This window comes from Nitrosomonas sp. sh817, from assembly GCF_030908545.1.
Classification (GTDB): Bacteria; Pseudomonadota; Gammaproteobacteria; order Burkholderiales; family Nitrosomonadaceae; genus Nitrosomonas.
This window is the reverse complement of sequence record NZ_CP133083.1, coordinates 2,421,431-2,477,362: the sequence shown is the minus strand read 5'-3', so window position 1 is coordinate 2,477,362 and position 55,932 is coordinate 2,421,431. Positions and strand designations below refer to the sequence as shown.

Sequence of the window (55,932 nt, the reverse complement as noted above, 5' to 3'; positions counted from 1 at the left end):
ATCGCTGATGATGCGCGGCGCATTCTCGATGATATTGTCCGGGAACATGATGCTGTCGATTGAACCCGTGCGTACACCGGCCGCGATGATCTCCAATTCCATCGTGCGGTTTAGGCCGAGTAATCCGCCGACTGCATTCAAGGTAAAACCGAAACCCAATTGCAACGGCGTGCCGAATTCGGCGCTGAGTATGATCAGCAATGAGAAGCCGTCGGAACCGTCGGGCATGCGCGTAGTAATCAAGCCGATCGCTTTCACCGTGACGATGCCGCTGAACATCAACTCCAGCGCGCCGGCGTATTCTTCCTTATCGAAATCAAAATAAAGATAACCGCCGCCTTTGACGATGCCGACATCGAGCGACAAGCCCACACCGTTAGGCGGTTTGAAACCCAGACTGATATCGACCGGCCCGGCATTGCCGCTGCGGTTGTCGACCAAGGCAAAGTCGATCGCCAGACCGATGTTCTCGACGACGGCTGCAAGCGGACCCAATGCGGCTTTGATATCCGCAGAAATAGCGGTGGGGAATTTGTTGTTGTCGATACCAACCGAAAAAGTAAGCGCGCTGACTTCCACCGGTCCGAGATTCAGGTGCAGCGGCAATTGGATTTCCAGCGCGCTGCTGCCGACGAAAAATAAGCCGTTGCTGCTGTTGTAGCCAAACGCCATGCCGAAATCGGAATTGAGCTGGATGCCGCTTAGAATATTGGTGAGGAAACCATCGCCGTCGGCAAACGAAATCGCCAGTTTACCGGCGCCGATTTCACCGCCGACGGTAAAATCCGCTGCCGATTGTCCGCCGCTGCCTTGAATCCGGCCGCCGAAGCTGACGCCGAATTTACCGACTTCCAACCGGCTGCCGTCCGGGTCGCCAATCAATAGATAGGGCGTTGCCGCTTGTGTGCGGTCGGCGCTGACGCTGAGGCTCAACGAGCCGGAAACCGTATCGGCTGCGGAAGTTTGGAAAGTAAATTTGGCTGGCGGCTGGATTACCAGTTCGGCGCCGAACGGCAGCGTGGCCTGCAAGTCCAGCGTGACTTTCAGGTCGTCGGCGGCAAATTCGATTTTGCCGGGACTGAGATTCTGCCGGACTGATAAGCTCAAGCCATTGGGGTTGAGATCGGTGCGCGGCCGCAGCTGAAAAATGACCGCTTCGAGAATCGGCGTGGGCGCGGTGTCGTCGTAGAAAACCGGCGCTTTGAGATGAAGCAACAAGCGTTCGAGCCGCTGCAACAAACCGGCTGCATCCAGGCTGTTGCTGCCCCAGTTGTAGTGCGATTGCAATGCCGATACCGGCGATTCCAGCCACTTGCCCAGTTCGTTGAAATGAAAGGTGGAAATGGTGAATTCCGGATTGCCCGGATCGGTGGAGCCAATGTTGTTACGTTGACGCTCGAGTATGCCCAGCAGCTCGAGGAATTCGTTGATACCGTTGGCGGCATCCAGCGTGCGGACCAGCAAGTAGTTAAACAGACGCTCGGCGAAATGACTGGAAACGTTCGCCGGAATACCGCCGATCCCTTGCACGGCGGTCTGCAACTGATCGATTTTCTGAATGGCGGTGATGACTTGGCTGATCAGTTCCGCGCTGATCGCGATAATTTGCCCAATGTCTTCCGCCTCAATCGCTTCCGCCAAATCCCCGGCTTTTTGCAGCACGGTTTTGCTGCTGGCGACCAGCGCTTGCATCGGCGAAGCCAGCGACGACACTTGACCGCTGTTGAGCGTGATGCCGAGTTCAGCAAACGTTTGCACCGCACGCGTGCTATTCAGCTCGCGCTCCAGCGGCTCCAATACGTTGGAGATTTGCAGCAGAACGCGCTGTAAGGTATCCACTTCATTTGACATCGTTGGTCTCCTCAACGAAAGTGGAGCGATTGATTAATTCATCTACATGAGGCTCGGTTTCAAACTGCTTAACGAACTCGTGCAGGTTATCGAAACTGTTGATGAATCCCATCACTTCGTCAAAGTAGTGGCGGATGACTTGTTGCAAAGACTCGCTGCCCTGCTGCGTGAGCACCTCGGCCATGCGCCGGATCATCTGATCGCGTGTGATGCCTTCCACTTCAAGCGGAATGATGTGCGCCGGGTCGCGCGCATTGTTGACAAAGTGCGCCAAGAACACAGGACCTTTGCTGCGATGCCAAGCTACGGTAACCGGCCGCCGGTGATTGACGAGCGCGATGACTTCCTGACGATGATCGAGAATCTGCTGGTAAATCTCAGCGCCCTTGCGCGTGTTCAAGAAGCGCTCGCGCACTTCGGTGGTATGGTTGATGCCGGTGAAAATGCCTTCGACATCGTTCAACGTTTGCCCGGCTGGACCGACTGGCGGGTTGGCGGTGGTAATGGGGGTGATGCTGAGGTAGGCCATCACCGGGTGGATATGGCAGGCCGCCGATCTGGCCGGATTACTTGCGTCGCCACCGTACAGAAGCCCGACGAGTCTATTTTGTGCGTTGACTACGGCGGATCCTGAATCACCTTCCGCGGAAAATTGTAGTGTACCGTTGCAGTCGGGTTGTGTAGCTTCGATCAGCATAAAACGCCCGCCTGCGGCGTCAATTGCAATCGTATCGATAACTTTACCGGTGGTTTTACTGGTTCTGCGCCCAACTTTGTGGACAACATAGTCACCGCCACTCAAATCGCTTTGCGCGACACGGACAACGTCTTCCAGTCTGCTGTTACCAGCAATATTCAAGCTGCGAATTTCGTTTTTGTACGATACGCCGCAATTGGTGTTGCACCAGCTGGAAATGCAAATATCCAGTTTGGCAATGGCGCAATCCAAGTAATAATCTTGGGCTGTTTCACTGGGATAGGCATAAGAATAAACTGCTTGCTGCCCGATGTTATGGATTTTTCCAATCGGATTACGCCGTTCCTGTGTGCCATCGGGACTTATGACTCCTCCGCTTTCGATATGGCGCGGCTGGTAAACGGTATCGCCATTGACTGCATTATTGCTTGCAAGCACATGATTATTGGAAAGCAACACGACATTTTCCGGTCCGCTGACGCCGTTCAATGTAGCAAAGCATCCCAAGGTTCCGACGCCGATTTGGCCTGAATTATCGGCTTTGAAATTGGTGATCGATATACCGCCGATCAATGGTGAATGTTGACTCAAATCTTCGCAATGCAGCGGTTTGGTTTGAATGATCAGCACCACATCGGTGGGTATGCCCTTGTATTCTTTCGGGATGATATCGGCAGGATTCAAATCTTCCGGCTTGCGTTTTTCCTTGACGTACACGCGAAACGCAATCTGATTGGTGGTTTTGCCGCCGACTTCTTTCAGGCCGTAGCCGACGCCGATCACGCCCGGAATTTTTTTCAGCTCGGTTTCGGCTTCCGCGTGTAATGCAGCGAGTTCTTTTTGATCCATCACCTCACCTCCATGCGATGCGGAAATAGTTTGGAAATTGAATGAATTTTTTCTGCAGTATCGTACCCGCCCTTTGGGGTTGATTGGGATGCACAAAAATTGAAACGCCAAGGAATAATTTGCAGAAAACTTAGTACCGGGTGGATATGGCAGGCATAAGCTATGTAAGGGTCGTGCATGTGTTGACCCCACAACAAGCCGACGGCGCGCTGGTATTGATCGACGAGCAATGCGCCGGAATCGCCTTTGCGCGAGAACGGGTGCAACTCACCTTTGTCACCCGGTATGGCGCGAATCACCAACGTATTGTGGCAGCGTCCGCCAGAAACTGTTTCAACCGTGGCTTCGCTATCGATGACTTTTCCCCAAATCGTGTCACTCCGGCCCGGCAGGCGTACTTTGAGTTCTCTGCCTTCGAAGGTGTCGTGCGGATGAATCCTGGCAACTTGGGTGAAATACTGGGCTTTACTGTGAATACGCAGCGGATTTTCAGTCTGCTTTAATAATAAGGCAGCGGTTGCACAGTCGATGAAATAAGGTTTTTCCGGCTCCCCGGGATAAGTGTAGTGATAGTGTCCGCACATTCCCGTATGATCGATTTTGGCGATGGCGTTTAAGTGTGAGACGTCAAACACGGTTTGATCGCCTTGTTCTTCGTAACCAGGCTGGAAAATTATGTCGCCGCATTCGGCATCGTGGGCGAGCAAGACATGCCGATTGGATACCAATACCAGCGACTGCCAGTCCGGTGCGTTTCGTTTCGCGGCAAAAAAACCCAGTGTTCCCAAACCAATCTGCGTATGATGCGCCCGGCTGGCGCCTTTTAGATTGCTGATAGCGGCCCCGGCGCGCGGCAACGATGCTGCAGCGGAATGCCGGATGGTGCTATCCGGATAACCGGACAGTTTGAACGAGATGTTTGCAGCCATAGTAACCGCCTATTAATTAAGCTCAGCAACCGTACGATTGCACAGTTGCACTTGTCTTAATAATTCAACCAATCACTTCTGTCATAAAAATGACCGGGTTTGATCGGATGCAGTGACGCTTGTAAAACTCACCAGTGTTGCTGGGAATTTTCGCGATGCTTAAAACTTGACTGAATTCACCGATCCACAAAAGTATGCAGATCGGTTTTATCTCGATTGAGGGTCTTTTAGGTGGGTTTTGATGCAGCTAATAATGGGATAACCCTTTATTATTATTTGTTTTTTCTATTGGTGTAGAAAAATATTAACCCCGATATGATTTGGACTATACTGAAAAGAAAAAAAGCTGTCAAACGGGTTGATTAGTTTTTAATCCGGTATTTTCAATGTAAGAATCACGCATAACGGCTCATAAATAAGGTGAAAAAATGCTGAATTCCTCGATCTTGGATATTGCGTTAGGGATGGTTTTTCTTTTTGTGTTGATCAGTTTGCTTTGTTCGGCAATCAACGAGATGCTGGCGCAATTTTTGCGCATGCGTGCGAAAAATCTCGAAGCGGGATTGATGAATCTGTTGCAATCGGGTGAAGGCAACAAACTGGTGGAGGATCTTTATAAGCATCCATTGATCAACGGACTTTCAAAAACAGGGCAAAAGCCTTCGTATATTCCACCAAAAAGTTTTACCTTGGCATTGATCGATATCGTATGCGGCAGTACCGGCAAGCTGCCGGCAAACAACCAATCTTTAATCGACGCGATTGAAAAACAAAGCACGATCGCGAAAACTGAGGCAGGCCGGTCAATTATTCTGCTGCTGCACGAGGCCGGAGACGACTTCGAAAAAGGACGGAAAAATCTGGAAAACTGGTATAACGATGCAATGGATCGAGTCGGCGGCTGGTACAAACAGAAAACGCAAGTGATTATTTTTACCATTGCTTTTGTTGTTTGCACTGCCTTGAATATCGACGCCATCAAAATTTCCCAAACTTTGTGGACCGATATCGCGCTCAGGCAGGCGCTGGTTCAAGCGGCTTCTTCGATGGATGTTGCAAGTTTGATGAATCAAGGATTGGTCGAACAGAAATCAGCGCCGGCTGGTGATGCAGCAGTTGCGGCGCAGCCAAACGAGCAGACAATGGTTGGAGATTCCATGGAGAATGTTCAGCGATCCGCTAAGTCCGCCGGAGTATTGGTTGAACAAATTAAAGCATTGCATCTGCCGATTGGCTGGAAAGAAATGAAGAATGGAACGGAAGTTTGGGTATGCAAGGAACTCGATTTAATGGGATGGATTATCAAAATCATGGGCATTCTGATCACGACTTTTGCCGGATCGCTTGGCGCGCCATTTTGGTTTCAGTTGTTGAATAAGATTGTCGATCTGCGGGCGGCGGGTAAGCAGCCTGGGAAATCAAATGTTGGTGCGCGATAATGCGTTGATAGATAAATCCCTTTAGAATTTAGCAAGCAAGAATGCGGGTAATGTTTTGCGTTACTTTGTCCGGATGAAACGGTTTGATGATGTAACCTTTTGCTCCGGAACTTGCAGCGCGATTGAATGTTTCACGATTAGCGGCAGCGGTAATCATAACTGCCTTGGTTAACGGGTTTTGATCACGTATGATTTTTAGCGCTTCCAGGCCATTCATTACCGGCATCTCATAATCCAAGCAAACGATATCGGGATTATGTGCCGATACAAGCTCAACCGCTTGCTGGCCGTGATGAGCTTCACCAACAACGTGGACGCCCATATGAGACAGGATCGCCATTAATAAACGGCGCAGTGTTTGACTGTCATCAGCGACCACCGCTGTGGCATGAAACGGTTTATCTTTAAAGGGATTACGTTTTTTCTCGGCAATCATCAAAAGCCGTTGCGCATGCGCTACTTTCTGTAATACATTGATAATTTGCGCCTGAGAAAACGGCTTATAGATAAATCCAGCGGTTCCTGCTTCTGCGGCGGTATGTTCAAGATCCCGGTTACTGCTGCCGGTGATCATGATTACCGCTATTTGTGGATAATTTGAATGAATCTGAGCCAACAGCGTAAGGCCGTCGGCATCGGGTAAATTGTAATCGAGGCAAATAATGTGCGGATTCAGGCTGGCGATCGCAGCAAGTAATTTTGCGCCGCTGCCAAGTTCACCGACGACATCATAATCATCATTATGAAGCAGTGCTCGCAAAACGCTACGAATAGAAATGGAATCATCGACGATTAGAATGCGCAATTTATTATGTGAAAGCATCATCGTTTCTATTTTCCGCTAAAAATATGTTTTTGTTTGATAAAAGACAGCGGACTATTGAGCGAGAGAATTTCAGAGTTTTTCATGCTTCTTTTGTGCCGAGGTTAAATAGCATTAGATTTCGGCAAGAAACAGAATATATTTTGTAAATCTATTCTTCTTTAATTGTAAGAATATTCTTACTCTATGGATTTGTTTTTCAACCAATCTTCCCGTAAACCCCGCGCCTGCGAAAATGCTTGTCCTAACCCTTCACCGTCATGCTTCTCCAGCATTTCCCGCAAGCTGTGCAACTCATTCTGGTACGCCGCAATCTGCTCAAGCAGCGCCTCCCTATTTGCCAGACAAATGTCGCGCCACATTTCCGCGGAACTGCTGGCGATGCGGGTGAAGTCACGGAAGCCGCTACCGGCGAAGCGCAGCAAGTTTTCCGGTTGATCGGTACTATGCTGCAGGTGATTCATCAGCGTGAACGCCAGCAGATGCGGCAAGTGGCTGGTCGCGGCGAGCACGCGGTCGTGCTCATCGGCGGGCATCAGCGATACGTTGGCGCCGCAGGCTTGCCATAAGTGACGGATACGTTCGACTGCTTCCATGCTGGTTTCCGGCAGCGGTGTCAGGATTACATGTTTATTAGCGTACAAATCCGCTTGCGCCGCTTGCACGCCGCTGTGCTCGGCGCCGGCGATCGGGTGGCCGGGAACGAAGTGGTGCCGGTTCTGCATGGAAAGATGGTGGCGGGCTGCGGCGATGACATCTTGTTTGGTGCTGCCCGCGTCGGTGACGAAGGTGTTGGCGTGCAGATGAGGCGCGATTTTCTCCAGGGTGCTGGCGGTCTGACCGACCGGCATCGCCAGGAACACCAGATCGGCGTTATGCAGCGCCGCTGCGGTATCGGTGGCGATTTCGTCGATCACGCCCAGTTCGACAGCATGTTGCATGTTGGTCCGGCTGCGGCCGATGCCGGTGATCTGTTGGACCAAGCCCGCCTTGCGTAGCGCCAGTGCGAACGATCCGCCGATCAGACCGACGCCGATGATGACCAATTTTTTCAAAGCGGTGGCAGTTGTCATGGCAGTTACCCCGGATAGTGTGAAATTACGCCAGTTCGCTCAAGGCATGATCGAGCGATTCGAGGAAACGCTGGTTTTGCGCTTCCAGTCCGATAGTGACGCGCAGGTGATGCGGCATTTCGTAGATTCCCAGCGGACGTACGATAACACCTTGACGCAGTAAGCTTTGATAGACCTTTTGCGTGTTGCCGGCTTCGCCTTTGACGCGGAAGCTGATGAAATTGCCGTACGATGGGATGGATTCGATACCCATTTTGCGAAAGCCGTCGGTTAGCTGCAGCATGCCCGCGCGGTTGAGCGCATACGAACGTTGCACAAATTCGGCATCATTCAATGCCGCCAGAGCACCAACCAAGCCGATGCTGCTGACGTTGAACGGTTGCCGCACGCGATTCATCAGATTGGCGACATCCGGGTGTGCCAAGCCGAAGCCGATGCGGACACCCGCCAAGCCGTATACCTTGGAAAATGTTCGCGTGATCAGCAAGTTGGGGAATTGTTTGAGCCATTTGAGGCTGTCGGGTTTGTTGGCTTCCGGCAGGTACTCGTAATACGCTTCGTCCATGACCACCAGCACATCGCGCGATACCCGCTCCATGAAACGCAACAAATCTTCTTCACTCGACAAAGTACCCGTCGGATTGTTCGGACTGGCGATAAACACAATGCGCGTTTCCGGAGTAATCGCGTCGAGCATCGCGGGCAGGTCGTGGCCATAGTCGCGAGCGGGAACGGAGATACCGTTGGCGCCCATCATTTGCACCACCAGCGGATAAACCGCAAAAGCGTGCTGTGAGTAGACTGCAGCGGCGCCTGGTTTAAGAAATACGCGGGCGGCCAGATCCAGCACGTCGTTGGAACCGTTGCCTAAAATGATTTGTTCCGGATCGACGTCGTAGCGTTTCGACAATGCGGCTTTTAATTCAAAGCCGCTGCCGTCGGGGTACAGTGCGATATCGTGCAGCGCGTGGATCATCGCATCGAGTGCGAGCGGGCTCGTGCCTAACGGATTTTCGTTGGATGCCAGTTTGATGATGTAGGATTCGTCGAGGCTGAACTCGCGCGCCAATTCCGAAATGGGCTTGCCGGGCTGATAAGAGTGGATCGAACGGATATATTCCGGAGCAAAATCACAGAGATTCATAAGATTAAGATTTTTATGGATGAAAAAATGATTTCTGGAAAACAAGAAGTTAGCGGCAATCGATCTTAAGTCGCTGGATAAGATCCGAGGATTTTAAGAAAGGCTGCTTTTTCGCGCATTTCCACCAAGGCAGCGGCAACCGGTTGGTCGTGCTGGTGGCCTTCGATGTCGACAAAGAAGACGTATTGCCACAAGCCGGTGCGCGATGGGCGCGATTCCAGCCGGCTCATGCTGACGCCATGTTGCGCCAGCGGCTCGAGCAACCGGTAGATGGCGCCGGAGCGATTGTTGGTGGACATGATCAGCGATGTTTTGTCTTTCCCCGATGCGTCGACCGACTGCTTGCCGATCACCAGAAAGCGCGTGGTGTTTTTCGGGTCGTCCTCGATATTTTCGGCGCAGATGGTTAATCCGAACAATTCGGCAGCTCTTTTACCCGCCACCGCCGCTGCTTGCTGATCGGCAACGGCCTGGCGCGCGGCTTCGGCATTGCTGGCGGCGTGAAATAACGCTGAGCTGGGCAAATGCGGCAGGTTGGTTGTGATCCAGTGGTGGCATTGCGCCAGCGACTGCGGGTGCGAGTATATTTTGGTGATCTGCGCTAGATCGGTCTGTTGCGCCATTAGAAACTGATGAACCGGTAACTGGATTTCACCGCAAATGCTGAGCGGCGTTTGCAGCAACAGGTCCATCGTTCGTCCGACCGCGCCTTCGGAGGAATTTTCAACCGGCACCACACCGTATTGGGCGACATCTGATTCAACTGCGCGGAATACGTCGTCGATCGAATCACACGCGACTGTAGCGATGGCGCTACCAAAACGCTTTATTGCCGCTTCTTCGGAGAATGTGCCGCTGGGGCCGAGATAAGCGACATTCATGGATTTTTCCAATGCACGGCATACCGACATAATCTCGGTAAACAGCCGCTTGATATTGTCATCGCTAACTGGCCCGGGGTTATGTTGTTGTATGCGGGTCAAAATTTGTGCTTCGCGCTCGGGCCGATATACGATGACACCCGCTTTGGCCCCGTTGTTCTCATTCTCTTTTTTCTTGATATCCCCGATTTGTTGCGCTAATCCTGCGCGTTTGCTGACAAGTTGCAACAACTGGTCGTCAATGGCGTCAATCTGGTCCCGTAATTGTTTGAGCTGTTCAGACATGGTTGATGAAGGTTGTCACGATATGGTCATGTATTTGAGTTTATTCCGGAAAGGGTAGGTAGCGCGCCATCAACACGCCGGTAATCGCTGAGATCTCATCCAATACGCGCGATGGTACCGGGCTATCGGTGTCGACCAATGTATAAGCCATTTCACCGCGCGATTTGTTGATCATGTTATGGATATTCAAACCGGCGTTAGCCATGCTGGTGGAGATTTGCCCCAGGATATTCGGCACATTGGCGTTGGCGACCGCTACCCGGAAAGGCGCCTCGCGTTCCATTTGCGTATCGGGAAAATTGACGGTATTGGTGATATTGCCGTTTTGCAGATAATCGATCAACTGATCCACCACCATGACAGCGCAATTGTCTTCCGCTTCGCTGGTTGATGCGCCAAGGTGCGGTAAGGTGATCACGCCTTTTTGATGTTGCAGTTTCTGACTGGGGAAATCGCTGACATACGTTTTAATTTTATTGTTAGCGATAGCTTGTAGTATCGCGTCTTCGTCGACAATCGCGCCGCGCGAGAAATTCAGCAAAATCACATGATGCTTCATCAATGATATCGTGTTGCTGTTGATTAAATGCCGCGTTGAGTCGAGCAAAGGCACGTGTACGCTGACAAATTCACTGTGGCGCAGCAAATCTTCCAGGCTGTTGGCTTTTTTGACTTCCGCTGATAAGCTCCAAGCCGATTCGACCGTGATTTTCGGATCAAAACCGATGACTTTCATGCCAAGCCTGATGGCCGAATTGGCAACCAAACGGCCGATTTCTCCCAGACCGATCACACCCAGGGTACGCCCTGGCAATTCAATACCGGAAAAATGTTTTTTACCGTCCTCGGCCTGCTTGTTGAGGGCTGCGTCGTCGCCCTGCAGGCTATTGGCGAATTGCAATGCCGGCACCAGATTGCGTGCCGCCAGAAACAAACTGGCCAGCACCAATTCCTTGACGGCATTGGCGTTTGCGCCTGGTGTGTTGAATACCGGCAAACCGCGCGCATTCATTGCTTCCACCGGAATATTGTTGGTACCGGCACCGGCGCGGCCGATGGCTTTTACACTTCCCGGGATAACGCTATTTAGCATGTTATGCGAGCGCACCAAAATGGCATCCGGCTCCGCGATGTCATGCCCGACTTGATAACGGCCAGCGGGAAAGCGGTTGAGTCCGTGTGTTGAAATCGCGTTGAGCGTCAGAATTTTAAAGGTTTGTTGTTCAGGCATGACGGCTGGCAAACTCCTTCATGAAAGCGACAAGCTTCGCGACACCTGCGACCGGCATGGCATTGTAGATGGATGCGCGCATACCGCCGACCGAGCGATGTCCTTTCAATTGCAACAACCCATTCTGCTGGGTTTGTTTGAGAAATTCGCCGTCCAATGCGGCGTCTTTCAATGTAAACGGCACATTCATGCGCGAGCGGTCGGCTTTCGCGACCGGGCAATGGTAGAAATCGGTACTGTCGAGATAGCCGTACAACAGTTCCGCCTTGGTGATATTGATCTTTTCCATCGCAGCCAATCCGCCCTGTTTTTTCAGCCATGCGAAAACCAGGCCGGTGATGTACATCGCATAGGTCGGCGGTGTGTTGTACATCGAGTCGTTCTGAGCGTGGATCTGATAATCATACAAGGTCGGCGTGCCGGACAAGGGTTTTCCCAGCAAATCATCGCGCACGATCACCAGTGTCAGCCCGGCGGGACCGAGATTTTTTTGCGCACCGGCATAAATCAGGCCATAACGCGTGACATCCAGCGGCCGTGACAGGATATCCGAAGACATGTCGGCAACCAGCGGAACATCTGTTTGAGGAATCCAGTGGAACTCGACACCTCCGATGGTTTCATTAGTGGTGTAGTGTACATAAGCCGCATGCGGGTTGAGACGCCATTCCGTTTGCAACGGTACGTAAGTGAAATTCTTGTCTTGGGATGATGCGGCAACGTTGACGGCGCAATAACGACTGGCTTCCTCAATCGCTTTGGCCGACCATTGACCGGTATTGATATAGTCTGCCGTGGTTTTGCCGCGCAACAAATTCAGCGGTACCATCGCAAATTGACTGGAAGCGCCGCCTTGTAGAAACAGGATTTTGTAATTTTGGGGGATATTTGCCAGCTCACGCAAATCACTTTCCATTTGCGCCGCAATCGACATGAATTCCTTGCCGCGATGACTCATTTCCATCACTGACATGCCGCTGCTGTGCCAATCGAGCATTTCGTCCCGCGCTTGCTGCAATACTTCCCGCGGGAGAACCGCAGGTCCGGCGCTGAAGTTGTAAATCTGTTCCATTGCGTAGATTCCGGTCAGTTCCAAACCATCAAGTGTCGCTGTCGTTATCTTCGCTTTCGACAACGCGCTCCAATCCGGCCAATTTCTCGCCGGGATCCAGATTGATCAGCGTCACGCCTTGCGTGGCCCGGCTCATTTCGCGCACTTCATTGACGCGCGTGCGGATCATGACGCCGCCGGAAGTGATCAGCATGATCTCATCATCCGGTTTCACCAGTTTCGCCGCGACCACCTTGCCGTTGCGCGGGCTGGTGATGATCGCGATCATGCCTTGCGTGCCACGGTTATGACGGGTGTATTCGCCGATTGGCGTACGTTTGCCGAAACCGTTTTCCGTGGCGGTGAGTACTGCCAGTTCTTCATTTTCAGCCACCAGCATCGAGATGACCTTTTGTCCGGGACCGAGTTTCATACCGCGCACGCCACGGGCGGTGCGTCCCATCGGGCGCACGTCATTTTCATCAAAACGCATGGCTTTGCCGTTGTCCGAGAACAGCATGACATCATGCTTGCCGTCCGTTAGTTCAACACCGATCAAATAATCGCCTTCATCCAAGCCGATGGCGATGATGCCGTTGTTGCGAGGACGGGAAAAATCCGACAACGGGGTTTTCTTGACGGTGCCAAAGGCTGTCGACATGAAAACGAAGTGATCGTCGTCAAAGGTTTTAACCGGCAGTACGGCGTTGATTTTTTCGCCTTCTTCCAGTTGCACCCAGTTGACAATCGGTTTGCCGCGCGATTGCCGTCCGCCTTGCGGCACTTCGTAAACCTTGATCCAGTACACGCGACCCAGGCTGGAGAAACACAGGATGTAGTCATGGGTGTTGGCGATGAATAATTTGTCGATGAAGTCGTCTTCCTTGGTGCTGGTCGCCAGCTTGCCGCGTCCGCCGCGTTTTTGCGCGCGATAATCGTCGAGCAATTGCGATTTGATATAGCCGCTGTGCGATAGTGTGACGACGACATCGGCGGGGGTGATCAGGTCTTCAATACTTAAATTTTGTGCATCGAGAACGATTTCGCTGCGGCGCTTATCGCCGAATTGTTGCCGGATACTTTCCAGTTCTTCGGTAATGATGCGGGTAATACGTTCGGGATTGGCCAGAATATCGAGATAGTCGATAATTTTATCAATGACATCTTTGTACTCGTTGACGATTTTTTCCTGTTCCAAGCCGGTCAAGCGCTGTAGACGTAAATCCAGAATCGCTTGTGCTTGCTCGTCCGACAAATGGTAGCCTTGCGATTGCTGGCCGAAAGCTGCATCCAATCCTTCAGGGCGGAGCGCCTGGGCATCGGCAATCGCACGTTCGAGCATTTCTTTCACCAATGCCGATTGCCAGGCTCTGGCCATCAAAGCGGTTTTGGCATCGGCGGGTGTCGGTGCGGCTTTGATCAACGCGATGATTTCATCAACGTTGGATAATGCCACCGCCAAACCTTCCAGAAGGTGACCACGTTCGCGTGCTTTCCTGAGTTCGAATACGGTGCGGCGGGTGACGACTTCGCGGCGATGGCGCAAGAAAGCGTCGAGAATCTGTTTGAGATTCAGCAACCGCGGCTGGCCGTCGAGCAGGGCTACCATGTTCATGCCGAAGGTATCCTGCATTTGCGTTTCTTTGTACAGGTTGTTCAGGATAACTTCGGGCGTTTCGCCACGTTTTAACTCGATGACGACGCGCATGCCGGATTTGTCGGATTCATCGCGCAGATCGGAGATGCCTTCGATCTTTTTGTCGCGCACCAACTCACCAATGCGTATCAGCAAGTTGGCTTTGTTGACCTGGTACGGCAACTCGTCAATGACGATGCATTGGCGGCTGCCTTTTTCCATGTCTTCGAAATGTGTGCGAGCGCGCATTACCACGCGGCCCCGGCCGGTACGATAACCGTCTCTGACACCGTCTACACCATAAATGATGCCGGCGGTTGGGAAGTCGGGCGCCGGAATGAGTTCGATCAGCTCATCGATACTGATTTCGGGGTGTTTCAGCAGCGCCAGGCATGCATCAATCACTTCGCTTAAATTGTGCGGTGGAATATTGGTTGCCATCCCAACCGCGATCCCGGAGGAACCATTAATCAGCAGATTTGGGATTTTCGTGGGCAGTATCAGCGGTTCTTGCTCCGAACCATCGTAGTTCGGGCCGAAATCGACCGTTTCCTTGTCGAGATCGACCAGCAGTTCATGCGCGATGCGCGACATGCGGATCTCGGTATAGCGCATCGCCGCGGCATTGTCTCCATCCACCGAACCAAAGTTACCTTGACCGTCAATGAGCATGTAACGCAATGAGAAATCCTGTGCCATACGGACAATGGTATCGTAGACTGCAGTATCGCCATGGGGATGGTACTTACCGATAACGTCACCTACGATACGCGCTGATTTTTTATAAGGCCGGTTCCAATCATTGGAGAGTTCGTGCATTGCGAACAATACGCGCCGGTGCACCGGTTTCAAACCATCGCGGACATCCGGCAAAGCGCGTCCGACGATGACGCTCATGGCGTAATCAAGATAAGAACGCCGCATCTCCTCTTCAAGACTGATGGGCAGGGTTTCCTTGGCAAACTGATTCATATCTTAGGAATTTTGAGAGAAACAACAGGTTAAACAGGTTAAGAAGCGATGGCTTATTTTTGTTTTTACATATTCTGAACAATTCGATGCTTTTTATTCTAACATGCTGGTATCGATTCTCAGTTAACTTTGCTGTAAATATAAGTTGCGATAATGGGAAGATCTTTAAAGAAAAAAAGCTTGAAAAAGCGATTTAAATAGGTAAACATAATCGTTTCTTCAAATTTTTTCTTGTTCTTGCCTGGAACAAGTCTTGATCCAGTTTTTTATCTACAAAATAAGCGAGTGTTGCACTGTGTCTAACTTGATGAATACATACGCACGGTTACCTGTTACCTTTATAAAAGGGCAGGGAGTGTGGTTGTGGGACGACAAAGGTGAGAAATATCTCGACGCGTTGTCCGGAGTAGCTGTCTGTGGATTGGGGCATTGCCACCCGCGATTAACCCGGGCTATTTGCGAACAAGCCGGGACTTTGATTCATACATCGAATCTGTTTCATATCCGGAAACAAGAGCAATTAGCCGAACGCTTGGTCGCATTGTCCGGGATGGATAATGCTTTTTTTTGCAATTCCGGCGCGGAAGCTAACGAAGCCGCAATAAAACTTGCCAGACTTCATGGGCATAATAAGGGAATTTCATTGCCGACCATTATTGTCATGGAAAGGTCATTTCATGGCCGTACCATGGCAACGTTGACGGCAAGTGGAAACCGTAAGGTACAGGCGGGTTTTGAACCGTTGCTGACCGGGTTTGTGCGTGTGCCCTACAACAATATCGAAGCGGTTAGTCAGGTTGCTGCCAATAATAAGGATGTTGTCGCGGTGTTGGTAGAACCTTTTCAAGGTGAGGGCGGTGTCAATATTCCAGAGGCGCATTATTTACAGGAATTACGCAATCTTTGTGATCGGCAAGATTGGTTGCTGATGCTGGATGAAGTGCAATCGGGGATCGGCCGCAGCGGGAAATGGTTTGCTTTTCAACACAGCCGGATCATACCGGATGTAATTACACTGGCTAAAGGATTGGGCGGCGGCGTGGCAATCGGCGCGTGTTTAGCGAAAGGCGTGGCGGCTGAGGTCTTTAAACCCGGTAATCATGCATCGACTTTTGGCGGAAATCCATTAGCGTGTGCGGCTGCGATCGAGACATTGGAAGTTATCGCGGATGAAAATCTGCTGGATCACGTCACCCAATTGGGGGATTTCATGCGCGTTCAATTGAGGGATCGGCTAGCGGCTGTGCCGGGGGTAGTGCAGATCAGAGGCCAAGGATTGATTACCGGTATTGAATTGGCGGCACCTTGCACGGAATTGGTTAAAAAAGCTTTGGAAAGGAAGTTGTTGATTAATGTAACTTCGGACAAAGTGATACGCTTGCTGCCTGCATTAGTGATGCAGCAGCATGAAGCGGAACAAGTGATCGATATTACATGCTCGATAATAAAGGAGTTTATGAATAGCTCAGCTGAACACAATTGATTAGTTGTCAGTTAGTTGATTAGTTATTTATCTTGTTATGCAATTAAAGCATTTCTTGCAATTTAATGATTTCCGCCGTGATGAATACGAGTACCTGTTTGAACGCGCGCGCTGGATAAAGCAGGAGTTCAAGCAGTACCGGCAATATTGGCCGCTTACCGACCGCACATTGGCAATGATTTTCGATAAGAATTCAACGCGAACGCGGTTGTCATTTGAAGCGGGTATGCATCAGTTGGGTGGCACGGCCATTCATTTATCTTCTCGTGATACCCAGTTAGGAAGAGGGGAACCAGTTGAAGATGCCGCGCGCGTGATTTCCCGCATGGTCGATCTGGTTATGATCCGCACTTATAAACATGACATTATCAAGCGATTCGCCGAGTATTCACGAGTTCCTGTAATCAATGGACTGACCGATGAATATCATCCATGTCAAATAATGAGTGATATTTTTACTTTTACAGAACACCGAGGCTCGATAGAGGGTAAAACCGTTGCGTGGATAGGGGATTCCAATAATATGTGCAGCACTTGGTTGCAAGCGGCCGAAGTGTTTAATTTTAAGGTGCATGTGTCAACACCGCCCGGTTATGATATTAATCCTGAGCAAATCGGCTTAAGTAGCGCCAGGCATTTTGAAAAGTTTGCTAATCCGCATCAGGCCGTAATCGGGGCCGACTTGGTTACCACGGATGTGTGGACCAGCATGGGTTTTGAAGCGGAAACGGAGCAACGAAAGAATGATTTCGCCGATTTTTGTGTCGACGAGGAAATGATGGCATTGGCGAAAAAGGATGCGTTATTCATGCACTGTTTACCGGCTCATCGCAACGAGGAAGTAAGCGCCGAGGTTCTGGATGGACCGCAATCAGTGGTTTGGGATGAGGCGGAGAACCGGCTGCACACGCAGAAGGCACTGATGGAATATTTATTACTGGGCAAGCTGGATGCGGCAAAGTTGTAAAAAATAATATTATTAGGTTATTAAAATTTATCTGACGAAAGTATAAAAATAATGAAAAAAGTAAATAAAGTGGTTCTGGCTTTTTCTGGCGGGCTCGATACATCGGTTATTTTGAAATGGTTGCAAGATACTTATCAGTGCGAAATTGTTACTTTCACGGCGGATATCGGTCAAGGCGAAGAGGTTGAGCCTGCAAGAGCCAAGGCAAAGCAGCTAGGTGTTAAAGAAATTTACATTGACGATCTGCGTGAAGAATTCGTGCGGGATTTCGTATTTCCGATGTTTCGAGCCAATACGATATACGAAGGTGAATATTTGCTGGGAACCAGTATTGCGCGTCCGTTGATCGCGAAAAGACAGATCGAAATAGCAAAAGAAACTAATGCTGATGCTGTCTCTCATGGCGCTACCGGGAAGGGGAATGATCAAGTTCGATTTGAATTGGGATATTATGCGCTGCAGCCGGATATTCACGTTATTGCGCCGTGGCGCGAATGGGATTTAACTTCCAGAGAGAAGTTGCTGCAGTATGCTGAGAGGCATGGTATTCCGGTAGAGATGAAAAAGAAAGCGGGATCGCCGTACAGCATGGATGCAAATTTATTGCATATTTCGTATGAAGGCAGAATGCTCGAAGATCCTGCGGTAGAACCGGAAGAGTCGATGTGGCGCTGGAGCGTGTCGCCGGAAAAAGCGCCGGATGAGCCAGAATATTTGGACTTGGAATTCAAGCTTGGAGACGTAACTGCGATAAATGGCAAACCCATGTCACCAGCTGGTGTATTAGAGAAGCTCAACCAACTGGGCGGCAAGCACGGAATTGGCAGGTTGGACTTGGTAGAAAACCGCTATGTGGGCATGAAGTCGAGAGGTTGCTATGAAACGCCCGGAGGAACTATTTTATTGCGCGCGCACCGCGCGATGGAATCAATTACATTAGACCGTGAAGTAGCCCATCTTAAAGATGATTTGATGCCTCGCTATGCTTCCTTGATTTATAACGGTTACTGGTGGAGTCCGGAGCGGAAGGTGTTGCAAACAATGATTGATGTGACTCAAGAGAAAGTGAATGGATGGGTTCGATTGAAATTGTATAAGGGGAATGTCATTGTTGTCGGCAGAGATTCGGCGTCTGATTCCTTGTTTGATCCAACAATTGCGACTTTCGAAGATGATGCTGGGGCATATAATCAAGGAGATGCGGCCGGATTTATAAAACTTAACGCGCTGAGGATGCGCATTGCGGCGAATGCTTCAAAGAAAAAATCCAGTGAAGCATGAGTTTCAGTGCAATTCATTCATGAGAATCGCGTAAAAAAACAGTAGGCTTCAGATGTCGTGAGAAAAAATAATCTTGAGCGGAACAACAATGCCATCATTTGATATCGTTTCAGAAGTGGATAAGCAGGAAGTCAGGAATGCGGTCGATCAGGTCAATAAAGAAGTGAGTACGCGCTTCGATTTTAAGGGCTCCGATGCGAGAGTTGAGCAAACTGATTACCAGCTAACGATTTTTGCTGATGACGAGTTCAAATTGGAACAGGTTCTGGATATTCTAAGAACGAAATTAACAAAGCGTAATGTAGACGTTCGTTGCTTGGATAAAGGTGTGATGGAAAAAATAAGCGGTAATAAGGTTAAGCAAACAGTCACTGTAAAAACCGGAGTGGAAACAGAACTGGCTAAAAAAATAATCAAGCACATCAAAGATAGTAAATTAAAGGTGCAAGCCAGTATACAAGGAGATGTAGTGCGTGTATCAGGTGCAAAAAAAGATGTTCTTCAGGAAGCTATTCAATTGATTAAAAAAACTGAAAACGGTTATCCGCTGCAATTCCAAAATTTTAGGGATTGAGCGATGTTTAAAAAAATTACGTTCAGGTTTTATGAAATCTATACTGCAAGGCGGCAGTAATAGTTTGAGTATTATAATATGCCGAAGCATGGAAGTGGATCGGTATTGTTACTGATTGTCTTGACATGCATTTATAAACCCAATAGAATCCGGTCTCTTTTTTATCGCGCCTGAAGATGGAGTAATTGGATGGCGGCGAATTGCTAATTTCCGATTAGCTTCACTGGAATAAACAATACCAGCAAAAAGCAGTCCGACGGCTAAAAGTCGTCGCAGTTTTTTTAGGATATAGAAATGCCAACGATCAGTCAGTTAGTTCGAAAACCCCGCACAGCCAAGCGAGTTAAAAGTAGTGTGCCTGCGCTAGAGAATTGTCCGCAAAAGCGAGGAGTGTGTACTAGAGTCTATACTACGACGCCGAAGAAACCGAATTCAGCCTTGCGAAAAGTTGCGAGGGTGCGATTGACTAACGGTTTTGAAGTGTCAAGTTATATTGGTGGTGAAGGACATAATCTCCAAGAGCACTCGGTAGTTTTAATACGAGGGGGGCGGGTTAAGGATTTGCCGGGCGTGCGTTATCATACGGTGCGTGGCAGTTTGGATACTGCTGGAGTGAAAGATCGCAAGCAAGGCAGATCGAAATACGGATCCAAGAAACCTAAATCTGCTTAAGAGTTGCTATCTTATTATCAGCTGATCGATATAAAAATAAGTGAATTAATGAAATGAGGTTTTACAATGCCTAGACGTAGAGAAGTTCCCAAAAGAGAAATATTGCCTGATCCGAAATATCACAATGTTGAGCTTGCAAAGTTTATCAATGTGCTTATGACTCGTGGCAAAAAGTCTGTTGCTGAAAGAATTATCTACGGAGCGCTAGAACAGATCGAGAAAAAAACAGGTGGTGATCCACTGGAAGTATTCACGCAAGCGTTAACCAATGTGAGACCAATCGTTGAGGTAAAGAGCCGTCGTGTTGGTGGTGCTAATTATCAGGTTCCGGTTGAAGTTCGTTCGGTGCGCAGAAACGCATTGGCTATGAGATGGCTTAGAGATGCGGCCAGAAAAAGAAATGAGAAGTCGATGGATGCGCGGCTGGCAGGTGAATTGGCGGAAGCTGCTGAGGGGCGTGGTGGCGCGGTAAAGAAACGTGAAGAAGTGCATCGCATGGCTGAATCGAACAAGGCGTTCTCGCATTTTAGATTTTAGTAAGTAACCGGTACAAATTGAACAGAAAGTAAGGCTTAATTGTGGCTAGAAAAACACCCATAGAACGTTATCGAAACATCGGCATCATGGCACATATTGATGCCGGAAAAACAACGACTACAGAACGCATACTTTTTTATACTGGAGTATCGCATAAACTTGGCGAGGTTCATGATGGCGCGGCAACTATGGATTGGATGGAGCAGGAGCAAGAGAGGGGAATTACAATTACTTCTGCAGCTACCACATGTTTCTGGAAGGGTATGGCAAGTAATTACCCGGAACATCGCATTAATATTATTGATACACCGGGGCACGTTGATTTTACGATCGAAGTAGAACGTTCGTTGCGAGTTCTGGATGGCGCCTGCACCGTGTTCTGTGCGGTTGGCGGGGTTCAGCCGCAAACGGAAACAGTTTGGAGGCAAGCGAATAAATATCAAGTGCCGAGACTGGCATTCGTAAATAAGATGGACAGATCAGGTGCAAACTTCATGCGTGTTTATGATCAAATCAAAACACGCCTTAAAGCAACACCGGTTCCGATTCAGCTACCTATTGGTGCGGAAGATAAATTCGAAGGGGTGGTTGATCTCGTCAAAATGAAGGCTATTTATTGGGATGATGAGAGTCGCGGGATGAAATTTGAAGAGCGCGATATACCGTCGAATCTTAAAGCTGATGCCGAGTCTTGGCGCGAAAAAATGTTGGAAACTGCCGCTGAAGCTGATGAAGAATTGATGAACAAATATCTGGAAAACGGAGATTTGGATCTTTCGGATATAAAAAAAGGTTTGCGCAGTAGAACAATCAACAATGAAATAGTTCCGATGATGTGTGGCACCGCCTTTAAAAATAAAGGGGTGCAAGCGATGTTGGATGCGGTGATTGATTATATGCCCGCGCCGACAGATGTTTTGGCAATTCAAGGTGAAAATGAGGATGGGAGTTCAGGTAAAAGATCTGCGAGCGATGATGAGCCTTTTGCTGCGCTGGCGTTTAAGATAGCCACTGATCCTTATGTGGGGCAGTTAATCTTTTTCAGGGTGTATTCAGGTGTCGTGACCTCAGGTGACACGATTTATAATTCTGTCAAAGGCAAGAAAGAAAGGATAGGTAGGATTTTGCAGATGCACGCAAATCAACGAGAAGAAATCAAAGAAGTGCGTGCGGGGGATATAGCGGCAGCAGTTGGTCTAAAAGAGGTTGTGACTGGTGACACGCTTTGTGATCCGCAAAAGATTATAACCTTGGAAAGAATGGATTTCCCAGAACCGGTGATTCATGTTGCCGTTGAACCAAAGACAAAAATGGATCAAGAGAAAATGGGGATTGCCTTAAATAGACTGGCGCAAGAAGATCCCTCGTTTAGAGTCAGAACAGATGAAGAATCAGGTCAGACGATTATTTCAGGAATGGGTGAATTGCATTTGGAAATCATTGTCGATCGGATGAAGCGAGAATTTGGCGTTGAGGCAAATGTCGGGGCGCCTCAAGTAGCTTATCGAGAAGCAATTAGAAAGTCTGTAGAGATTGAAGGGAAGTTTGTAAAGCAGTCGGGTGGTAGAGGGCAATATGGTCACGTTTGGTTAAAAATGGAACCAAATGAAGCTGGAAAAGGATTTGAATTTGTCGACGAAATAAAAGGCGGAGCGGTGCCGCGAGAATATATTCCCGCAGTTGAAAAGGGGCTGAATGAGACATTGCCGAGTGGAGTGTTGGCGGGTTATCCGGTTGTCGATGTTAAAGTAATCTTGTTTGATGGTTCATATCATGATGTGGATTCGAATGAAAATGCATTCAAGATGGCTGCGTCAATTGCATTTAAAGACGGAATGCGTAAAGCCAATCCAGTATTGCTGGAACCAATGATGTCAGTAGAAGTTGAGACGCCGGAAGATTTTATGGGAAATGTTGTAGGGGATTTGTCATCGCGTCGTGGGATGATTCAAGGCATGGAAGATATACCTGGACTCAAAGTTATAAGGGCCGAAGTTCCATTGGCGGAAATGTTTGGATATTCAACAGCTTTAAGGTCGGCGACTCAGGGAAGGGCGACATACACCATGGAATTTAAGCATTATGCAGAGGCGCCAAAAAATGTAGCTGAAGCAATAATAAATAAAAAGTAATTGATTAAGTAAAGTGTGCATAAGGATAGATCATGGCAAAGAGTAAATTTGAGCGGTCGAAGCCACATGTGAATGTGGGGACGATAGGGCATGTGGATCATGGTAAGACGACGCTGACGGCGGCAATAACGACGATATTGACGAAAAAATTTGGTGGAGAAGCGAAGAGCTATGATCAAATTGATTCGGCACCGGAGGAACGGGCGCGAGGCATTACTATCAACACTGCGCACGTGGAATACGAAACCGCCAAGCGCCATTATGCGCATGTTGACTGTCCTGGGCATGCGGATTATGTGAAGAACATGATAACGGGTGCGGCGCAGATGGACGGAGCGATTCTGGTTGTTTCTGCTGCGGATGGACCGATGCCCCAAACGCGCGAGCACATTCTGTTGGCCCGTCAGGTAGGTGTTCCTTATATCATTGTATACATGAACAAAGCCGATATGGTCGATGATAAGGAATTGATCGAACTGGTGGAAATGGAAATCCGAGAACTGTTATCCAAATACGAATTTCCTGGGGATGATACACCCATAATAATAGGATCGGCCTTAAAAGCATTGGAGGGAGACCAGAGTGAAATTGGCGAGCCATCCATCTTGAGACTGGCGGAAGCGCTGGATAGTTATATACCGCAACCGGAGCGCGCGATTGATGGTGCATTTATCATGCCGGTGGAAGATGTTTTCTCGATATCAGGCCGTGGAACTGTTGTGACTGGAAGGGTAGAGAGAGGGATCATCAAGGTAGGTGAAGAGATAGAGATAGTCGGGTTGAAACCGACGCTAAAGACGGTATGTACGGGTGTGGAAATGTTCCGCAAGCTATTGGACCAGGGGCAAGCCGGGGATAATGTCGGGATATTGTTGCGTGGAACAAAGCGGGAAGAAGTGGAGCGTGGCCAAGTATTGGCGAAGCCTGGCAGCATATCGCCGCATACAAAATTCACAGCTGAGATTTATGTGCTGAGTAAAGAGGAAGGTGGGAGGCATACCCCATTTTTTCCAGGCTATCGTCCGCAGTTTTATTTTAGAACCACGGATGTGACGGGAGCGATTGAATTGCCGGCGGGTACGGAGATGGTGATGCCCGGTGATAATGTCTCAGTGACGGTTAATTTGATAGCGCCAATTGCGATGGAAGATGGGCTGCGATTTGCGATACGTGAAGGCGGCAGAACAGTGGGCGCCGGTGTCGTCGCCAAAATTATTGAGTAAGAGAGAAAGTTTGTTAGATGCTGAATTCAGTATGATCGTGTATTGAATCTGGATACTAAGGAAAATTATCATGCAAAGTCAAAAAATTAGAATTCGGCTAAAAGCTTTCGATTATCGGTTAATCGATAAATCAGCGCTTGAAATTGTAGAAACAGCTAAAAGAACCGGAGCGGTTGTCAAAGGACCTGTGCCTCTTCCAACTAAAATAGAGCGCTTTGATGTATTGCGATCGCCGCATGTTAACAAAACATCGCGTGATCAATTTGAAATTCGGACTCATTTGCGTTTGATGGATATTATTGATCCAACTGATAAAACAGTCGATGCCTTGATGAAACTGGATTTGCCTGCGGGAGTTGATGTGGAAATAAAATTGTAAGTAATCTATGGAAAGTTTATGGTTGAAATGTACGAAAGATTGCTCTTCTGTAAAAATAAAAAGTAAAGAGTTCCTTTATCGAGGATGAAAATGAGCTTAGGTTTGATTGGACGAAAAATCGGAATGACAAGAATTTTCACAGAAAATGGTGATAGCTTGCCGGTTACTGTTATAGATATCGCAAATAATAGAATTACTCAATTAAAGAGAAACGATAACGATGGCTATAGCGCCGTGCAAATAACTTTTGGAAGCAAGCGATCCAATCGTTTATCCAAGTCAATTGCAGGGCACTATTCAAAGGCTGCAGTAGAAGCGGGTGAGATTTTAAAAGAATTTAGAATACCCGATGAAGAAATTGAACAATTTAAAATTGGAACGGTAATTGACAGTAGTATTTTTCAAGTTGGCCAATTGGTTGATATTTCTGGAACAACTATAGGAAAAGGCTATGCGGGGACAATCAAATTGCATCATTTTTCATCGAATAGAACTAGTCACGGCAACTCAAAGGCACATAGAAAACCAGGTTCGATTGGAATGGCGCAAGATCCTGGGCGTGTTTTTCCAGGCAAAAGAATGTCAGGTCATATGGGAAATGTAAAAAGGACAACACAAAATCTTGAAATATTGAGGATTGATAATGAAAGGAAATTACTGTTAATAAAAGGCGCTGTTCCAGGCTTCAAAGGAGGTAATGTTTTTGTGTATCCGAGTATCAAAGGTTCTAAATAAATTAAAAAGCATAATTAACAGCAATAGGGTGAATAAGCAATGGAACTTGAGCTTATCGGAAAAGAAAAGCAGGAAAAAGTGATTATCTCTGATCAGGTGTTTAATAGAGAATATAATGAAGCACTGGTTCATCAAGTGATTACAGCATATTTATCGAATGCGCGAGCGGCGTCTAGAGCACAAAAGGGGCGCTCGGATATAGCTAAATCCACTAGAAAACCTTGGAGGCAGAAAGGCACTGGACGTGCGAGAGCAGGAATGGCATCGAGTCCCATTTGGCGGGGCGGCGGAAAAATATTCCCGAATTCACCCGAAGAGAATTATAAGAAAAAATTAAATAAAAAGATGTATCGTGTCGGCATGAGCGTCATTTTGTCGCAATTAATAAGGGACGGAAGGTTGGTCGTGACGGAGCAAATTAGTGTTGAATATCCTAAGACTAAAGAATTTTTAAAAAAAATAACTCTTCTCGGCATGAGCATGGAAGGAACAATGGTCATAACGCATGAAATTGATGAAAATTTATTTTTATCCTCACGCAATGTTCCGCATGTTTCGGTTGTAGAAGTACATAATGCAGATCCGGTAAGTTTGCTAAAATTTAAAAAAATTCTGATAACAACGGATGGACTAAAGAAATTTGAGGAACTTTTGTCATGAAAGAACTTGAAGTTAATCAAGAAAGATTGTTGAAAATAATTTTTGCTCCGCATATATCAGAAAAAGCAACATTTTTAGGGGAAAAAAATAATCAAACCATATTTCGTGTGGCGCTTGATGCTTCTAAAAAAGAAATAAAAGATGCAATAGAACTGTTGTGGAAAGATCAAAAAATAACAGTAAAAAATGTAACAACCATTACAGTTAAAGGAAAGAAAAAAAGATTTGGACGCTTTTTAGGCAGTCGTAGCAATTGGAAAAAAGCAATAGTAAGCGTCAAGGAAGGGCAAGAATTAGATTTAAACAAATTTTCTGGTACCGAGGCTAAGTGATGGCATTAATAAAATTAAAACCAACCTCTCCGGGTAAAAGATCTGTAGTTAAATTAGTAAATAAAGAATTGTATAAAGGGAAGCCTTATAAGAATTTGCTTGAAAAGCAAACAAAAAAAGCTGGACGCAATCATCATGGACACATAACAATTCGGCATCATGGGGGAGGGCATAAGCAACATTATCGACTCATTGATTTTAAACGCGACAAAGATAATATTCCAGCAATAGTGGAGCGGATCGAATATGATCCCAATAGAACGGCTAATATAGCTTTGCTGTGTTACCAGGATGGTGAAAGGAAATATATTATTGCACCTAAAGGATTGCATGTTGGCGCAAAGATAAGCAGCGGAAATAATGCTCAAATCAAAATTGGAGATGCTTTAGCACTACGTCATATTCCAATGGGTACTATCATTCATTGTGTCGAATTGCTGCCTGGCAAAGGAGCTCAACTGGCAAGATCAGCTGGAGCCTCTGCACAATTACAGGCAAGAGAAGGAAGTTATGCGCAAATTAAGTTACGTTCTGGGGAAATGCGTAAGATTCATATAGACTGTCGTGCTACGATAGGCGAGGTGGGAAATGTGGAGCACAATTTAAGATCAATCGGAAAAGCTGGTGCTATGAGATGGCGGGGTCAAAGACCGACTGTTCGTGGTGTTGCAATGAATCCTATAGATCATCCTCACGGTGGAGGAGAAGGTAGGACTTCAGCAGGAAGACATCCGGTTAGTCCCTGGGGCGTACCTGCAAAAGGGTATCGAACAAGAAAAAATAAGCGAACAGAATCAATGATTGTACGGCATCGTTATACGAAGAGAGGATAGTAATTAAATGGCACGCTCAATAAAAAAAGGACCATTCGTTGATAATCATTTAATGAAGAAAATTGAGAAAGCACGAGAACGAAATGATAAAAAACCCATCAAGACATGGTCAAGAAGATCTACGATAATTCCTGACTTCATTGGATTTACGGTTGCCGTGCATAATGGAAAGCAGCATATCCCTGTATTTGTAACCGAGAATATGGTTGGTCACAAATTTGGTGAGTTTTCACTGACAAGAACATTTAAGGGACATGCTGGAGACAAGAAGGCTGTAACTAAACGATAGGGAAGTATGATGGAAACAAAGGCGATTTTAAGAGGCGCGCGACTATCGGCTCAAAAAGGAAGATTGGTGGCTGATCAGATAAGAGGATTGTCGGTCGATAAAGCTTTGCATATCCTACAATTTAGCCCTAAGAAGGGGGCAACAATAGTGCGGGCGTTATTAGAATCTGCAATAGCAAATGCAGAACATAACGATGGTGCAGACATTGATGAGCTCAGAGTTATTTCTATTTATGTGGATAGAGGAATGTTTATGAAGCGAACCAGCGCAAGAGCGAAAGGTCGGGGAAATAGAATTCTTAAACCAACTTGTCATATATCGCTCACGGTAGGCGATAGGATTGAAAATTAAAATATAAGGCTTATAGCACATGGGGCAAAAAATACACCCAATAGGATTCCGGCTTTCAGTAAATAAAAACTGGCAATCTCGATGGTATGCAAATAGTAATGATTTTGCAAAAATGCTCAACGAAGATATTAAAGTACGGCATTTTCTAAATGAAAAGTTAAAAAATGCTTCGGTCGGAAGGATTTTGATTGAGCGGCCCTCAAAAAACGCCAGGATTACAATATTTAGTTCCAGACCAGGAGTTGTAATCGGGAAAAAAGGAGAAGATATTGAGGTGTTGCGAAGTGAACTTCAGAAAAGAGTGGGGGTTCCTGTGCATGTCAATATTGAGGAAATTAGAAAACCAGAGATAGATGCTCAACTCATAGCAGATAATATTGCGCAGCAATTAGAAAAAAGAATAATGTTTCGACGTGCTATGAAAAGAGCTATGCAAAATGCCATGAGACTCGGAGCTCAAGGAATCAAAATAATGAGTTCAGGACGATTAAACGGCATAGAAATCGCCAGAAGAGAATGGTATCGCGAGGGGAGGGTGCCACTTCATACGATAAGAGCCGATTTGGATTATGGAACTGCTCAAGCACAAACGACATATGGAATTATTGGCATAAAAGTATGGATTTTTAAGGGAGAAATTCTTGGAAATTCTGAACAAGCAACTACATTACATGGTAATACGAGCTTGGAGAATGAAAAGAAAAAAATATCGAAGAGATCAATCATGACGTTATCAGATGTTGATTTAAAAACTTCTTCAATCGTTGATAAAGCAACTTCTTCAGAAGAATAGAATTTATAAAATCAATAGCATTGTTTTAAACGGAGAAATTGATGCTTCAACCATCAAGAACAAAATATAGAAAGCAGCAAAAAGGAAGGAATACCGGAATCGCAACAAGAGGAGCGAAAGTAAGTTTCGGAGAATATGGCTTGAAAGCGTTAGGGCGGGGACGATTAACAGCTAGGCAGATTGAGGCTGCCAGACGTGCAATGACGAGGCATATTAAAAGAGGTGGTAGAATATGGATAAGAATTTTTCCAGATAAGCCCATATCGCAAAAGCCAGCTGAAGTTAGAATGGGAAATGGAAAAGGCAATCCTGAATATTATGTAGCTGAGATACAACCGGGTAAAGTGTTATATGAGATGGATGGAGTTAATGAAGAGCTAGCGAGAGAAGCTTTTTCATTAGCAGCAGCAAAGTTGCCTATAAAAACAACATTTATCGTCAGACAAATTGGTGTATAGACATGAGAATTAGCGATATGAGAGTCAAAGAGCTTCATGAGTTAAATGAAGAATTGATGACGCTGCTAAAAATACAATTTAGTTTACGAATGCGACATGCAACTCAGCAGTTGTCGAATACGCAGCAAATTAAAAAAAATAGAAAAGATATAGCTAGATTAAAAACTTTGATTGCTCAGAAAAAAAATTATGAAGAGTGAAGATATAAAACGTAGTCGCAGCTTAAATGGTAAAGTTGTCAGTAATAAGATGGCTAAAACAGTCACGGTTCTTGTTGAGCGCCGACTTAAACACCCTCTATATGAAAAATTTATAACACGCTCTAAGAAATATCACGCTCATGTTGAAAATAATAATATAAATATTGGGGACATCGTTTTAATCGAAGAGTGTCGTCCAATATCTAAAACTAAAAATTGGTTGGTTAAAGAACTGCTTGTCTGTACAAAAAAAGACTTTTAAATTTAAAGATTAATAGCCTCTTGAAGAATTTGCAGATAATAAATCTATAAAAGAGAACAGATCAATGATACAAATGCAATCCAAACTAAGAGTAGCCGATAATACTGGTGCGCGATCCCTGATGTGCATTAAAGTGCTTGGCGGATCAAAAAGACAGTATGCCGGCATAGGGGATATCATAAAAGTCAGCATCAAGGATGCTGCGCCAAGAGGAAGAGTCAAGAAAGGTGAAGTGTACAATGCTGTTGTGGTCCGAACTACTAAGGGAGTGCGGCGCAATGACGGCTCATTGCTCAAATTCGACGATAACGCTGCAGTGTTATTAAATAACAAATTAGAACCTATAGGAACTCGGATATTCGGGCCAGTAACTAGAGAATTACGTACTGTAAAGTTTATGAAAATTGTCTCATTAGCTCCTGAAGTTTTATGAATCGGTGATAGAAAATGCCTAAAATTAAGAAAGGTGATGAAGTAATGGTTATTACAGGCAAAGATAAAGGTAAGAGAGGCACAGTTTTGCGTGTAATTAAAAACGAGCGTTTAATTGTTCAAGGTATAAATTCCGTAAAAAAGCATCAAAAACCGAATCCTGCTACTGGCATTGCTGGGGGAATAATCAACAAGGAAATGCCCATCCACATTTCCAATGTCGCTATTTATAATTTTGAAACAAGTAAAATTGATAAAATTAAAATGAGTTTAGATTCACAAAAAGAAAAAAAGAGAGTTTTTAGATCTACCGGTGAATTAATTGGATAATCTTATTAGGGGTAGTTATAAATGGCTCGATTAAAAGAATATTATCAAACAGCAGTTGTAAAAAAATTGATGACTGATTTTAAATATAAATCAGTTATGGAAGTTCCTAGGATATCGAAGATAACACTGAATATTGGTCTCGGAGAAGCAACAACCGATAAAAAGATAATTGACAACGCACTATCGGATTTAAAAAAAATAACTGGGCAACAGCCCATAGTTACACGAGCAAAGAAATCAATAGCAACATTTAAAGTAAGAAAAGATTATCCTATTGGATGTAAAGTTACTCTTCGTCATATAAGAATGTATGAATTTTTGGATAGATTAATTGGGATAGCTATGCCAAGAATACGAGATTTTAGAGGAATTTCGGGTAAATCATTTGACGGTCGTGGAAATTATAATTTGGGTATAAAAGAGCAGATAATATTTCCTGAGATTGATTATGATAAAATTGATTCTTTGCGTGGGATGAATATATCGATTTCGACTACAGCAAAAAATGATTTAGAGGCAAAAGCATTACTAGAAGCTTTTCATTTTCCTTTTAAGAATTGAGAATAAATATGGCAAAACTATCGTTAATTAATCGAAATCTAAAAAGAAAAAGAATAGTTGATAAATATGCTGATAAAAGAGCTAGAATAATTAGCATAATTCGTAACTATACGATACCTATCGAAAAGCGCAATGAGGCACGTATAGCCTTGCAAATGCTTCCTAGAAATGCTAGCCCGGTAAGGCTAAGAAATAGATGTGAATTAACAGGTCGGCCACGAGGTGTTTATTCGAAATTTGGATTAGGAAGAATTAAGCTAAGAGAGATTGCGATGAGTGGTAAAATTCCGGGTATTACGAAAGCAAGCTGGTAATTTCTTGACGTACAAATAAAGGATAAAAGTTGAGATGAGTTTAAGTGATCCGATATCAGATATGCTTACCAGAATCAGAAACGCACAAATGGCTCATAAGCTGTCTGTTAAAATGCCAAGTTCAAAATTAAAGATCGCTATAGCAAACGTGCTTAAGGATGAAGGATATATTCATGGATATGAAGTTGTTGAGATATCTAATAAAAGTGAATTAGTAATTAATTTAAAATATCACTGTGGCGTACCTGTGATTGAACAAATAATACGGATAAGCAAACCAGGTTTGAGAATTTATAAATCGTGCTCGAACTTACCTAACGTAAAAAATGGTCTAGGTATATCGATTGTCTCTACCTCAAAAGGTGTTATGACTAATCAGAAAGCTAGAGTAAACGGATTAGGCGGTGAATTATTATGTTGTGTAGTTTAATTTAGTGAATTATCAAAAAAATGTCTCGAGTAAGCAATAGTCCTATAGCTATATCAAAAGAAGTTGAAATTACTTTATCTGGAAAATGCCTTTCGGTAAAAGGCCCGTTGGGTGAAGTAAAGCAAGATTTGCCAGTTGAATTGAATGTTGAGAATTATAACAATCAAGTAAAAGTAGAAGTAGTTACGCACACGCAACAAGCAAATGCATTGGCTGGAACTTTAAGAATGCTTATCGCTAATATGGTTAAAGGTGTGACGATCGGTTTCGAGAAGAAACTTCAGTTGGTTGGTGTTGGATACCGGGCTCAGGTTGTTAATAATAAAGTTAATTTGTCATTGGGTTTTTCTCATCAGATAGATCATGAGATTCCTATAGGCATTAAAATTGAAACCCCAACTCAAACTGAGATAGTAATTAAAGGAATTGATAAGCAAAAAGTAGGGCAAGTAGCCGCTGATATCCGGTCCTATAGAAGACCAGAGCCTTATAAGGGAAAAGGAATTAGATATAGCGATGAAGTTATTATCCTAAAAGAAACCAAGAAAAAATAATTGAGCTTTATATGAAAAGTAACAAAGAAAGAAGATTGATAAGATCTAAGCAAACAAGAATTCGGATAGCCAATAATAAAGCGATTCGGCTGTGTGTGCACCGAACGAATTTGCATATATATGCACAAGTTATTGATGACAGCAGGAATATTGTAATTACTCAAGCTTCGTCACTTGAAAAAGATTTTAAAGCAGAAATAAATAATGGTGGAAATATTGCTGCAGCAATTTTGATCGGAAGAAAAATTGCCCAAAAGGCAAAAGAACATGGCGTATCGAAAATTGCATTTGATAGATCAGGATATCGATATCATGGACGTGTCAAAGCTTTGGCAGAAGCCGCGCGCGAAGAAGGTTTAATTTTTTAAATTAACAAAATGTCTAAATTAAATAAACTAAGTAATAAAGCAAGTACCGAAGAAGATAATGGGGATAATCTTCGAGAAAAAATGGTGGCGATCAATCGAGTAACAAAGGTTGTTAAAGGAGGCAGAATTCTAGGATTTGCTGCACTTACTGTAGTTGGAGATGGGGATGGAGGTGTGGGGATGGGCAAAGGGAAAGCAAGGGAAGTTCCTGTTGCTGTTCAGAAAGCCATGGATGAAGCGCGAAAAAGATTGATTAAAATTAAAATGAAAGGCGGAACTATATATCATCCTATAACAGCGTCCCATGGAGCCGCAAAAGTGTACATGCAACCTGCTCCCGAGGGCACAGGTATTATCGCTGGAGGCCCTATGCGAGCAATTTTTGAGGTTATGGGCATGACGAACATACTGGCTAAATGTATCGGATCAACAAATCCTTATAACGTTGTTCGAGCTACACTCAAAGGTTTGAGTATGATGAAAACCCCTGCGGAGATCGCAGCAAAAAGAAATAAAAGTGTAGAAGAGATTTTGAGCGGAAAACATGACAAATAATAAAACTATAAAGATAACATTAATTAAAAGCACCATAGGTACAAAAAAAATACACCGTGAAACCATTAAGGGCTTGGGTTTGTCGAAAATTAATAGTTATTCGATTTTAAATGACACACCATCGATACGTGGAATGATTAATAAAGTATTTTATCTCGTTAAATGTGACTGAATAATATGTATTTATATACTATAAAATCTCCGTCAGGAGCAAAAAAAAATAAACAGCGAGTAGGTCGAGGAATGGGAAGCGGGCATGGCAAAACTTGTGGACGAGGACATAAAGGACAGAAATCACGCTCTGGAGGATTTCATAAAATTGGATTCGAAGGCGGGCAAATGCCGATACAACGCAGACTGCCTAAGAAGGGATTCACTTCTATAAGTACTAAACAAAGTGTATCGCTAAAGTTGGTAGACCTCAATATCATAGCTGAAAATGAAACGATCAATCTGAATTTACTCAAGTTAAAAGGTTTGGTTTCAAGAAAAATAAAAAAGGTGAAAATTTATAATCCTTCTATTACTAACAGAAAATATAGATTAGAAAATATTTCTGTTAGTGGAAGTATGAGAGATCTAGTAGAAGATGTTAATGGAAATCAAAAGTAACGTGAGGTTATGAATTGTCAATAAATGCGGTAATGCAGAAGCCTGTTGATAAGTTCGCGGATTTGAAGAGACGATTATGGTTTCTTTTTTGGGCTTTGATTGTATACAGAATTGGTGCGCATGTTCCTGTTCCAGGTATCGATCCAGCAGTTTTAAAAGATCTTTTTAATTCGCAAGAAAATGGTGTGCTGGGAATGTTTAATATGTTCTCAGGGGGTGCTCTTGCTAGATTTTCTATTTTTGCACTGGGCATTATGCCGTATATTTCGGCTTCAATCATCATGCAATTAGGAACTGTTGCGGTGCCACATCTTGAAGCATTAAAGAAAGAAGGGGAAAGTGGTCGAAGAAAAATTACGCAATATACGCGGTATGGTACCTTGTTGCTGGCTTTAGTTCAAAGTTATGGGATTTCAATTGCTTTGCAGTCACAGAATGGTTTGGTAATAGTTCCTGGTAGTATGTTTATCTTAACTACTGTTATTACATTGGTAACAGGTACAATTTTTCTAATGTGGCTGGGCGAGCAAATTACTGAAAGAGGAATTGGTAATGGCATATCATTAATTATATTCGCCGGTATAGCAGCAGGATTACCTAGCGCTATAGGTGGAACGTTAGACCTTGTTAGTACTGGATCAATGCATTTCCTTGTTGCATTAGGAATTTTTATTGCTGCGGCAATTGTAACGTGTTTAGTGGTGTATATAGAAAAAGGACAGCGAAGGATTTTAGTAAATTACGCGAAACGTCAAGTTGGCAGAAAAATTTTTGGAGGTCAAAGTTCTCACCTACCACTTAAATTAAATATGGCTGGCGTGATTCCACCAATTTTTGCATCAAGTATAATCTTATTTCCGGCAACCTTGGCGGGTTGGTTTGCCAATAATGATTCTATGTTATGGTTAAAAGATATTAGTGGAGCCTTGGCACCTGGGCAACCTGTATATGTAATACTTTATGCAATCATGATTATCTTCTTTTGTTTTTTTTACACGGCTTTAGTTTTTAATCCCAAAGAAACTTCTGATAATCTAAAAAAGAGTGGAGCTTTTATACCTGGCATCAGACCTGGCGAACAAACAACACGTTACATAGAAAACATAATGTTGAGATTAACATTGACTGGATCACTTTATGTTACTTTGGTTTGCCTTCTTCCTGAGTTTCTGATTCTAAAATGGAATGTTCCATTTTATTTTGGTGGAACATCTTTGCTCATAATTGTTATTGTTACTATGGATTTTATGTCACAGGTTCAATCTCACGTCATGTCATCACAATATGATAGTTTGCTTAAGAAGGCAAATTTAAAAGGGAATAACAGAGTTCCTATGCATTAGTGTTTGATTATCTCACTTGAAAAAGTCAAAATATCATATGGCAAAAGAAGAAACTATACAGATGCAAGGTGAAATTCTCGAAACGCTACCCAATGCTACATTCCGTGTTAAATTGGAAAATGGACATATAGTTTTAGGTCACATATCAGGGAAAATGAGAATGCATTACATAAGGATATTGCCCGGTGATAAAGTAACTGTCGATCTAACTCCATATGATTTGACGAGAGCAAGGATTACATTCCGGGCAAAATAATTTAACCAAAATAAGAGTAGAACATGAAAGTCAGTGCTTCAGTAAAGAAATTATGCAGGAAATGTAAGGTAATTAAAAGAAAAGGGATTGTACGCGTAATATGCGAAGATCCGCGACATAAGCAGCGTCAAGGTTAATAATATAAGTGTAGGGTTAAGAATGACACGTATTGCAGGGGTAAACTTACCAAATCATAAACATGTAGGCATTGCACTTACTTCGATCTATGGAGTAGGACGCACTAGATCTACGTTAATTTGCAAATCAATTGGCATCGAGACTGATCGAAAGCTTAAGGATTTAACTGAAAAACAAATTGACGATTTGCGAGAGCAAATTTCTAGATTTACTATCGAAGGCGATTTGCGTCGTGAGATTTCAATGAATATTAAACGATTGATGGATCTTGGATGTTATAGAGGGTTACGGCATCGTAAAGGTTTGCCTGTGCGTGGTCAGCGAACAAGAACTAATGCGAGAACGCGAAAGGGACCACGGAAAGCAATCAGAGCAAGATAAAATAATTTTTTACAGGATAGAAATCTGATGGCAAAAGTTACATCTAAAGTTAGAAAAAAAATTAAAAAAAATGTATCAGAGGGTATAGCACATATTCACGCATCTTTTAATAATACTATTGTAACTATAACAGATAGGCAAGGTAATGCGTTATCATGGGCAACATCCGGCGGCGCAGGCTTTAAAGGTTCAAGAAAAAGTACACCATTTGCTGCACAAGTAGCTGCTGAAAACGCTAGTAAAATTGCTATTGAGTGTGGTGTCAAAAATTTAGAAGTTCGAGTTAAAGGACCCGGACCTGGACGAGATTCTGCAGTACGTGCGCTCAATTCGGCAGGCTTTAAGATAACTAGTATTTCTGACGTAACGCCTGTGCCGCATAACGGATGTCGACCACCAAAAAAAAGAAGAATTTAGGAGAAGATATTGGCTAGAAATCTTGAACCAAAATGCAAGCAATGTCGCCGTGAGGGTGAAAAACTTTTTCTCAAGGGTGAGAAGTGTTTTACTGAAAAATGTGCTATTGAAAGAAGAAATTATCCTGCAGGTCAACACGGTCAAAAAAAAGGACGACTATCTGATTATGGTGTCCAATTAAGAGAAAAACAAAAAATCAAAAAAATATACGGAATTTTAGAGAAGCAATTCCGAAATATTTATAAAAATGCTGATAGTAAGAAGGGAATAACGGGTGTTAACCTAATGCAAATTCTCGAGAGTAGGTTAGACAATGTAGCCTATTTGATGGGATTCGGAGCCTCTCGTTCAGAGGCGCGTCAAGTTGTAAGACATAACTGCATTTTAGTTAACGGGAAGCGTACTAATATACCTGCATATCAGGTTAGGCCTGGTGATGTTGTTGAGCTCTTACCTAAAGCAAAAAATCAATTAAGAATTAAGACTGCAATAAGTGCAGCTGATAACCGAACTTTTCCAATATGGCTTGACATAGATGTAAAAGAAATGCGAGGCATATTCAAAGCATTGCCTGATCGATCTGATATTTCTTCGACTATAAATGAATCGCTAGTTGTTGAGTTATATTCGAAATAATTAATAGTCAATTCGATTGCAAATATAAAGGACTTTGTTATGCATGGTCATGATTTATTAACACCTCGCATCGTAGATGTTCAAAATATATCTCCCTTGCACGCAACAGTTGTAATGGAGCCTTTTGAACGAGGATACGGTCACACGTTAGGTAATGCTTTGCGACGTATCTTACTGTCATCGATGATAGGATTTGCCCCGACAGAAGTAAAGATCGCTGGAGTGTTACACGAATATTCATCGATCGAGGGAGTACAAGAAGATGTCGTTGATATACTTTTGAATATTAAAGGTATTATCCTTAAGTTGCATAATAATGAGGAGGCAATTCTAACTTTAAAGAAATCTGGAAAAGGAATTGTAACAGCAAGTGATTTTGAAGTAGGTCACGACGTCGAAATCATCAATCCTGACCATATTATCGCTCACTTAACTTCAGATGGAAATATCGATATTCAGCTTAAGATTGAAAAAGGACGAGGTTATGTTCCGGCAACTTTAAGAAGATACAAAAATCAGGATAATAATGTAGGCACAATTTTACTTGATGCTTCATTTAGTCCGGTAAAACGCGTTAGTTATGTTGTTGAAAGTGCGCGTGTTGAACAGCGTACTGATTTAGACAAATTAGTGATTGATCTTGAAACAAATGGAATTGTTGAACCGGAAGAGGCGATACGATATGCTGCACGAGTTTTAGTTCAGCAATTATCTGTATTTGCTGATCTTGAAAGTACTCCATTACCTAAAGAACAACCTCAAATCCCCCAGATTGATCCAATATTATTGAGACCAGTTGATGATTTGGAATTGACAGTCAGATCAGCTAATTGCCTTAAAGTTGAAAACATATACTATATCGGCGATTTAATTCAACGTACTGAAGCGGAATTATTGCGAACTCCTAATTTGGGGAGAAAGTCTCTTAATGAGATCAAAGAAGTTCTTGCTGCACGCGAATTAACATTGGGGATGAAATTAGACAATTGGCCACCTCCCAATTTAGATAATTTAGTTAAGGATATTAATCATGCGTCATAGTTGTGCTCTAAGAAAATTAAATCGATCTAGCAGTCATCGAATTTTAATGCTGCGTAATATGAGTAATTCATTATTACAGCATGAAGCAATTAAAACGACTTTGCCTAAAGCTAAAGAATTAAGAAGATTTCTTGAGCCCGTTATTACTTTAGGAAAGAAATCATCACTCTCAAATAAGCGCTTGGCTTTTAATAAACTTAGAAATCGTGAAAATGTTGTAAAGCTTTTTGCCGAAATTGGGCCACGATATAGCACGCGCCCAGGAGGATATCTGAGAATTCTTAAATTTGGATTTCGAAAGGGAGACAACGCACCAATGGCTTTAGTTGAACTTGTCGATCGACCAAATATTGAATTGACTGATAGCGATACAACTCAAGTGTAATTTGATAATAGCTAATATCTATTATTTATATTAACGGTTTTAATAAACTCTGTGGAACTGAATTTATAAATTTCAAACTAATGCGAATAGTTTAGGCGACATTAATAAATTAAATCATCATGAAATTTTGAATACCTGCCCAAGGCTGTCCGAATATATTCGGTTAAGTGTTCTAGATGAAATTGATTCTACCAATAATTGGATTTTACGTAACTTATCGCAATTAGCATTTGATGATAACGCACTAAGTGTCGTTGTCGCTGAATTTCAAAGTAATGGAAGAGGTAGGCAGGGGCGGGTTTGGCATGCTGATCCTGGTAATTGCTTAACATTTTCTGTTTTAAAATCTTTCACAAAAGACGTTGCCAAATTATCAGGCCTAAGCCTAGTAATTGGACTTGCGATAATCAGGACACTCAAATCGCTTTTTACTGTCGATTTTAAGCTCAAATGGCCGAATGATGTTTTGTTTCAGCAAAAAAAGCTTGCGGGAGTATTAATTGATATTAAGCGGACAATAAATGATCAAACCTATGCTGTAATCGGTATTGGAATAAATTTTCATCTGGCTGAATCAATTAAAAGAATTCTTGACCAACAGTCAACTGATTTATTCGAAATCACAGGCTACCATATAAATCGTAATTATGTTCTCGGTATATTGCTATCAGAGTTACGAAATATACTTGAAGATTACGAAGCATTCGGATTTCAACACTTCAGAGCTGAATGGATCGGTTGTCATGCTTATGAAGGCTATCCGGTTACACTAGTGCTCGCAAATGGTGAAACAATTGATGGAACTGTTGACGGAATCAGTGATTCTGGTGCTCTCAACTTGATCACTTCCATTGGTAGACGAACATTTTATATTGGTGATATTTCTGTAAGACTTAAATCATCAATCTAATTTGTTATTGATAATGATTTTAGCCATCGATTCTGGAAATACTTTCTTTAAATGGGGCCTTAGTAATGACGGTCTCTGGTTTGCAAAAGGAAAAATATCGAATACTGAAATTTCTCTTTTGCTAGATTCTTTTAAGAAGCTTCCGGCACCTTCACAAATTGTCATTTCTCACGTGGCGACTGACAATTTGAAAAATGATATTGATGCAATTTTTTCGCTATGGCCTGTAAAACCTTATTGGATAAGTGCTTGTGCATCTCAATGTGGAGTATCAAATGGTTATCACAATCCCGAGCAATTGGGGTGTGATCGTTGGGCTGCTCTTGTAGCAGCCTGGAATATTCATCACCAAGCCTGTATGGTTGTGAATATTGGCACTGCGGTGACCATTGATGCACTTTCTAATTCAGGAGTATTTTTAGGTGGCATCATTTTTCCCAGTATAAATTTGATGCGAGACTGTTTGCAGTCGAAAACGCAAATAAAAAATTTACAAATCGGCTCCTTCAAAAATTTCCCTCAATCTACAGATGATGCAGTGCAAAGTGGTTTGATGCACTGTGTATTGGGCGCGATTGAGCGTTTATATTGTTCGATGTCTGAACAGCTTAAAACACCTAATTTAAAATGTTTCATAAGCGGCGGTGGTTGTATCGAACTTGCGCCTTTTATTAAAATTCCTTATGAAATCATAGATAATCTGGTGCTGGAAGGACTCGTCATTATCGCAAATAATGCAATATTAGACGACCGAAATAATCTAAGCAAAAACTGATCATATGTCCCAGTTTCACCGAGCATTTTTTTTTACTTCTGCCTACGAAGAGCGGGATTTGCCTTCATCCACAAGCATTGAAATAGCATTCGCTGGACGATCAAATGCGGGTAAATCGAGCGTGATTAATACTTTAACAAACCAGAATCGCTTGGCTTTTGTGAGTAAAACACCCGGGAGAACACAGCATATCAATTTTTTTCAAATAAGTGCAGGAAAATTTCTGGTCGACTTGCCTGGATACGGTTATGCGAAAGTTCCAGCTTCGGTGATACGCCATTGGCAAAGCGTTTTAGAAAGTTATTTACAAACTCGTCAAGCCCTTAAAGGCTTGGTATTAATCATGGATATCCGCCATCCTCTTAAAGAATTGGATATAAAAATGTTGAATTGGTTTTCTCCAACAGGAAAAGCCATCCATGTCTTGTTAACGAAGGCTGACAAGCTAAGCAAGCAACAGGCAAATAATACCTTGCGAGAGGTAGATATGATTCTCAGTACCACTTATTCAAATTGTAGCGTTCAATTATTTTCGAGCCAATCATCCCTCGGGGTAGACACTGCATCCGCAGTGATAAGTGGATGGCTTGATGACAAGTAGCTTGTTACTTCTTAAAAAAACCCCGGTTAAAGGGGAATAAAACCGGGGGAACCGCCTTAATATCACTTAAGGCCCTGTCTCAGGGAGGAAAGACAGGGGGACGATCAAGATTGTCCGTAAATAAGAGAACAAAATGATAGAATTAGTTCCCTGTTCTTAGAATTATTCTTATTTTCTGATTATTATGTTTCTGAGTACCAAATTTCCACAAAGAAGAATGCGACGGATGCGTCGCGATGAGTTTTCTCGGCGGCTGATGCAAGAAAACCATATTAATGTAAATGATTTGATCTATCCTGTTTTCGTCTTGGATGGAAAAAAGCGAACCGAGAATGTGAGATCAATGCCGGGCGTCGTTAGGCAAAGTATTGATTTACTCTTGAGTCAGGCAGAGAACTGCTTGAAATTGGGAATCCCCGCACTAGCGATTTTTCCGGTAATTGATGCCGAGCTTAAGAATCTGTCAGCGAGTGAGGCATCTAATCCTGAAGGATTGGTATCAAGAACTGTCAGGCAACTGAAAAAAAATTTTCCAGAACTTGGTGTTATTACGGATATTGCGCTGGATCCTTATACAAGCCATGGTCAAGACGGGTTAATTGATCAGAGCGGATATGTATTAAATGATGAGACCGTAGAGGTTCTTTGCCAGCAGGCATTAGCTCATGCTCAGGCAGGTGCTGATATAGTGGCGCCATCCGATATGATGGATGGACGTGTTTCAGCGATAAGAAGCCGTTTGGATAGCGAGAATCATATTCTTACACGGATCCTTGCATATTCAGCGAAATATGCTTCCAATTATTATGGACCATTCCGCGATGCTGTCGGGTCCGCAACAAATCTTGGTTCAGGCAACAAATATACTTATCAGATGGATCCCGCAAATTCCGACGAAGCGCTCTGGGAAGTTGGGTTAGACCTGAATGAAGGCGCAGACATGGTTATGATTAAACCGGGGTTGCCTTATTTGGATATTGTACGACGCGTAAAGGATCAGTTTGGTGTACCCACATTTGTATACCAGGTAAGTGGAGAATATGCCATGTTGAAAGCAGCTGCCATGAATGGATGGCTCAGTGAGGAAGCCTGTGTTCTGGAATCCTTACTTTGCTTCAAGAGAGCTGGTGCAGATGGAATTCTTACCTACTATGCTGTAGAAGCTGCTAATTGGTTAAAAAAGAACACCTAATAAATTTTAGAATAATTGATCTCTTAAATCTCTGATTGTTGAAGGCGCGTGATCTTCAACAACTGAAATATCAGACATCGGCGGTAGCTGCTCACTAAAGAAGAACTCAGAAATATCTCCCGACGGATCTCTAAATCCTGAATTTGAATTTATTTTTGCAATTGTGACAGCATTCGGCGGTTTGTATTCCGCGACTGGAATACCTTTCAGGACCGGTCCCATATAATCCATCCAAATGGGCAGAGCTACACGTCCGCCGGTTTCGTTATTGCCCAATGATCTAGGTTCGTCGTAACCCGTCCATGCGATGGTAACCAAGTCTTTTTGAAAGCCGCAAAACCATGCGTCTACGAAATTACTGGTAGTACCCGTCTTGCCGGCTAAATCAGTGCGTCCCAGTTGCTTGGCTCTGACGGCCGTACCATAATTAATAACATCTTGCATCATGTTCGTCATGATAAATGCATTGCGTGGATCAATGACTCGTTTGGCACCCGCAGTGACGGTGATTGGCTGGAATTGCTCAAGTGCGTTACCTTTTTCATCCTCAATTCTTTTTATGAAATAGGGAGCGACACGAAAACCGCCATTTGCAAACACAGCATAACCTACCGCCATCTGCATGGGAGTCACTGAACCAGACCCCAGAGCCATCGGTAAATAGGGCGGGTGGCGTGTTGCATCGAAACCGAATCGCGTAATGTAATCTTGTGCATAGTGAATGCCGATGGCCTGAAGGATCCGGATGGATATCAGATTTTTTGATTTGACTAATGCGGTACGCAAGCGCATGGGGCCGTCAAATTTTCCATCAAAATTCCTGGGTTCCCAAGGCTTGCTCCCTGTTTGGGTAGCATTGAAAGACAGTGGTGCATCATTTATAATCGTGGCGGGAGTAAATCCTTTTTCCAAAGCTGCGGAATAAATGAAAGGTTTAAAGCTGGAACCGGGTTGCCGCCAAGCCTGTGTTACATGATTAAATTGATTTTTCTGGAAATCGAAACCGCCTATTAAAGCGCGGATGGCGCCATCGTTTGGATCCAACGAGACGAGTGCTGCTTCAACTTCCGGAAGCTGTACGATGTGCCATAGATTATTTTCTTTTTGGATACGGATCAGAGCGCCGGGAACAATATATTTTTTTCCAGGCTCTTTTCTATCGCTAAGAAACTTTTGTGCAAATTTTAGACCTTCCCCGGTTATCTCAACAATTTCACCGCCTTTTCGATAAGCTTGAACGGCATTAGGTTTGGCGGATAGAACGATGGCTGCAAATATATTATCGCTGTCACTGACTTCGTCCAAGGCATCATCCAGTGTTTTTTCCTGATTCGCCCCGTTCTTGAGTAAGTCGATATAAGCTTCCGGGCCGCGATAGCCTCGGCGCCTGTCGTATTCAAGCACATTTTTCCGTAAAGCCTGATAGGCAGCTTCCTGATCGAGCTTGCGAATGGTTGTATATACCTTAATGCCTTTATTGTAGGCATCTTCCTGATAACGATCATAAATCACTTGACGAACCATTTCAGCGACGTAATCCGCCGGCATCGCAAATATCGCCGTTTGCTTTTTCACGGAAATGGGTTGTTTTTCTAATTCACTGAGTTCCTGGCTGGATATGTGATTTAGCTTGTGTAAACGGCCCAATACATATAATTGCCTGCTTTTAGCGCGCTTTGGATTGCTGATGGGATTATATCCGGAAGGCGCCTTGGGCAATCCCGCTAACATAGCCGCTTCGGCAATATTGATTTCTTGTAGGGACTTGCCGAAGTAGGTTTGCGCAGCTGCTGCAAAACCATAACTGCGTTGCCCAAGATAAATCTGGTTGATATAGAGTTCGAGTATTTTATCCTTGGTGAGATTATGTTCAATTTTAAATGCCAGTAACGCTTCACTGAGCTTTCTCGTAAAAGTTTTCTCTCTGGTCAGAAAAAAATTGCGGGCTACTTGCATTGTAATGGTGCTGGCGCCCTGACGAACAGCGCCCGAAGTGAAATTAGAGTAAGCGGCTCTAAGTACACCGAGGTAGTCGACCCCGCCATGTTCATAAAAGCGATCATCTTCGGCAGCCAGAATAGCTTGCTTGAGATGCGGGGGAACTTCGGCGATGCTCACTACGTTTCGGCGCTCAGCGCCGAATTCTCCGATCAATAAGCCTTCATCGCTATAAATGCGCAACGGAATTTTCGGGCGATAATCCGTCAGTGTTTCCAAAGAAGGCAAATTGGAATAAATGACCAGTGCTGCAAAACCGGCTAGCAGAATGCCAATGAATCCTGTAGCGGAAACCGTTACAAAAAGATAAAACAACCAACGGGAGAACATGAATTACGATTGATTAATGGTAGGTTTGTGGGAGTGAAAAGTTATAGGGGGTATATCGACCGCTTTTCTTTAAATAAAATTTCCAGAACTCTGGCAGAATCAAAATTTTGTGATTTAGCATACTTATTTAGTATACTGAATAAATTCAATGAATTCTTGCAAAGAGTTCACATCAATTCAACAATATTATTAATATGATATTTCTGAAGTATCGCCGCAAATAGACCAATGTTCAAGGGAAATTTTGACATCAATTTTGACTTCCTGAAGATTAAGCCTCCGGCATTGATTGGCGTGGATATAAGTTCTTCTGCAGTAAAACTAGTCGAATTGTCCCGAATAGGTAGCAGTCAGAACTATCGAATTGAACGGTATGCGATAGAATCATTACCGGCTGATGCCATGCTTGACGGTGAGATCGTCAATATGGAAGCGGTCAGCGAAAGCTTGCAACGGGGCTGGAAGCGCATGGGAACAAGGCAAAAAAATGTGGCGCTTGCACTCCCCGCAACCGATGTGATTACCAAAAAAATTATCGTCCCTGCGGGGCAACGGGAAGACGACTTGGTGTTTCAGGTCGAGAACGAAGCCAGTCAATATATTCCCTTTCCATTAAATGAAGTTGATCTTGATTTTCAAGTAACGAGGGCTGTTCCTGATAATCCGGAAGAAGTTGAAGTTCTGATTGCGGCATCGCGAAAAGAGAAAGTCGAGGACCGTGTGGCGACAGCACAGGCTGCCGGTCTTAAAACCGTCGTGGTGGATGTTGAACCCTACGCAGCGCAAGCAGCATTTGAATTGACGTTGAACCAATTACCCGGGAGTGGAAAAGACCAAATAATTGCATTAGTCGATATCGGTGCAACGGTCATGAAAATAAATGTGCTGCTCAACGGTGAATCGTTATATACAAGGGATCAACCGTTCGGCGGCAATCAACTAACTCAGGAAATTCATAATCAGTTTAATCTCTCGCTGGAAGCATCCGAAGCGGCTAAACGTAGCGGCGGCTTACCGGAGAACTACAATGCGGAAGTTTTGCAACCTTTCTGCGAGACGCTGGCGATCGAGGTGATGCGCGCCATTCAATTCTTTTTTACATCAACGCAATATACCGAAGTTAATTATATTTTTTTAGCCGGCGGCAGCGCAGTAATTCCTGGCCTGGATGCAATCATTTCGACGCGTACTCAGGTAAGCACGTTAATAGTCAATCCTTTTTCAACAATGGAGTTATCCAGCCGGATCATTCCACGCCAGCTCAATCTCGATGCACCCTCTCTATTGGTTGCCTGCGGTTTGGCTTTACGCAGTTTTGATCCATCATGATTCGTATTAATTTACTCCCTCATCGCGAGCTGAAACGTAAAGCCAGGCAGCAACAAATTGCGGTATCGGCGGGATTGGTGAGCGTGTTCGGGATTATGATCGTCTGGGGTGTGTATTCGATGATCGCGGGTGAAATCGAATATCAAAATGGCCGCAACCAATTTTTGAACGATCAAATTGCGCTCTTGGATCAAGAAATCGCGGAAATAAGAAATATCAAAACGCAGACGCAAGAATTGCTGTCGCGTAAGCAAGTGGTTGAGACATTACAGAATAGCCGTTCCGAAGTGGTTCATTTATTGGATCAATTGGCCAGGCTATTACCGGATGGTGTGTATTTGCAAAGTGTTCAGCAAAATGATCATGACATCACTTTGATGGGTTACGCGCAATCGAATGCGCGCGTATCAGCATTGATGCGTAACCTGGAATCCTCGCCGTGGCTGACATCGCCGCTGCTGATCGAGATTAAGGCCATGACTCAAGATAATGTGCGTCAAAACGAGTTCAACATGAAAATTCAACTTCGGCGCACCACGATGGATGATATTCAGAAGCCTTCTCAAAATACAGCCGGGTAAGTAAAGATCATGGAAAATCTTCTCATGGAACTGCGCCAGCTTGATATCAATCGAGCTGGAGATTGGCCGGTAGCCTTCAAAGTCGTAGCGTTGATAATTTTATTGATTGGGATCATCGCTGCAGGTCATTTCCTTATCTGGCAAGACGAATTTGAGACGCTTGAAAGAATTCAAGCGGAAGAAGAAACTTTGAAAAATACCTATCTGATTAAAAAACGCAGCGCTGTAAATTTACCGGCGATGCGTGAACAATTGCAAGACATTGAGAAATCGCTGGGAACCTTATTGCGCCAGCTTCCGGATAAATCGGAGATGGAAGCGTTGCTCATCGATATTAATCAAGCCGGTTTGGGCCGAGGGTTGCAATTCGAATTATTTAAACCCGCGACGCAGGAAACGATCAATGCATTTTATGCGGAGCTTCCCGTTGCGATTCGTGTAACCGGCGATTATCACGCGATAGGCGCTTTTGCCAGCGATATAGCACATCTATCACGTATCGTGACGCTCAATGATATCAATGTCAAACCTGGGAATGACGGTAAACTGGTTCTGGATGCTGTTGCAAAAACCTATCGTTATCTGGACGAAGGGGAACTGGTAAAGCAAGCCGAAGGTAGATAAATTATGCTAAAAAACACATTCCTGCTAGTATTGCTCGCGGCGATTCAATTTCTACTTACTGCGTGTCAGCAAAATGACTATAGTGATCTTGAAGTGTTTATCCATAGTTCGGGCGAGGGGTTACATGGACAAATTGATCCATTGCCGGAAGTTAAGTCCTATAAACCTTTTACTTATATGGCATTTGACGCGCCCAATCCTTTCGCTCCCCGCCAAAATGATCAAGCGTTTGCAAGCATGAGCGATATCCAGCCTGATCTGAATCGCCGCAAAGAAGTATTGGAGGCTTATCCGCTTGAAAGTCTGGCAATGGTTGGTTCGTTGCAACAACATAATTCGATTTTCGCGTTGATTAAATCCCCGGAAGGCATACTGCATCGTGTAAGAATCGGGAATCACCTGGGTCAAAACTTTGGGAGAATTGATGAGATCTCAGAATCGGAAGTAAAGCTATCAGAAATCGTTCAAGAAGGTGTCAATGAATGGGTTGAAAGAACAAGTGTACTGATGCTAAAAAACTAGGATGAGGTCATGAAGCTATCATTAACCGGAAATTATAGCTTGGGTGGAGTAATAACCGTATGGATACTCTGTATATCAGCATTAATCACGACTGTGCAATCCGCAAGGGCGGATGAAGCGCAGAACAGTATTCGAACAATCGATCTTTCAACGTTTCTGAATGGTGAAGTCATTGCCAAACTGACGCTGGATAAACCCTTAGTAAATCTTCCTGTCGGTATGGTGCTCGACAATCCCCACCGGATTTATTTTGACTTCTATAATGTTTCTAACAAATTAGGCAAGAATGTTCAGGAAGCTGCGGAAGGCGATCTGCGTAGTGCCAATATCATCCAAGTAGGTGACCGGACGCGCGTGGTACTAAACTTGGCGAGATTGATGCGCCATGACATACGCGCCGAAAACAATCTCGTATTCATCCGATTAGTGAGCGTGGCGGAAAATTCAGCAAGCAACGCAGTGGTTCGTTTTGCCGAAGAATCTCCAAATAAGCGGATGAATAGCTTGCAGGATATTGATTTTCGCAGAGGCCCCAATGGCGAAGGACGCGTTGAAGTCGACATGACAAAAGCGGGAATGAGCGTTGATGTGCAGCAACAAGGCGAAGATATTATCGTCGAATTTTTTGATACGCTACTACCCGCCAGTTTGATCAGACGCTACGATGTAATGGATTTTGCAACACCGATCCATACCATTGAAACGTTCAAGAAAGGCGATAACGTTCGAATGCTGGTAAAGGCCGGGGGGCGCTGGGAACATTCCGCGCGGCAATCCGGAACGCGTTTTGTGCTGGATGTGCGTGCATTATCGGAAGATGAAGAAGAACAGGCCAAGAGGAAGCGCGTCTATGGCGGGTATACCGGTGAAAGGCTGTCGCTGAATTTCCAGGATGTGGAAGTGCGAGCGGTACTGCAAGTAATCGCCGATTTTACCAATCTGAATATTATTGCCAGCGATTCGGTCGGCGGCAACCTGACATTACGCCTCAAAGACGTGCCGTGGGATCAGGCGCTGGATATTGTGTTGCAAGCGCACGATTTGGATAAACGTAAGAACGGGAACGTGATTTTTGTGGCGCCTCGCAAGGAGATGGCGGATCGGGAACTGCTGGATCTTGAAGCTAAAATGCAAATCACCGAAATGGAACCGCTGCGTTCGGAGATTTATCATTTGAATCACCGCCGGGTCAATTCAATGTCCTTTGAAGGGATGCTCAGTCAACGTGGCACCATCAATATCGATGAGATCAGTAATACCATAACCGTTACCGATATCCCAGTCCGCCTCGAAGAAGTCAGAAAACGCATTCAGAGATTGGATGTTTTTGAAAGACAGGTAATGATTGAAGCGCGTATTGTGGAAGCGATCGAAACTTTCAGCCGTAATTTAGGCGCTCGCTTCGGGATTCAGAACGCCACCGGCCTAGGGGACCAAAGGCTTGGTATTTCAGGCAGCGCGACCGGATCCAGTGCATTAGCCGGAGGCGGCGCGGCCGGAGGAGCGAATAACCTGAATGTGAATTTGCCCGCAGCCGCTGCAACCGGACTGTTGGGCGGTCCCGCCGCGCTGGGATTAAGTCTGATGAAAATCAACAATGGCCGCTTAATCAATCTCGAATTGTCCGCCTTGGAAACAGACAGAAAAGGCAGAGTGATTGCCAGTCCGCGTGTCGTGACTGCGCATGGGATCGAAGCGATCATAGAACAAGGTGACCGGGTTCCCTATCAGCAAGCGACCAGCAGCGGCGCCACCAGTATCCGTTTCATGGATGCCACGCTCAGATTAAAAGTAAAGCCCCTGATTACCCATAATGGCCAGATCGACATGGAACTAAATGTTAATCAAGATAAGATCGGCGTGCCGATCAATCAATTCTTGCCGCCACCGATTAATACCAAACAAGTGACTACCAAGGTACTGGTTGAAAATGGCGGAACGGTCGTGATCGGTGGAATTTTTGACCGGACCGAGAATGAAGTCGTCAATAAAGTGCCGATGCTGGGTGATATTCCGGTACTAGGTAATGTTTTCAAAAATACCTCAAAACAGGACGACAAGCGCGAATTGCTGATTTTTGTAACGCCGCGTATTTTGAGCGATAGCTTGAATTTGCAATAATCCGTTTTTAATCTCCATCCGGAAACCCGATTTGACGCCACGCTTCGTAGGCGATGATTGCCACTGTATTGGATAAATTTAAGCTGCGGCTTGCAGCGACCATCGGTATGCGGATGCGATGCGGTTCCGCAAAGGTTTCCATGACCGGCGCGGGCAGTCCCCGGGTTTCCGAACCAAACACGAATACATCCCCTGGCTGAAAAGCGATTTTGTCGTATCGCTGCGTGCCTTTTGTGGTGATCGCAAACGTGCGGTGATTCTGTAGTGTCAGGCAACATTCATTCCAGTTTTCGTGCACCTTGACGGATGCAAATTCATGATAATCCAGCCCGGCGCGTAATAATTGCTTATCCTGGAGCGGGAAACCGAGCGGTTTGACCAGATGCAATTGCATGCCGGTGTTGGCGCACAGACGAATGATATTGCCGGTATTCGGCGGGATTTCAGGTTGATGGAGAACGATATTGAACATGCTTGTTGGACCACAATGATTACATGGTATGGATTGTTGTTTGATTCAATTCCGGCAGGGTTCTGGCAATTACCCAGTTGCTGATCTCGGCAGCACCCTGCTGACGTAACACGGCAGCCAGTTCATTCAATGAAGCGCCTGAAGTCATCACATCGTCAAGCACTGCGACATGTTTGCCCGATAAGTCGATTGTACAGCCAAACGCTTTGCGGATATTTTTTTGCCGCGCTTTCCACGGTAATCCGGTTTGCGGCGGTGTATGCTTGATGCGGCTGCAGCAATCGGGTAATAGCGGAATCTTCATCTGCTGTGCGAGATACCGGCCGATTTCCATTGCCTGATTGAATCCGCGTTCGCGCAGCCGGATTGGATGCAATGGCATCGGCACAATGATATCCGGTTTTGCGGCGATGGTTTGCAAGCGAGCAAACAGAAGGTTGGCGAGGATCGGTGCAATCGCTAGATTGTTCTGATATTTCAACGATTGGATCAATGCGTCGGCAGGAAAGTCATAACGCAGTGCCGCGATCGTGCGGGTAAACGCCGGCGGAGTTTTTAAACAAGCGCCGCAAATTTCACCGGTCGGCGCCGGCCAAAGGCAAATCGGACAGTAATATGCCGGTAAGCGTGGCAAATGATCGTGACAAGGCTTGCAAAAATCCTCTGATGTATGGACACCGCAAAGGATGCAAGGAGTTTCAGTCAGGAATTGCACAAAATATAATCAGCCGTTTAAAAATGGGCAATGGTAAAATGGGCTGCCCAATGTAGTTTAATCCATTAAGCTATCGGCAAACGCAGGGATTGTTGCAGGACTCAATTAGCTCAATAGGTATACGGATATGAATTTGGATACATCGTCAAACCTCGAAACGAAAACCGAACAAAGCGGTACAACCGGCAATTCCGGACGCATGTTGCGCTGGAGCATCGGGGAAATATTAGCGCTGCTCGATATGCCGTTCAACGATCTGCTTTATCGAGCGCAGACGGTTCATCGGCAGCATCACGACCCAAACGGCGTGCAGTTGTCGACACTGATTTCGGTCAAGACCGGTGGCTGTCCCGAAGACTGCGGTTATTGTCCGCAAGCGGCGCGTTATCATACCGGCGTTGAAAATCAGGCGATGCTGTCGGTCGATGAAGTCGTCACGGCGGCGTCAGCAGCTAAAGCCAAAGGCGCATCGCGGTTTTGCATGGGGGCTGCCTGGCGCGGTCCGAAACAGCGTGATATTGAAAAGATGACGGAAATGATCCGTGCGGTTAAATCACTCGGTATGGAAACCTGTGCAACCCTGGGTTTGTTGAAGCCGGGGCAAGCGCAGCAACTCGGCGAAGCCGGTCTGGATTACTACAATCACAATCTCGATACTGCGCCGGAATTTTATGAGGAAATCATTACCACGCGGCAGTATCAAGATCGTCTGGATACCTTGCAGGATGTGCGCGATGCCGGTATTAATGTATGCTGCGGCGGCATTGTCGGCATGGGGGAAACGCGGGAATCGCGCGCCGGGTTGATCGCGCAACTGGCGAATATGAATCCGTATCCGGAATCGGTACCGATCAATCATCTGGTGCAAGTAAAAGGCACGCCGCTATACGGTACCGCAGCGCTCGATCCGATGGAATTTGTCCGCACCATCGCGGCTGCCCGGATTACCATGCCGAAAGCCATGGTGCGGTTATCCGCAGGTCGTCAGGAAATGTCCGATGCGGTGCAAGCATTGTGTTTTCTGGCAGGCGCCAATTCGATTTTCTATGGTGACAAGTTATTGACCACCGGAAATCCGGAAACCGATCGCGACCGGGCATTGCTGGATAAGCTAGGACTACGCGCACTGTCGTAAATGTTTTCCGGTCTGGCCGAGCAACTACGCGTCCGTGAGCAGCAGGGGTTGCGGCGGATAAGGCAAATCGTCGACAGTCCGCAAGCCAGTCATGTCACGGTCGGCGGGCGGGATTATCTGGCATTCAGCAGCAACGATTATCTCGGTCTGGCCAATCATCCGGCATTGATTCAAGCGGTATGCGAAGGTGCGCAGCGCTACGGCGTTGGCGCCGGTGCGTCGCACCTGGTCAATGGACATTCGGCGGCGCATCATCAGTTCGAAGAAGCGGCGGCTGCATTTACCGGTTTTCCGCAAGCGCTGCTGTTTTCTACCGGTTACATGGCGAATACCGGCGTGGTGACGGCGCTGGCCGGGCGCGACGATGCCGTTTTTGCCGACAAGCTCAATCATGCGTCACTCAACGATGCGGCAATGTTGTCGCGCGCTAAATTTGTGCGGTATCCGCATCTCAATCTGGTGGTACTGGAGAAACGCTTGGCGGCGACCCAAGCGCGGCGTAAGCTGATCATTTCCGATGCGGTATTCAGTATGGAAGGCGATATTGCGCCGATTCCGCAGTTAATTGCTTTGTGCGAGCGCTACGACGCCATGCTGTTGCTGGATGACGCGCACGGTTTCGGTGTGCTTGGACGCCAAGGACGTGGTAGTCTGCATCTACCACCGGCGCCTGCCGTCCATTCTCCACGGGTGGTCTATATGGCTACGCTTGGCAAGGCGGCTGGGGTATTTGGCGCATTTGTCGCGGCGCAGCCGGACGTGATCGAAACCCTGATCCAGTCGGCACGCAGCTATATTTACACCACTGCTACACCGCCGTCGTTGTCGCATGCACTGTTGACGAGTTTGCAATTGATCGGACAGGACGAATGGCGGCGCGAATTATTGGCGCAGCATATTGTGCAGCTTAAACAAGGCTTGCAAGCGTTGCCATGGAAACTGTTGCCGTCCGATACGCCGATTCAACCGCTGCTGATCGGCGCTAGCGTTGATGCGATGAGGGTCAGCCAGGTATTGCGGGAACGCGGCATACTGGTTCCGGCGATCCGTCCGCCGACGGTGCCGCAAGGGACGGCGCGCTTACGCATTTCATTGTCCGCGGCGCATCAGCCGCAAGACATCGCACGGCTAATCGATGCTTTGCACGAACTGGCTACACCGTCATGACCGCGCTGCATATCGAAACATCCGGGCAAGGTTCCGATCTGGTGCTGCTGCACGGCTGGGCGATGCACAGCGGCATTTGGGGCAGTGTGCGCGATTCGCTGGCGCAGCGCTTTCGTTTGCATCTGGTCGATCTGCCAGGGCATGGCCTGAGTCCGATGTGCGAACCGGGAACGCTCGAACATCTGACCGGGATCGTTGCGGATATCCTGCCGCAAAATTGTATGCTCGGCGGCTGGTCGCTGGGCGGGCAGGTAGCGATGCAATTGGCATTGTGCCAGCCGGAGCGAATTGAGAAATTGATTTTGATTTCGACGACGCCTTGTTTTGCTTGGCAGAACGACTGGACATTCGGTATGGATCGCAAACTGTTGCAACTGTTTCTGGAGAACCTGAAACTGAATTATTCCACGACGATCAATCGTTTCCTGACGCTGCAAATGAGCGGCGACCGTGACGCGGGCAAAATTCTGCCGCAACTGCGCAAAAGTTTTTTTCAGCGCGCCGAGCCGGATCCGGCAGCGCTGGAGAAAGGATTGAAGATATTACAGCACAGCGATTTGCGTGGCTGTATCGGTGATATCCGTCAGCCGGTTTTGATCATGCATGGTGACAATGATGTGATTACAAACCCGGCGGCGGCCGACTGGATGCACCGGCAATTGCCGCAGTCGCAATATGTGAAGTTTGAACACTGCGGCCATGCGCCGTTTTTATCGTACCCCGAACAATTTGTAGCGCATCTCAATGATTTCAGAACAAATTCTTGATAAAAAACTGTTGCGCGCCTCGTTTGAACGCGCCGCCGGTAGTTACGACCAAGCAGCGGTATTGCAACGCGAAATCAGCCACCGCATGCTAGCACGGCTGGAATACATCAAATACCAGCCGGACGTGATTCTCGATGCCGGCAGCGGCACCGGATACGGCACGCAGCAATTGACCAAACGCTACCCGAAAAGCCGGTTGATCGCGGTCGATATCGCCTGGACCATGCTCACGCACGCGCGTCCGAATACCGCTTGGTGGCAACGTTTGCTGCCGTTGCAGCAGCGCGGTGACTACGTATGCGGCGATATCGAGCAACTGCCGTTCAAGAACGAAAGTGTCGGCATGATCTGGTCGAATCTGGCGTTGCAATGGTGTAATGACCTGCAGCATACCTTCGCTGAAATGCACCGCATTCTGCGTGCCGACGGGCTGTTGATGTTCAGTACCTTCGGCCCGGATACGCTGAAGGAATTGCGCCAGTCGTTCGGACGTATCGACGGCTACCAGCACGTCAACCGCTTTGCCGACATGCACGATATCGGCGATCTGCTGCTGAATAATCGTTTTTCCACGCCGGTGATGGACATGGAATACATTACCTTGACGTACGACGATGTCATCAGCGTGATGCGCGACCTCAAGGCGATCGGCGCGCATAATGTGATCCAGGGGCGGCGGCAAGGATTGATGGGCAAGAACCAATGGCAGCAAGCGCTCGATGCTTACGAAACGCTGCGCCGCAACGGCAAGCTGCCGGCTACGTTTGAAGTGGTATACGGCCATGCTTGGAAACCCTTCGATCCCCGTTCGATTTTGACGCCGGAAACACGGCGACAATTGGGGTTGCCGCCTTAATATGGGGCAAGGTTACTTTGTTACCGGCACCGATACTGGCGTTGGCAAGACCACTGTCAGTTGCACATTGCTCAGAACTTTTACCGCGCAAGGTAGAAAAGTCGTGGGTATGAAACCGGTGGTGGCAGGCAGCGAAAATGGCCGGTGGTATGATGTCGAACAGTTAATCGCCGCCAGCAACATCCGTGCTGACCGTGAATACGTCAACCCTTACGCTTTCCATCCCCCGATTTCCCCGCATATCGCCGCCCAGCAAGCAGGCGTCGAAATCGACCTCGCGATGATTCAACATGCCTATCAGTCGCTCAGCCGTCAAGCGGATATTGTCATCGTCGAAGGCGCTGGCGGTTTTCTGGCACCACTCAATGCACGGCAAACCGGCGCGGACTTGGCGCGCGCGTTAAATCTTCCGGTAATCTTGGTGGTCGGCATGCGGCTGGGTTGTTTGAATCACGCTTTACTGACCGCGCAAGCGATCCGTGCTGCTGGTTTGCCGTTGGCAGGCTGGGTGGCGAATTGCATCGACTCGCAGATGCTAGTGTTGGAGGAGAATATTTCGACGTTGGAGCAGCGGTTGGAGGGCTCGTTGCTGGGGGTGATGACGTTTACCAACGAGGTAGGTAGTCAACAGCAATCCGGCTTGTTGAACCTTACCAAGCTAGAATTAAAAGATTGATTAAAAAAGTAATTAAACAGTACTTGATTCAACCGGAAAAAAAGAGAATACTTGACAACTGCTTGCAACCGGTTTGATAAATTTTGATTGACCCGTTGCGGCGGGAGTATATAAAACCGATGGCACCAGCTATCTGCAATAACAGGAATGCATTGGGAGCAAAACGAACGAAGTGTCTCACTATTTTCTGAAGTTTTTCTCATACTCCGAGGTGCCAATTTGTTGCCGCTGGCTTCTAAATTGGTTCGATCAATAATAAAAAGGAATAATACTATGTTACATACGCTCGCTCATACGGTTATACGGTTAACTACCGCTCTGTTGATTACTGGTAGCATCAGCTTGTCGGCCTATGCATTCCCAATTGCTGCGCCTGGTACGGAAGGACTGAAAGTAATCGCCACTGGCGGAGAAATCATCGCAACTTATGAAGGTAATTCGGCTGCGTTCAGTAATGATCTTTACTTGGACTCTACATTTATTTTTAATAATCATGCTACTCCGGTTGGCACTTCAGTAAGCTTGGGAACTTTCGCTGCAGGAACTGAATTGCTATTTCGCATGCATGTCAATAATACTGGTTATGATTTCTTTACCGGACCGGGTAGTTTGAATCCCGATGGTTACGCGCATGCTCGCGTACAATCCGACTGGCTTCCGAATACAACGCTGGTCAGTTTCGAAGATCTTTTTAACGGACCATTTGACTACAATGATTTAAGTTTTTCATTTACCAACACGATAGGTGCCGTGCCTGAGCCTGAAACTTATGCCATGTTATTGGGAGGATTAGGATTGATGGGTTATTTTGTGCGCCGTAGAAAACAAGATATCTAGAATAACAAGCTAATCAAATTGGAATAACCCCGTTCATAGTAACGGGGTTATTTTTTAGTAATGCCGCATAATAGTTTATGTTTCAAAATAGCCTGAAAAACTGGTCTCATCAAGTCACCGAAACCAGTAATGCGCTTGATCTCGAACCGGGTGTGTTTACCTGGAACGATCCCTATAAGATCGCATTGTCGTTGAAGCATTCCGCCGACAGCAGCGAGCGGCGCAAGGCGGAGCCGTTCGCGTCGGCGATGGCTATGCTGAATTTCTATATCAACCGGGCGGGAAAGCATTTGTCCGCGCAACAGCGGGAAGTATTGGAAAAAGCCAAGGACGAGCTGCGTGCATTGTATGGAAAGCCGCGTCACGGCGGTTAGTTGCTTGATCGCTTGCTTTAACTGGTATTTGACAGCCGCGAAGCCTTCCAGTAGATTCCGCGCGATAGTTTGTTCATTGATAGATTGTCAGTATTCATGAGTTATCTCGATTTAACCGATCACCAATTCAATCCTAAAAGCCATTGGGATCAGCCGCTGGAAACTGCCAGCATTC

The 55,932-nt window shown here is 45.5% G+C and carries 68 protein-coding genes (2 of these 68 only partly in view); 55 read left to right on the top strand and 13 right to left on the bottom strand.

Features of this window, described 5'->3' with window-relative positions; all coding sequences use genetic code 11:
* The 3 genes in view from RBH92_RS11745 to RBH92_RS11735 are tightly spaced (each overlapping or abutting the next) and all read right to left on the bottom strand, a layout consistent with a single transcriptional unit that may run on beyond the window.
* Positions 1-1,851, bottom strand: partial view of a DUF6603 domain-containing protein gene (locus RBH92_RS11745; RefSeq protein ID WP_307932215.1) — the 5' portion only. It extends 1,548 nt beyond the left edge of the window; the window shows 1,851 of its 3,399 coding nt (coding positions 1-1,851); it begins with the start codon at positions 1,849-1,851; the stop codon falls past the left edge of the window.
* Positions 1,841-3,397, bottom strand: coding sequence for a hypothetical protein (locus tag RBH92_RS11740; RefSeq protein WP_307932214.1), 1,557 nt, complete (start codon positions 3,395-3,397; stop codon positions 1,841-1,843). The genes RBH92_RS11745 and RBH92_RS11740 overlap by 11 nt, the downstream gene beginning before the upstream one ends.
* The gene (locus RBH92_RS11735; protein WP_307932213.1) at positions 3,397-4,326 is read right to left on the bottom strand and encodes a hypothetical protein; all 930 of its coding nucleotides are present in this window, start codon (positions 4,324-4,326) and stop codon (positions 3,397-3,399) included. The genes RBH92_RS11740 and RBH92_RS11735 overlap by 1 nt, the downstream gene beginning before the upstream one ends.
* Before the next feature lie 428 nt (positions 4,327-4,754).
* On the opposite strand from RBH92_RS11735, the gene RBH92_RS11730 reads away from it, so the two are divergent.
* On the top strand, positions 4,755-5,765 hold the full coding sequence (locus RBH92_RS11730) for a hypothetical protein (RefSeq protein WP_307932212.1): 1,011 nt from the start codon (positions 4,755-4,757) through the stop codon (positions 5,763-5,765).
* Between the two features lie 28 nt (positions 5,766-5,793).
* Here the strand turns inward: RBH92_RS11730 and RBH92_RS11725 are convergent, their stop codons facing one another.
* From RBH92_RS11725 to gyrA, 7 genes are all read right to left on the bottom strand, one after another.
* Positions 5,794-6,591 (bottom strand): response regulator, encoded by a 798-nt coding sequence (locus RBH92_RS11725; protein ID WP_292924687.1) that lies wholly within the window; start codon positions 6,589-6,591, stop codon positions 5,794-5,796.
* A gap of 176 nt (positions 6,592-6,767) precedes the next feature.
* Positions 6,768-7,661: a prephenate dehydrogenase gene (locus tag RBH92_RS11720; protein ID WP_307932211.1), complete on the bottom strand. Its 894-nt coding sequence runs from the start codon at positions 7,659-7,661 to the stop codon at positions 6,768-6,770.
* Positions 7,662-7,686: 25 nt separating this feature from the next.
* Positions 7,687-8,805 carry a histidinol-phosphate transaminase gene (hisC, locus tag RBH92_RS11715; protein WP_292924690.1) on the bottom strand — a complete coding sequence of 373 codons (1,119 nt, stop codon included), beginning with the start codon at positions 8,803-8,805 and terminating at the stop codon, positions 7,687-7,689.
* Between the two features lie 65 nt (positions 8,806-8,870).
* On the bottom strand, positions 8,871-9,971 hold the full coding sequence (pheA, locus tag RBH92_RS11710; RefSeq protein ID WP_307932210.1) for a prephenate dehydratase: 1,101 nt from the start codon (positions 9,969-9,971) through the stop codon (positions 8,871-8,873).
* A gap of 40 nt (positions 9,972-10,011) precedes the next feature.
* Positions 10,012-11,202: a 3-phosphoglycerate dehydrogenase family protein gene (locus tag RBH92_RS11705; protein WP_307932209.1), complete on the bottom strand. Its 1,191-nt coding sequence runs from the start codon at positions 11,200-11,202 to the stop codon at positions 10,012-10,014.
* On the bottom strand, positions 11,195-12,274 hold the full coding sequence (gene serC / locus RBH92_RS11700; protein ID WP_307933965.1) for a 3-phosphoserine/phosphohydroxythreonine transaminase: 1,080 nt from the start codon (positions 12,272-12,274) through the stop codon (positions 11,195-11,197). The genes RBH92_RS11705 and serC overlap by 8 nt, the downstream gene beginning before the upstream one ends.
* Before the next feature lie 28 nt (positions 12,275-12,302).
* Positions 12,303-14,861, bottom strand: a complete 2,559-nt coding sequence (gene gyrA, locus RBH92_RS11695) for a DNA gyrase subunit A (RefSeq protein WP_292924694.1) — start codon at positions 14,859-14,861, stop codon at positions 12,303-12,305.
* Positions 14,862-15,168: 307 nt separating this feature from the next.
* Here gyrA and RBH92_RS11690 point away from each other — a divergent pair, with 307 nt between their 5' ends.
* From RBH92_RS11690 to hemB, 41 genes are all read left to right on the top strand, one after another.
* Complete coding sequence (locus tag RBH92_RS11690; protein ID WP_307932208.1) at positions 15,169-16,344, top strand: aspartate aminotransferase family protein; 1,176 nt, start codon at positions 15,169-15,171, stop codon at positions 16,342-16,344.
* A 37-nt stretch (positions 16,345-16,381) separates the two neighbouring features.
* A complete protein-coding gene (gene argF, locus RBH92_RS11685) occupies positions 16,382-17,311 on the top strand; it encodes an ornithine carbamoyltransferase (protein ID WP_292924697.1) in 930 nt (309 codons plus the stop codon).
* 51 nt (positions 17,312-17,362) lie between these two features.
* Positions 17,363-18,592, top strand: coding sequence for an argininosuccinate synthase (locus RBH92_RS11680; RefSeq protein ID WP_307932207.1), 1,230 nt, complete (start codon positions 17,363-17,365; stop codon positions 18,590-18,592).
* 88 nt (positions 18,593-18,680) lie between these two features.
* A complete protein-coding gene (locus tag RBH92_RS11675; protein WP_307932206.1) occupies positions 18,681-19,166 on the top strand; it encodes a YajQ family cyclic di-GMP-binding protein in 486 nt (161 codons plus the stop codon).
* Positions 19,167-19,460: 294 nt separating this feature from the next.
* Positions 19,461-19,838, top strand: a complete 378-nt coding sequence (rpsL, locus tag RBH92_RS11670) for a 30S ribosomal protein S12 (RefSeq protein WP_292924702.1) — start codon at positions 19,461-19,463, stop codon at positions 19,836-19,838.
* A 66-nt stretch (positions 19,839-19,904) separates the two neighbouring features.
* Positions 19,905-20,375 (top strand): 30S ribosomal protein S7, encoded by a 471-nt coding sequence (rpsG, locus tag RBH92_RS11665; protein ID WP_292924703.1) that lies wholly within the window; start codon positions 19,905-19,907, stop codon positions 20,373-20,375.
* A 41-nt stretch (positions 20,376-20,416) separates the two neighbouring features.
* The gene (fusA, locus tag RBH92_RS11660) at positions 20,417-22,507 is read left to right on the top strand and encodes an elongation factor G (RefSeq protein ID WP_307932205.1); all 2,091 of its coding nucleotides are present in this window, start codon (positions 20,417-20,419) and stop codon (positions 22,505-22,507) included.
* A gap of 32 nt (positions 22,508-22,539) precedes the next feature.
* Entirely contained in the window at positions 22,540-23,730 is a 1,191-nt protein-coding gene (tuf, locus tag RBH92_RS11655) for an elongation factor Tu (RefSeq protein WP_307932204.1), read from the top strand.
* Between the two features lie 70 nt (positions 23,731-23,800).
* A complete protein-coding gene (gene rpsJ, locus RBH92_RS11650; RefSeq protein WP_292924427.1) occupies positions 23,801-24,109 on the top strand; it encodes a 30S ribosomal protein S10 in 309 nt (102 codons plus the stop codon).
* Between the two features lie 90 nt (positions 24,110-24,199).
* The gene (gene rplC, locus RBH92_RS11645; protein WP_307932203.1) at positions 24,200-24,844 is read left to right on the top strand and encodes a 50S ribosomal protein L3; all 645 of its coding nucleotides are present in this window, start codon (positions 24,200-24,202) and stop codon (positions 24,842-24,844) included.
* A gap of 39 nt (positions 24,845-24,883) precedes the next feature.
* On the top strand, positions 24,884-25,504 hold the full coding sequence (gene rplD, locus RBH92_RS11640) for a 50S ribosomal protein L4 (RefSeq protein ID WP_307932202.1): 621 nt from the start codon (positions 24,884-24,886) through the stop codon (positions 25,502-25,504).
* Positions 25,501-25,836 carry a 50S ribosomal protein L23 gene (gene rplW / locus RBH92_RS11635; protein ID WP_307932201.1) on the top strand — a complete coding sequence of 112 codons (336 nt, stop codon included), beginning with the start codon at positions 25,501-25,503 and terminating at the stop codon, positions 25,834-25,836. Before rplD ends, rplW begins: the two co-directional genes overlap by 4 nt.
* The gene (rplB, locus tag RBH92_RS11630; RefSeq protein ID WP_307932200.1) at positions 25,836-26,669 is read left to right on the top strand and encodes a 50S ribosomal protein L2; all 834 of its coding nucleotides are present in this window, start codon (positions 25,836-25,838) and stop codon (positions 26,667-26,669) included. Before rplW ends, rplB begins: the two co-directional genes overlap by 1 nt.
* A 7-nt stretch (positions 26,670-26,676) precedes the next feature.
* On the top strand, positions 26,677-26,958 hold the full coding sequence (rpsS, locus tag RBH92_RS11625) for a 30S ribosomal protein S19 (protein ID WP_307932199.1): 282 nt from the start codon (positions 26,677-26,679) through the stop codon (positions 26,956-26,958).
* A 9-nt stretch (positions 26,959-26,967) separates the two neighbouring features.
* Entirely contained in the window at positions 26,968-27,309 is a 342-nt protein-coding gene (gene rplV / locus RBH92_RS11620; protein WP_307933964.1) for a 50S ribosomal protein L22, read from the top strand.
* Positions 27,310-27,328: 19 nt separating this feature from the next.
* Complete coding sequence (rpsC, locus tag RBH92_RS11615; RefSeq protein ID WP_307932198.1) at positions 27,329-28,102, top strand: 30S ribosomal protein S3; 774 nt, start codon at positions 27,329-27,331, stop codon at positions 28,100-28,102.
* 41 nt (positions 28,103-28,143) lie between these two features.
* Positions 28,144-28,560, top strand: coding sequence for a 50S ribosomal protein L16 (gene rplP / locus RBH92_RS11610; RefSeq protein WP_292924420.1), 417 nt, complete (start codon positions 28,144-28,146; stop codon positions 28,558-28,560).
* A 2-nt stretch (positions 28,561-28,562) separates the two neighbouring features.
* On the top strand, positions 28,563-28,760 hold the full coding sequence (rpmC, locus tag RBH92_RS11605; RefSeq protein WP_307932197.1) for a 50S ribosomal protein L29: 198 nt from the start codon (positions 28,563-28,565) through the stop codon (positions 28,758-28,760).
* The gene (gene rpsQ / locus RBH92_RS11600) at positions 28,750-29,022 is read left to right on the top strand and encodes a 30S ribosomal protein S17 (protein WP_307932196.1); all 273 of its coding nucleotides are present in this window, start codon (positions 28,750-28,752) and stop codon (positions 29,020-29,022) included. Before rpmC ends, rpsQ begins: the two co-directional genes overlap by 11 nt.
* 64 nt (positions 29,023-29,086) lie before the next feature.
* A complete protein-coding gene (gene rplN, locus RBH92_RS11595; RefSeq protein WP_307932195.1) occupies positions 29,087-29,455 on the top strand; it encodes a 50S ribosomal protein L14 in 369 nt (122 codons plus the stop codon).
* A 14-nt stretch (positions 29,456-29,469) separates the two neighbouring features.
* On the top strand, positions 29,470-29,784 hold the full coding sequence (gene rplX / locus RBH92_RS11590) for a 50S ribosomal protein L24 (protein ID WP_307932194.1): 315 nt from the start codon (positions 29,470-29,472) through the stop codon (positions 29,782-29,784).
* A gap of 21 nt (positions 29,785-29,805) precedes the next feature.
* Positions 29,806-30,345: a 50S ribosomal protein L5 gene (gene rplE, locus RBH92_RS11585; protein WP_307932193.1), complete on the top strand. Its 540-nt coding sequence runs from the start codon at positions 29,806-29,808 to the stop codon at positions 30,343-30,345.
* A gap of 8 nt (positions 30,346-30,353) precedes the next feature.
* Positions 30,354-30,659 (top strand): 30S ribosomal protein S14, encoded by a 306-nt coding sequence (rpsN, locus tag RBH92_RS11580; RefSeq protein WP_307932192.1) that lies wholly within the window; start codon positions 30,354-30,356, stop codon positions 30,657-30,659.
* 34 nt (positions 30,660-30,693) lie between these two features.
* Positions 30,694-31,089, top strand: a complete 396-nt coding sequence (gene rpsH, locus RBH92_RS11575; protein WP_307932191.1) for a 30S ribosomal protein S8 — start codon at positions 30,694-30,696, stop codon at positions 31,087-31,089.
* Between the two features lie 20 nt (positions 31,090-31,109).
* Positions 31,110-31,643 (top strand): 50S ribosomal protein L6, encoded by a 534-nt coding sequence (rplF, locus tag RBH92_RS11570; protein ID WP_292924412.1) that lies wholly within the window; start codon positions 31,110-31,112, stop codon positions 31,641-31,643.
* Between the two features lie 11 nt (positions 31,644-31,654).
* Positions 31,655-32,011: a 50S ribosomal protein L18 gene (gene rplR / locus RBH92_RS11565; protein WP_307932190.1), complete on the top strand. Its 357-nt coding sequence runs from the start codon at positions 31,655-31,657 to the stop codon at positions 32,009-32,011.
* Between the two features lie 9 nt (positions 32,012-32,020).
* A complete protein-coding gene (rpsE, locus tag RBH92_RS11560; RefSeq protein WP_307932189.1) occupies positions 32,021-32,566 on the top strand; it encodes a 30S ribosomal protein S5 in 546 nt (181 codons plus the stop codon).
* Positions 32,556-32,738 (top strand): 50S ribosomal protein L30, encoded by a 183-nt coding sequence (rpmD, locus tag RBH92_RS11555; RefSeq protein WP_307932188.1) that lies wholly within the window; start codon positions 32,556-32,558, stop codon positions 32,736-32,738. The genes rpsE and rpmD overlap by 11 nt, the downstream gene beginning before the upstream one ends.
* A gap of 5 nt (positions 32,739-32,743) precedes the next feature.
* Positions 32,744-33,178: a 50S ribosomal protein L15 gene (rplO, locus tag RBH92_RS11550; protein ID WP_307932187.1), complete on the top strand. Its 435-nt coding sequence runs from the start codon at positions 32,744-32,746 to the stop codon at positions 33,176-33,178.
* A gap of 32 nt (positions 33,179-33,210) precedes the next feature.
* Positions 33,211-34,521, top strand: a complete 1,311-nt coding sequence (secY, locus tag RBH92_RS11545; protein WP_307932186.1) for a preprotein translocase subunit SecY — start codon at positions 33,211-33,213, stop codon at positions 34,519-34,521.
* Positions 34,522-34,558: 37 nt separating this feature from the next.
* Entirely contained in the window at positions 34,559-34,777 is a 219-nt protein-coding gene (gene infA / locus RBH92_RS11540; RefSeq protein ID WP_013647126.1) for a translation initiation factor IF-1, read from the top strand.
* Between the two features lie 23 nt (positions 34,778-34,800).
* Positions 34,801-34,914, top strand: a complete 114-nt coding sequence (rpmJ, locus tag RBH92_RS11535) for a 50S ribosomal protein L36 (RefSeq protein ID WP_292924406.1) — start codon at positions 34,801-34,803, stop codon at positions 34,912-34,914.
* Between the two features lie 22 nt (positions 34,915-34,936).
* Complete coding sequence (gene rpsM, locus RBH92_RS11530) at positions 34,937-35,296, top strand: 30S ribosomal protein S13 (RefSeq protein ID WP_292924405.1); 360 nt, start codon at positions 34,937-34,939, stop codon at positions 35,294-35,296.
* A 27-nt stretch (positions 35,297-35,323) separates the two neighbouring features.
* Positions 35,324-35,713 carry a 30S ribosomal protein S11 gene (rpsK, locus tag RBH92_RS11525; protein WP_307932185.1) on the top strand — a complete coding sequence of 130 codons (390 nt, stop codon included), beginning with the start codon at positions 35,324-35,326 and terminating at the stop codon, positions 35,711-35,713.
* 9 nt (positions 35,714-35,722) lie between these two features.
* Positions 35,723-36,349 (top strand): 30S ribosomal protein S4, encoded by a 627-nt coding sequence (gene rpsD / locus RBH92_RS11520; RefSeq protein WP_292924403.1) that lies wholly within the window; start codon positions 35,723-35,725, stop codon positions 36,347-36,349.
* A gap of 39 nt (positions 36,350-36,388) precedes the next feature.
* A complete protein-coding gene (locus RBH92_RS11515; RefSeq protein ID WP_307932184.1) occupies positions 36,389-37,390 on the top strand; it encodes a DNA-directed RNA polymerase subunit alpha in 1,002 nt (333 codons plus the stop codon).
* Positions 37,380-37,775 carry a 50S ribosomal protein L17 gene (gene rplQ / locus RBH92_RS11510; RefSeq protein ID WP_292924399.1) on the top strand — a complete coding sequence of 132 codons (396 nt, stop codon included), beginning with the start codon at positions 37,380-37,382 and terminating at the stop codon, positions 37,773-37,775. Before RBH92_RS11515 ends, rplQ begins: the two co-directional genes overlap by 11 nt.
* Before the next feature lie 127 nt (positions 37,776-37,902).
* Entirely contained in the window at positions 37,903-38,685 is a 783-nt protein-coding gene (locus RBH92_RS11505; RefSeq protein WP_307932183.1) for a biotin--[acetyl-CoA-carboxylase] ligase, read from the top strand.
* 13 nt (positions 38,686-38,698) lie between these two features.
* A complete protein-coding gene (locus tag RBH92_RS11500) occupies positions 38,699-39,460 on the top strand; it encodes a type III pantothenate kinase (RefSeq protein WP_307932182.1) in 762 nt (253 codons plus the stop codon).
* 4 nt (positions 39,461-39,464) lie between these two features.
* Entirely contained in the window at positions 39,465-40,061 is a 597-nt protein-coding gene (gene yihA, locus RBH92_RS11495; RefSeq protein ID WP_307932181.1) for a ribosome biogenesis GTP-binding protein YihA/YsxC, read from the top strand.
* Positions 40,062-40,287: 226 nt separating this feature from the next.
* Positions 40,288-41,253 carry a porphobilinogen synthase gene (gene hemB / locus RBH92_RS11490; protein WP_374049936.1) on the top strand — a complete coding sequence of 322 codons (966 nt, stop codon included), beginning with the start codon at positions 40,288-40,290 and terminating at the stop codon, positions 41,251-41,253.
* Between the two features lie 6 nt (positions 41,254-41,259).
* Here hemB and RBH92_RS11485 read toward each other — a convergent pair whose 3' ends face one another.
* Positions 41,260-43,581 (bottom strand): penicillin-binding protein 1A, encoded by a 2,322-nt coding sequence (locus tag RBH92_RS11485; RefSeq protein ID WP_307932179.1) that lies wholly within the window; start codon positions 43,579-43,581, stop codon positions 41,260-41,262.
* Between the two features lie 228 nt (positions 43,582-43,809).
* Between RBH92_RS11485 and RBH92_RS11480 the strand changes: the two genes are divergently transcribed.
* The 5 genes from RBH92_RS11480 to RBH92_RS11460 are packed head-to-tail and all read left to right on the top strand — an operon-like array spanning position 43,810 to position 48,758.
* Positions 43,810-44,910 (top strand): pilus assembly protein PilM, encoded by a 1,101-nt coding sequence (locus tag RBH92_RS11480; RefSeq protein WP_307932178.1) that lies wholly within the window; start codon positions 43,810-43,812, stop codon positions 44,908-44,910.
* Positions 44,907-45,491, top strand: coding sequence for a PilN domain-containing protein (locus RBH92_RS11475; RefSeq protein WP_307932177.1), 585 nt, complete (start codon positions 44,907-44,909; stop codon positions 45,489-45,491). The genes RBH92_RS11480 and RBH92_RS11475 overlap by 4 nt, the downstream gene beginning before the upstream one ends.
* 9 nt (positions 45,492-45,500) lie before the next feature.
* Positions 45,501-46,115, top strand: coding sequence for a type IV pilus inner membrane component PilO (locus tag RBH92_RS11470; RefSeq protein WP_292924390.1), 615 nt, complete (start codon positions 45,501-45,503; stop codon positions 46,113-46,115).
* A 3-nt stretch (positions 46,116-46,118) separates the two neighbouring features.
* Positions 46,119-46,637 carry a pilus assembly protein PilP gene (locus RBH92_RS11465; protein WP_307932176.1) on the top strand — a complete coding sequence of 173 codons (519 nt, stop codon included), beginning with the start codon at positions 46,119-46,121 and terminating at the stop codon, positions 46,635-46,637.
* A gap of 9 nt (positions 46,638-46,646) precedes the next feature.
* Positions 46,647-48,758, top strand: a complete 2,112-nt coding sequence (locus tag RBH92_RS11460; protein WP_307932175.1) for a type IV pilus secretin PilQ — start codon at positions 46,647-46,649, stop codon at positions 48,756-48,758.
* A 7-nt stretch (positions 48,759-48,765) separates the two neighbouring features.
* On the opposite strand, the gene trmL is transcribed toward RBH92_RS11460, so the two are convergent.
* Both trmL and RBH92_RS11450 read right to left on the bottom strand, forming a co-directional pair.
* Positions 48,766-49,230: a tRNA (uridine(34)/cytosine(34)/5-carboxymethylaminomethyluridine(34)-2'-O)-methyltransferase TrmL gene (gene trmL, locus RBH92_RS11455; RefSeq protein WP_307932174.1), complete on the bottom strand. Its 465-nt coding sequence runs from the start codon at positions 49,228-49,230 to the stop codon at positions 48,766-48,768.
* Between the two features lie 19 nt (positions 49,231-49,249).
* Complete coding sequence (locus RBH92_RS11450; RefSeq protein WP_307932173.1) at positions 49,250-49,864, bottom strand: ComF family protein; 615 nt, start codon at positions 49,862-49,864, stop codon at positions 49,250-49,252.
* A 208-nt stretch (positions 49,865-50,072) separates the two neighbouring features.
* On the opposite strand from RBH92_RS11450, the gene bioB reads away from it, so the two are divergent.
* The 8 genes from bioB to RBH92_RS11410 form a co-directional block, all read left to right on the top strand.
* Complete coding sequence (gene bioB, locus RBH92_RS11445; protein ID WP_307932172.1) at positions 50,073-51,080, top strand: biotin synthase BioB; 1,008 nt, start codon at positions 50,073-50,075, stop codon at positions 51,078-51,080.
* Entirely contained in the window at positions 51,081-52,247 is a 1,167-nt protein-coding gene (gene bioF, locus RBH92_RS11440) for an 8-amino-7-oxononanoate synthase (protein ID WP_307932171.1), read from the top strand.
* A complete protein-coding gene (gene bioH / locus RBH92_RS11435; RefSeq protein ID WP_307932170.1) occupies positions 52,244-53,014 on the top strand; it encodes a pimeloyl-ACP methyl ester esterase BioH in 771 nt (256 codons plus the stop codon). The genes bioF and bioH overlap by 4 nt, the downstream gene beginning before the upstream one ends.
* A complete protein-coding gene (bioC, locus tag RBH92_RS11430; protein ID WP_307932169.1) occupies positions 52,992-53,870 on the top strand; it encodes a malonyl-ACP O-methyltransferase BioC in 879 nt (292 codons plus the stop codon). The genes bioH and bioC overlap by 23 nt, the downstream gene beginning before the upstream one ends.
* A 1-nt stretch (position 53,871) precedes the next feature.
* A complete protein-coding gene (gene bioD / locus RBH92_RS11425; protein WP_307932168.1) occupies positions 53,872-54,546 on the top strand; it encodes a dethiobiotin synthase in 675 nt (224 codons plus the stop codon).
* A gap of 273 nt (positions 54,547-54,819) precedes the next feature.
* A complete protein-coding gene (locus tag RBH92_RS11420; protein ID WP_307932167.1) occupies positions 54,820-55,383 on the top strand; it encodes a PEP-CTERM sorting domain-containing protein in 564 nt (187 codons plus the stop codon).
* A 77-nt stretch (positions 55,384-55,460) separates the two neighbouring features.
* Positions 55,461-55,757 (top strand): DUF3175 domain-containing protein, encoded by a 297-nt coding sequence (locus tag RBH92_RS11415; protein WP_307932166.1) that lies wholly within the window; start codon positions 55,461-55,463, stop codon positions 55,755-55,757.
* Positions 55,758-55,853: 96 nt separating this feature from the next.
* On the top strand, positions 55,854-55,932 hold the beginning of the coding sequence (locus tag RBH92_RS11410; RefSeq protein WP_307932165.1) for a hypothetical protein. It continues 560 nt past the right edge of the window; only the first 79 of its 639 coding nucleotides appear in the window; it begins with the start codon at positions 55,854-55,856; the stop codon falls past the right edge of the window.

Excerpts from the sequence above, each read along its gene's own strand:
- rplF (WP_292924412.1), top strand. The coding sequence starts at position 31,110 with ATGTCTCGAGTAAGCAATAGTCCTATAGCTATATCAAAAGAAGTTGAA.
- rpsQ (WP_307932196.1), top strand. The coding sequence starts at position 28,750 with ATGAAGAGTGAAGATATAAAACGTAGTCGCAGCTTAAATGGTAAAGTT.
- RBH92_RS11480 (WP_307932178.1), top strand. The coding sequence starts at position 43,810 with ATGTTCAAGGGAAATTTTGACATCAATTTTGACTTCCTGAAGATTAAG.
- bioD (WP_307932168.1), top strand. The coding sequence starts at position 53,872 with ATGGGGCAAGGTTACTTTGTTACCGGCACCGATACTGGCGTTGGCAAG.
- rplD (WP_307932202.1), top strand. The coding sequence starts at position 24,884 with ATGGAACTTGAGCTTATCGGAAAAGAAAAGCAGGAAAAAGTGATTATC.
- tuf (WP_307932204.1), top strand. The coding sequence starts at position 22,540 with ATGGCAAAGAGTAAATTTGAGCGGTCGAAGCCACATGTGAATGTGGGG.
- hisC (WP_292924690.1), bottom strand. The coding sequence starts at position 8,805 with ATGAATCTCTGTGATTTTGCTCCGGAATATATCCGTTCGATCCACTCT.
- secY (WP_307932186.1), top strand. The coding sequence starts at position 33,211 with ATGCAGAAGCCTGTTGATAAGTTCGCGGATTTGAAGAGACGATTATGG.
- pheA (WP_307932210.1), bottom strand. The coding sequence starts at position 9,971 with ATGTCTGAACAGCTCAAACAATTACGGGACCAGATTGACGCCATTGAC.
- RBH92_RS11735 (WP_307932213.1), bottom strand. The coding sequence starts at position 4,326 with ATGGCTGCAAACATCTCGTTCAAACTGTCCGGTTATCCGGATAGCACC.
- rplE (WP_307932193.1), top strand. The coding sequence starts at position 29,806 with ATGGCTCGATTAAAAGAATATTATCAAACAGCAGTTGTAAAAAAATTG.
- gyrA (WP_292924694.1), bottom strand. The coding sequence starts at position 14,861 with ATGAATCAGTTTGCCAAGGAAACCCTGCCCATCAGTCTTGAAGAGGAG.
- bioB (WP_307932172.1), top strand. The coding sequence starts at position 50,073 with ATGAATTTGGATACATCGTCAAACCTCGAAACGAAAACCGAACAAAGC.
- RBH92_RS11470 (WP_292924390.1), top strand. The coding sequence starts at position 45,501 with ATGGAAAATCTTCTCATGGAACTGCGCCAGCTTGATATCAATCGAGCT.
- bioC (WP_307932169.1), top strand. The coding sequence starts at position 52,992 with ATGATTTCAGAACAAATTCTTGATAAAAAACTGTTGCGCGCCTCGTTT.
- rpsS (WP_307932199.1), top strand. The coding sequence starts at position 26,677 with ATGGCACGCTCAATAAAAAAAGGACCATTCGTTGATAATCATTTAATG.
- bioF (WP_307932171.1), top strand. The coding sequence starts at position 51,081 with ATGTTTTCCGGTCTGGCCGAGCAACTACGCGTCCGTGAGCAGCAGGGG.
- rplV (WP_307933964.1), top strand. The coding sequence starts at position 26,968 with ATGGAAACAAAGGCGATTTTAAGAGGCGCGCGACTATCGGCTCAAAAA.
- rpsH (WP_307932191.1), top strand. The coding sequence starts at position 30,694 with ATGAGTTTAAGTGATCCGATATCAGATATGCTTACCAGAATCAGAAAC.
- rplP (WP_292924420.1), top strand. The coding sequence starts at position 28,144 with ATGCTTCAACCATCAAGAACAAAATATAGAAAGCAGCAAAAAGGAAGG.
- hemB (WP_374049936.1), top strand. The coding sequence starts at position 40,288 with ATGCGTCGCGATGAGTTTTCTCGGCGGCTGATGCAAGAAAACCATATT.
- rpsC (WP_307932198.1), top strand. The coding sequence starts at position 27,329 with ATGGGGCAAAAAATACACCCAATAGGATTCCGGCTTTCAGTAAATAAA.
- rpsN (WP_307932192.1), top strand. The coding sequence starts at position 30,354 with ATGGCAAAACTATCGTTAATTAATCGAAATCTAAAAAGAAAAAGAATA.
- rpsM (WP_292924405.1), top strand. The coding sequence starts at position 34,937 with ATGACACGTATTGCAGGGGTAAACTTACCAAATCATAAACATGTAGGC.
- rpmD (WP_307932188.1), top strand. The coding sequence starts at position 32,556 with ATGACAAATAATAAAACTATAAAGATAACATTAATTAAAAGCACCATA.
- RBH92_RS11705 (WP_307932209.1), bottom strand. The coding sequence starts at position 11,202 with ATGCCTGAACAACAAACCTTTAAAATTCTGACGCTCAACGCGATTTCA.
- trmL (WP_307932174.1), bottom strand. The coding sequence starts at position 49,230 with ATGTTCAATATCGTTCTCCATCAACCTGAAATCCCGCCGAATACCGGC.
- rplO (WP_307932187.1), top strand. The coding sequence starts at position 32,744 with ATGTATTTATATACTATAAAATCTCCGTCAGGAGCAAAAAAAAATAAA.
- RBH92_RS11690 (WP_307932208.1), top strand. The coding sequence starts at position 15,169 with ATGAATACATACGCACGGTTACCTGTTACCTTTATAAAAGGGCAGGGA.
- rpsE (WP_307932189.1), top strand. The coding sequence starts at position 32,021 with ATGTCTAAATTAAATAAACTAAGTAATAAAGCAAGTACCGAAGAAGAT.
- rplB (WP_307932200.1), top strand. The coding sequence starts at position 25,836 with ATGGCATTAATAAAATTAAAACCAACCTCTCCGGGTAAAAGATCTGTA.
- RBH92_RS11420 (WP_307932167.1), top strand. The coding sequence starts at position 54,820 with ATGTTACATACGCTCGCTCATACGGTTATACGGTTAACTACCGCTCTG.
- RBH92_RS11730 (WP_307932212.1), top strand. The coding sequence starts at position 4,755 with ATGCTGAATTCCTCGATCTTGGATATTGCGTTAGGGATGGTTTTTCTT.
- RBH92_RS11475 (WP_307932177.1), top strand. The coding sequence starts at position 44,907 with ATGATTCGTATTAATTTACTCCCTCATCGCGAGCTGAAACGTAAAGCC.
- yihA (WP_307932181.1), top strand. The coding sequence starts at position 39,465 with ATGTCCCAGTTTCACCGAGCATTTTTTTTTACTTCTGCCTACGAAGAG.
- RBH92_RS11485 (WP_307932179.1), bottom strand. The coding sequence starts at position 43,581 with ATGTTCTCCCGTTGGTTGTTTTATCTTTTTGTAACGGTTTCCGCTACA.
- RBH92_RS11500 (WP_307932182.1), top strand. The coding sequence starts at position 38,699 with ATGATTTTAGCCATCGATTCTGGAAATACTTTCTTTAAATGGGGCCTT.
- rplW (WP_307932201.1), top strand. The coding sequence starts at position 25,501 with ATGAAAGAACTTGAAGTTAATCAAGAAAGATTGTTGAAAATAATTTTT.
- rpmJ (WP_292924406.1), top strand. The coding sequence starts at position 34,801 with ATGAAAGTCAGTGCTTCAGTAAAGAAATTATGCAGGAAATGTAAGGTA.
- RBH92_RS11465 (WP_307932176.1), top strand. The coding sequence starts at position 46,119 with ATGCTAAAAAACACATTCCTGCTAGTATTGCTCGCGGCGATTCAATTT.
- RBH92_RS11720 (WP_307932211.1), bottom strand. The coding sequence starts at position 7,661 with ATGACAACTGCCACCGCTTTGAAAAAATTGGTCATCATCGGCGTCGGT.
- argF (WP_292924697.1), top strand. The coding sequence starts at position 16,382 with ATGCAATTAAAGCATTTCTTGCAATTTAATGATTTCCGCCGTGATGAA.
- serC (WP_307933965.1), bottom strand. The coding sequence starts at position 12,274 with ATGGAACAGATTTACAACTTCAGCGCCGGACCTGCGGTTCTCCCGCGG.
- infA (WP_013647126.1), top strand. The coding sequence starts at position 34,559 with ATGGCAAAAGAAGAAACTATACAGATGCAAGGTGAAATTCTCGAAACG.
- rplN (WP_307932195.1), top strand. The coding sequence starts at position 29,087 with ATGATACAAATGCAATCCAAACTAAGAGTAGCCGATAATACTGGTGCG.
- rpsJ (WP_292924427.1), top strand. The coding sequence starts at position 23,801 with ATGCAAAGTCAAAAAATTAGAATTCGGCTAAAAGCTTTCGATTATCGG.
- rpsK (WP_307932185.1), top strand. The coding sequence starts at position 35,324 with ATGGCAAAAGTTACATCTAAAGTTAGAAAAAAAATTAAAAAAAATGTA.
- RBH92_RS11740 (WP_307932214.1), bottom strand. The coding sequence starts at position 3,397 with ATGGATCAAAAAGAACTCGCTGCATTACACGCGGAAGCCGAAACCGAG.
- rpsG (WP_292924703.1), top strand. The coding sequence starts at position 19,905 with ATGCCTAGACGTAGAGAAGTTCCCAAAAGAGAAATATTGCCTGATCCG.
- bioH (WP_307932170.1), top strand. The coding sequence starts at position 52,244 with ATGACCGCGCTGCATATCGAAACATCCGGGCAAGGTTCCGATCTGGTG.
- rplC (WP_307932203.1), top strand. The coding sequence starts at position 24,200 with ATGAGCTTAGGTTTGATTGGACGAAAAATCGGAATGACAAGAATTTTC.
- RBH92_RS11515 (WP_307932184.1), top strand. The coding sequence starts at position 36,389 with ATGCATGGTCATGATTTATTAACACCTCGCATCGTAGATGTTCAAAAT.
- rpsL (WP_292924702.1), top strand. The coding sequence starts at position 19,461 with ATGCCAACGATCAGTCAGTTAGTTCGAAAACCCCGCACAGCCAAGCGA.
- RBH92_RS11675 (WP_307932206.1), top strand. The coding sequence starts at position 18,681 with ATGCCATCATTTGATATCGTTTCAGAAGTGGATAAGCAGGAAGTCAGG.
- RBH92_RS11725 (WP_292924687.1), bottom strand. The coding sequence starts at position 6,591 with ATGATGCTTTCACATAATAAATTGCGCATTCTAATCGTCGATGATTCC.
- rpmC (WP_307932197.1), top strand. The coding sequence starts at position 28,563 with ATGAGAATTAGCGATATGAGAGTCAAAGAGCTTCATGAGTTAAATGAA.
- RBH92_RS11680 (WP_307932207.1), top strand. The coding sequence starts at position 17,363 with ATGAAAAAAGTAAATAAAGTGGTTCTGGCTTTTTCTGGCGGGCTCGAT.
- RBH92_RS11415 (WP_307932166.1), top strand. The coding sequence starts at position 55,461 with ATGTTTCAAAATAGCCTGAAAAACTGGTCTCATCAAGTCACCGAAACC.
- RBH92_RS11460 (WP_307932175.1), top strand. The coding sequence starts at position 46,647 with ATGAAGCTATCATTAACCGGAAATTATAGCTTGGGTGGAGTAATAACC.
- rplR (WP_307932190.1), top strand. The coding sequence starts at position 31,655 with ATGAAAAGTAACAAAGAAAGAAGATTGATAAGATCTAAGCAAACAAGA.
- rplX (WP_307932194.1), top strand. The coding sequence starts at position 29,470 with ATGCCTAAAATTAAGAAAGGTGATGAAGTAATGGTTATTACAGGCAAA.
- rplQ (WP_292924399.1), top strand. The coding sequence starts at position 37,380 with ATGCGTCATAGTTGTGCTCTAAGAAAATTAAATCGATCTAGCAGTCAT.